This is a genomic window from Microbacterium testaceum, from assembly GCF_001476655.1.
GTDB classification, from domain to species: Bacteria; Actinomycetota; Actinomycetes; order Actinomycetales; family Microbacteriaceae; genus Microbacterium; species Microbacterium testaceum_C.
Window position 1 is genome coordinate 1 of the sequence record NZ_LDRT01000035.1, and the last position, 42,487, is coordinate 42,487.

Genomic DNA, 42,487 nt, shown 5'->3' on the forward strand with positions numbered 1-42,487 from the left:
CCCCGGCCCCGCCCGCCAGGAAGCACGCGGACCCCGTGACACGACGAAACCCCCGCCGACCCGAAGGTCGACGGGGGCTCCGCATGTTCTACTTCGCGACGAGCGTGAGCGTCAGCGTCGAGTGGTAGACGCCGACGGGAGCGTCCTTCGGCGGCGTGAAGTCCAGCCCCGCGTCGAAGCGAGCCCCGCCGACCCCGGTGGACACCCCGGCCGAGGACGAGGCGATGACGCCTCCGCCCGTGCCCACGGCGAGACCCGGGAGCAGGGCGTCGCCGGCGAACGGCATCGGTCGGATGCCGAGGGCATCCGCCGGAGCGGAGTAGGTGCCGCTGGTGAAGGGCGTGGCCGTCGCGGTGAGCGTCCATCCCGTGAGCGCGGCACGATCGTCCACGACGGTGACCCTGCCCAGGTTCGCCGTCGCCCGCGTCCCCCGCTCGACCGCGCCGAAGTCCACCGAGGACTTCTGCGCATCGAGCGACCACAGGTCGCTCGCGGTCACCGTGGTGCGCAGTTCCGCGCTGTCGCGCAGAGTCGTCGGGTGCACCGGGATCTCGAACGTGCCCCACGCGACGACGGTCGGATCGTTCGGCTGCGTGAGCGCGACGGTGTGTCGGCCCGGTTCGAGCCGCGAGATGTCGACGACCGCGTCCCCGGCGGCATCCGTCGTCACCTGTCCGAGATCCGTCGGTGAGGACCACGCCCACGCCCGCAGGACCTGACCCCTGTGCGCCGCGCCCGCGTGCACCGTCACCGTGGTTCCCCCGTCGAGGGGACCGACGACGTCGACGGGAGCCGTGTCCGAGGACGACGGTTGGTGCGGCACGGGGTCGACGACGGTGAGGGTCGCCGCCGCCGACACGGTCTTGCCACCCTCGGCGTTGGAGGCCACGGCGCGGAAGGTCCGACCGTTCATCGCGGTGCTGGCATCCTTCACCGTCAGGGTCGACGAGGTGGCCCCTGCGACATCCGTCCAGGTCGATCCGTCCGTCGACGACTGCCAGGACACGGTCGGAGCGGGCGATCCCCCCGCGATCACCGAGAACGTCGCGGTCGCCCCGACCAGCACGCGCTGGTCCGACGGGTCGGTGAGCGTCGGCAGGGATGCCGAGATGGTGACCGTGGCCTCGAGCGCCTTCCCGTCGCGGCTGCCGAGCGACTGCACGAAGCTCAGCGGGTGAGCGCCGGCCCCTGCGACGGGGGTGTCGAGGGCGACGTGCCAGGTGCCGTCCGAGGCGACCGCTGCACGCCCGACCGTGCGCCCCTGGTCGACGACGCGCACGTCGGCCCCGGCGAGCCCCGTGCCGTCGAACGAGGCGAGAGAGGTTCCCGCCGGCTGGGCCGACGACACGTCCGTGGTGAGGGTGAACTGCGGTCCGCCGGCGTCGATGTTCTGACGCTGGTACAGGAACTGGTCGGTGGTCAGGGCGTGGTCGACGAGACGCGTCTCGCCCACGCAGCCGTACCAGCCGTGCTCGGGCTCTTCGTTCCACGTCGACGCGCCGATGATCCACGGCATGAAGTCGGCGGCCATCATCCCGCCGACCTGCGAGGCGTTGCGCAGCACCGGCACGCCGTCGACGTACATGATGACCGTCCCCGCGGCCGGGTTGTTCACGATCGCGACGTGATGCCACGCCCCGGGCATGATCTCGCCCGACCAGAGGGTGTAGGAGTTCTTCGAGCGCGGGTCGGCGGCCGAGTACTGGTATTCGCGGAGGTTGGAGATCCCCAGCCAGGCGGCACCGGCACCGGGGTCGGAGGAGTCGTTGATCCCCATCCACTGTCGGGCACCGCCGCGAGTGATGGCCGCTCCCCAGCGGTTGGCCGCCTCGGTCCAGTTGCTGTCCATCTGCAGGAACGTCTCGAGCGTGTAGCCGGTGCTGGCGTCGAGGTGGGCGAAGGTGGCCGGGGCCCCGTACTCCGTGGTGAGGTAGCCGAGGTTGTCGCGCGCGCCGGCGTTGCGGTGCACGTCGGTGAAGCAGACCGCACCCTTGTCCGCCGAGTACACGGGGGCGTTGGCGTGCGAGATGGAGACGTCGTCGCTCGTGTCGGGGGCGTCGGTGTCGTTCACCGGGTTGCGGTACATCGGGCTCGACCCGGCGATGTCGGGGATCTCGGTCGTGTCCGTCACGTCGCCCTCGGCGACACCGCCGAACCGCCAGTGCGCGAGCGTCCCGTCGACGCGGACGTAGTCGCTGTCACTGCCGGCGGCGGCGAGCTGCTGCTCCTTGCCGTGACCGGTCCACCCGGCCGACACGATCTCTTTGGCCCGCGCCGAGAGGTCGCCGTTGTCGGACTGCGCCGCGGTGGGCGCCTTCCAGCCGAACCGCGCCCCGAAGTCGATCGGCAGGCTGAAGTCCTGCCACTTGCCGTCCAGCACCGGCGTGTCCGTCGACGTGAGCGCGTCGGCGTGCTTCATCGGCACCCAGGGCGAGACGGTGTCGACGTCGATGCTGTTGTTCGTGAGGTCGAACTCGAACAACGTCATGATGCCGTTACCGCCGTCCGCGGCCATCTGGTAGTCCGTCAGCACCTCGAACACGGGGTGTCCGAAGTCGTTGGTCAGCGTTCGCTGGGTCGCTCCGTGGAAGTGACCGTTCAGGGTCAGGATGATCTGGTCGTTCTTGCGGATGAGCTTGTCCCAGAGCAGGTCGCCGTACCACCAGCTCGTGGGCGAGACCTGGTCCTGGTCGATGCCGATGATCGCGTGCGAGTTCAGCACCACAGGAACACCCGGGTGGGCATCGAGGATGCCTTGGGCCCAGGCGAAGGTGTCGTCCGAGGCGTTCCAGCCGAGCGAGAGGACGATCCAGTCGTGTCCCTCCGCCTGGAAGTCGTAAGCCGAGGAGTAACCGTTCTGGAACGTGCCGAGCAGCGTTCCCCCGGCCTGCCGCTTCAGTGTCGTCGCCCCGAAGTTCGACAGGTAGTTCGCCGCGTTGCCCTCGGAGGAGCGCGCGCCCTGATCGGCCACGTCGTGGTTGCCGGGGATGATCGAGTACGGTACGCCCCCGTCCTCGAGGATCCGCATGGCCTTCGCGGCGGCGGTCCACTGGTCGCCCACCCACTGCTGGTCGACGACGTCGCCGAGCTGCACGGCGAACGGGATGTTCAGGTCGTTCTTGTGATCGACGACCCACTGCGTCTGCGCTTCGAACGGATTGGTGCCGTATTGCGGGTAGAACTGCGACGCGCTGTACCGCGAATAGAACTGCGTGTCGGGCAGCACCGGCAGGAGGAAGCTGGATCGGTCCGCGGCGGCCGGCGCGGTGCCGGATGCGGCGCCGGATGCCGCGGCGGACGCGGCCGAAGCGGGCGCGCCGCCGTCGGCCGCGAGCGCGACGGGGGCGTTGCCGAAGGCGAGGGTGGACAGGGCGAGGGCCGTCACGGCGGCGACCACGGAACGCGCGCGCGAGGCGCGACGAGGCTGGATGGACATCTCTCTTCTCATCGGATGCAGGGAGCGGAACAGCGAGTCAGGAGGCGGGGGTGCGGGGCCCGTAGGCCTCGACCTCGGAGAGGGTCATCCACGTCGCGGACGACTTGTTGCCGACGATCACGCGCAGGCCGGTGGCGAGCACGGGGGTCGAGGTGACCTCGAGGGAGAGGTTGGTGGTCGGGTTGGCGTAGGGCCAGCCCGACGTGGTCGGCAGGTTCTTCCATCCGCCGAGCAGCGTGCGGTACTGGACGGTCACCGTGCCGATGTTCTGCTTCCCCCCGATGTCGTAGACGCCGACCCCGGTGATCTGGCGCGGCTGGTCGAAGGAGAACGACACGCGGTTGGGGTTGACGCGGTTGGCGGCGCCGCCGCTTCGCCAGTCGGCGAAACCGACGGCGTTGCGGTTGCCGTCGGTGAGGGCGAACGTCGTGCCGTCCTTGAACGCGTAGTCCGGGTGCACGCCGCTCTGCCGCAGCAGGTTCACGCGCTCGGGTGCGACGAGCGTGACGATCAGGCGCGCGCGGAAGCCCGAACCGGTGACGGCGGAGACGGTGACGGTCCCGGGCTGCGCGAACGCGGCATCCGTGAGAGCCGCCCAGTCCCAGGACACCGGGGAGGTCACCGTCGCCCCCGTTCCGGGGACCTTGCGCACGACCGTGCGCGGGGCGAGCATCCGGAGCTCCTTCACGCTCACCCCCGCGTAGGACGTCAGCGCCGCATCGTCGGCCTCTCCGGGCGAACCGACCGAGAAGTGCGCCGTCACCGCGATAGCCTCACCGAAGAAGCCGGATGCCGTTCCGGTCACGTCGACCTCGCCGTTGCTGTTCCAGACCGATCGATCGGGCATGCGCCAGGCGATCGACGTCAGGGGAACCGATCCGCCCCAGCCGTACCGGGCGGCGAGGTTCGTCGGCATCGAGGGGGCCGACCCCGCGGGGACCACCGCGGTCGGGACGGCCACGGTGGCCTGCAACGTGTGCATCCGCCACTTCTGCACGGCGGCGCCGGCGTTGAGGGTGTAGGTCTGCACCTCCGAGCCGTCGGTCGTCTTCCAGTTGTAGAGATCGAGCGCGGCGGGTTGCGACGACGGATCCGACTGCACGTTCACGAGGTTGACGGTGCCGTCGCCGGCGTCGCGCGCCTCCCACTGGGCATACGGGTCGGATGCGGAGTCGGCGACGTCGGCGAGCTGGAGATAGCGGAAGGTCGACTGGTTGTTGCGGGAGCGGATGAGGACCCGGTCCTGCTGATCGGCGATCAGATAGGTGTGGGCCGATCCCGTCACGGGATACACGCGCAGGGCCTGCGCCTTCAACGACGCCGCGTTGCCGGTTTTCATGGTCTCGATCGCGGCGGCGGCGCGGTCTGTCGCCCCCGGCGCCGAAGACACCTGTGCGTTCGTGTCGCCGAGCTGCAGGACCTTTCCGGGCGCGTTCACGCTCTCCAGGAGCATGAGAGTGGGAGCGCCGACCCCCGATGGGAGGGCGGAGGACGGGGTGGCCGAGGCCGGTGCGGCGATCGTCAGGCCGATGAGCGAGACGGCGACGGCGGCGAGAAGGCGCAGGGACCGTCTCGGAGACGTGGGGGGCATGGGGAACAGGGTCCTCTCTTCGGGGCGGCGGCCCTCGGGCGGGCCGGACCGAAGCTATCCACGCGATCTACCGGGCACCCCTCGCGCACGGTATCTACGGATGAACGGCGGGTTCTCGCCGCGTGGACGCGTGCGGAAACCCGGTGGAGGTCCGGAGTCCGCGAAGAATGTTCGCCACAGCAACACCGCCGACACATCCCGCCACAGCGCCGTAACGCGACGCCCCTAACCTGACGGGCATGCACCTGCACGACTTCCATGCCCTCGACGACGCGGATGCCACGGCCACCGCCCGCGTGTGGGCCGACGTCCCGGGCTGGGTCGATGCCCTCGTCGCGGGTCGCCCGTACGCAAGCGTCGAGGCCCTCGCCTCCTACGCCGGAGACCTCGCCGCCGCCTGGTCACCGGACGACCTCGCGGCCGCCCTGCACGCGCACCCGCGCATCGGCGCGAAGGTCTCCGGCGAGGGCGCGGAGGCCGCGGCATCCCGTCGCGAGCAGGGGTCCATGGCATCCGCCGACGACGACGACATCGCGGCCATCGCCGCAGGGAACGCCGCTTACGAGGAGCGGTTCGGCCGGGTCTTCCTCATCCGCGCCGCCGGGCGCACCCCGGGTGAGATGCGCGCCGAACTCGAGCGCCGCCTGACCAACGACCCCACCGCCGAGACCATCGAGGCCACCCGCCAGCTCGCCGAGATCGCCCTGCTGCGCCTGCGGACCACCTTCGCCGACGACGCCCCCGCCGAGCCCGAGGACGCGGAATGACCCACCTCACCACTCACCTCCTGGATGCCACGACGGGCACACCCGCGACCGGCGTCAGCGTCGCGCTGGCCCGACTCGACGGCACCCCCGTCGCCGAGGGCACGACCGACGTCGATGGTCGCCTCGCCCTCGGTCCCGACCGGCTCGACGACGGCGACTACGCCCTGACCTTCGGAACCGGGGCCTACTTCCGCGGGCGCGGCGTCACCTCGTTCCACCCCGTCGTCACGGTGACCTTCACCGTCGCGGGCGAGGCGCACCTGCACGTGCCGCTGCTGCTGAGCCCCTTCGCCTACTCGACCTACCGCGGCAGCTGAGGAGCGTCATGAAGGTCATCGTCATCGGCGCCGGTGTCGGCGGAACCTCCGCCGCCCTCGCTCTGCAGAAGCTCGGCCACGACGTCGTCGTCTACGACCGCATGCGCGAGAACCGCCCCGTCGGCGCGGCGCTGTCGCTGTGGTCCAACGGCGTGAAGGTGCTGAACTGGCTCGGTCTCGGCCCCCAGGTCGCCGCCCTCGGCGGGCGGATGGACGACATGGCCTACTACGACGGGCACACCGGCGAGGAACTGTGCCGCTTCAGCCTGTCTCCCGTCACCGAGCAGACGGGCCAGCGGCCCTATCCGGTGGCCCGCGCCGACCTCCAGCAGCTGATGATGGATGCCGTCGGCTCCGCCCAGATCCACCTCGGCAAGCAGCTGGTCGGCGTCTCCGAGGCCGAGGGCGTCGTCACCGCCACCTTCGCCGATGGCACCACCGACACCGCCGATCTGCTGATCGGGGCCGACGGGGCGCGCTCGCTCGTGCGCGACTACGTCACCGAGCCCACCGGCATCCGTCCCGAACGGTCCTATTCGGGGTACGTGAACTACAACGGTCTCGTGAAGGCCGACGAGCGGATCGGACCGCTCGAGCAGTGGACCACCTACGTCGGCGACGGCAAACGCTGCGCGGTGATGCCCGTGGCCGGCGACCGCTTCTACTTCTTCGTCGACGTGCCCGGCCCCTCGGGTGTGGTCGAGGACCGCATGGCCGCCCTGGAGGCCGCCTTCGGGTCGTGGGGCGCCCCCGGGGTGCGCGCACTGCTCGACGGCATCGACCCCGACGAGTCGCTCAACCGCGTCGAGATCTGGGATATCGACCCCTTCGACACCTGGGTGCGCGGGAGGGTCGCGATCCTCGGCGACGCGGCGCACAACACCGCGCCCGACATCGGGCAGGGCGCGTGCTCGGCGCTGGAGGACAGCTTCGCGCTCGGCATCGTGTTCGCCACGGCGACGCTCGGCGTCGAGGACTCACTGAAGCGCTACGAGCGCATCCGCACCGAGCGGGCCGGCGACCTCGTGCTGCGGGCCCGCAAGCGCGCGCATGAGACGCACGCGTTCGACGTCGCCGCGACCGAGGCCTGGTACGACGGCCTGCGCCGCGAGGACGGCACCGGGGTCATCCGCGGCATCGTGGGGAACATCGAGGGAAGCCCCGTGGAGCTGGGCGCGAGCGTGATGCGTTGAGCCGTTCCCTTCCCTCGCCGACGCGGAGCGCGAGCGTCCGGCGCGGGCGTCCGGCGCGGGCGCGTCACCGCCGCGCGGCGGCCACCGATCGGTCCACCACCACGTCGCCCCCGACCACCGTCAAGAGCACGTGGGCGCTCGCGAACGCGTCGGGATCCGCCGACAGCGGGTTGGCGGCGAACGCCGTGAGGTAGGCCGGCATCCCCTCCTCGATCGTCCCTCCGCGCTCACCGACCGAGCGCCACCACCCGCGGGTGTGGGCGTCGAGCGCCACCGGGGCGTCGAGGGCCTGATGGGGGAGCACGGGGGTGACGTCCGTGCGCCCCGCGGGGCGGCGGAGCATCGCCGCGGCGAGCGTGGCCCGGGCGTCGTAGGGGGCGACGGGCCAATCGGATCCGAGAGCCACGACCACACCCCTGTCGTGCAGATCACGCGTGCGCCACGCGCGGTCGGCGCGCTCATCTCCCAGACGGCGCGACCAGTTGTCGGTGTGGTCGGCGCGCGTGAAATGGGTGCAGTGCGTGGGCTGCATGCTGACGGAGACCCCGGCCTCGACGATGAGGTCGAGCACGTCGTCGGGCAGCGTCTCGATGTGCTCGATGCGGTGCGGCACCCCGGTGCGCTCGAGGGCGTTCAACGTCGCGGCGACGAACTCGATCCCGCGATCGCCGATGGCGTGGGTCGTCGTGGGGATGCCGCGCGCGTGGAAGTACGCGACCGCGGCGGCGTACTCGGGCGGACGCAGCCACAGCGACTCGGTCGACTCGCCGTGCGTGTCGGGCTCGCGCAGCCACGCGGTGCCGTTGTCGATGGTGCCGTCGATCATGAGCTTGATGCCCCGGACCTCCCATCGCCGGCCATGGCGCCCTTGAAGATCCGCGAGCCGCGCCCAATCGCTCTCATGGGAGCCCGGCACGGCCATCGGCGAGACGCGAAGGCGGATCGGCAGTTCTCCCTCAGCCTCGAGCGCGTCGAAGAGATCGAAGGCATCGGGGTCGGACGAGTCGAGCATCTGTCCGATCGTGACGCCGGTCTCGGCCATTCCGCGGAGGATGGCGCCGAGCGCGTCGCGCCGGTCCTCGAAGGTCAGGATCGGCAGGATGCCGGTGACCCGGCTCATCGCGCTCTGCTCGAGCAGGTACCCGGTCGGCGTCCCGTGCTCGTCGACCGCGATCGACGAGGAGTCGTCGAAGCTCTCGGCACCCGTGACGCCGGCGCGCTCCAGAGCCGCCGCCGAGGCGATCGCGGAGTGGGCGTCGAAGAGCTGGACGAGCGCCAGACGGTCCGACGGAAGCAGGTCGAAGAGCGCCCCGGACGGTGCTGCGGGGCCGAACACGTTCGGATCGAGACCCCAACCGAGGACCCACTCCCCCGCGTCTGCCGCCTCCTCGGCGAGCGCACGCCGGGCTTCGTCGAGGGTCGCCACGGCACTCAAGTCGACCCCACGAGTCAGGCCGATCCCCGCAACGGGGTGGATGTGCGCATCGACGATGCCGGCCGTGAGCGTCGCATCGCCCAGGTCGACGACGCGGCCCGCGCGCGATCTCCAGGAGTCCGCGGCATCCGGGGTCCCCACTGCGACGATCTCTCCGTCGCGGATCGCCACGAATCCGGCCTCCGCGGGCGCGCCGGCCAGGGCCGACGGCGTGAGGACCGCTCCCGCGAGGACCACGAGGTCGATGTTCTCCGGCATGAACGCACTCCTTCTCCGTGATCGACGGGTGTCACCTCGATCGGATGCCGTCACTTCTGCCCCAGGAAGGACTCGCGCGGCAGCTGGTCGATGGTCTCGGTGGTGGGCTCGACCTCCGAGAAGTCGAGCTTCGGGACGGGCCTGCGGAACATCCCCGTCTTGACCGCGAGGATCACCACGCCCACGAGCGCCCACGCGCCGCCGATGATCCACGTCACGCCCTCGAGCGAGCTCAGCAGCCACAGCGTGAGCACGAAACCGATCGCCGGCACGATGCCGTACCGCACGAGGCGTCCCGCGGTGAGCGCCGTCCGCTCCGTTCGCGGACCGAAGAGGTAGGTGCGGATGACCGAGAGGTTCACCATCGCGAAGGCGACGAGCGCGCCGAAACTGATCATGAACGCCGCTTGCGACAGCGTCACGAACAGGCCCGCGAGGGCGATCACCGACACGAGCGCGGTCGCGACCACCGGTGTGCCGTACTTCCGGGAGAGACCGCCGAGCGGACGAGGCAGGATGCCGTCGCGCCCCATCGAGAACAGGATGCGGGACACCGCCGCTTGGCCTGCGAGTCCGGCGCCGAGCGTGCCCAGGACGGTGATGAAGACGAAGACGCCGGCCAGGATCGGGCCACCGACGTGGTCGAAGAGCACCGCGCCCGCGGCATCCAGGAGCGCCTGCGGCGCGGCGCTCCAGTCGGGCAGGTGGTAGGCGAGGGCACCCACCCAGGCCACCGCGATGAACAGCAGTCCGCCGACGACGGTCGTGACCATGATCGCGATCGGGATGTCGCGACGGGGGCGCTTGGCCTCCTCGGAGAGCGTCGACACGGCGTCGAACCCGAGGAAGGAGAGCGAGAGCACCGCGGCGCCGGTCAGGACGGGGTTGAACTGCGCACTGCCCGGGAGGAACGGCTCGAAGACGCCAGGGGCGTTCGGGTCGCCGATCGCGGTCTTGATCGCGAAGAAGGCGAAGACGATGACGGCGGCGAAGGACACCAGGACGACGACCGTGCTGACCTTGCTCACCAGCGAGATGCCGAGGACGTTCAGGACGAGAGCCACGATGATCGCGCCGAGGGTGAACACCCACACGGGCACCGCCGGGAACTGCGTGTTGGCGTACAGGCCGAGGATCAGGAAGTTGATCATCGGGATGAAGAGGTAGTCGAGCAGCAGGATCCACCCGGTGAGGAAGCCGACGCCCCCGCCGAACGACTGCTGCGCGTAGGTGTACGCCGAGCCGGCGACCGGATAGCGGCGGACCATCGCGGAGTAGCTCGACGCGGTGAACAGCATCACGACCAGGGCGACGACGTAGGACGCCACGAGGTGCCCCTCGGTCAGCTGGTTCACGATGCCGTAGGTGGTGAACACCGTGCCGATGGCCATGTACGAGATGCCGAAGAGGGTGAGGCCGGCGACGCCCATCGAGCGGGGAAGGGAGGTGCGGGAACGCTGAGTCATGAGCGAACTCCTTGGGTGAGGGGCGATCACCAGCGATCGCGTTAAACGAACATAGTTCGATTTAGCCCCACGTACAATGAGTTTCTCCGACCCGACGGCGAGGGAACAGCGTGAGTGCAGCGACGAAGCCAGCGTCCGAGGTCGACGAACGCCCTCGATCGGTGGGGCGCCCCCGGGTCGGGATCCTGTCACGCCGGCTCATCGGCGAGACCGCCCTGCGCCTCCTCGACGATGGTCGCGACACGGGATTCCGCATGAGCGATCTCGCGCGAGCCCTCGGCGTCCGCGTGTCGTCGCTGTACAACCACGTCGAGAACAAGGCGGCGGTCTTCGCCGAGATCCGCGAGATCCTGGCCGAACGGATCGACGGGGAGGCGACACCGGACCCTCGATGGGACCGCGCCCTGCGCACCTGGGCGCACGCCTACCGCGCGGCGTTCGCGGCCCACCCCGCGACGGTCGCGTACCTGTCCACCCTCCCCCTCGACGCGGACTCCACGGTCGGCACCGCCTACGACCACCTCGCGTCCCAGCTTCAGGATGCCGGCTGGTCGGCCGCGGAGTCGATGAGCGTCATCGTGGCCGTGGAGTCGTTCGTCTTGGGGTCGGCACTCGATGCCTCCGCCCCTCAGGACATGCTCGACCCGGGCCAGCGGACCGACGTTCCCGGCTTCGCCGGCGCCTACCACGCGCGCCGCGAGCTCGCCGCGGCCGAGGGCGTCACCCCCGCCGACCTCGCGTTCACTCTCGGCCTCGACGCTCTGCTCGAGGGCCTGCGGTTGCGCCTGGGGCGCGGGGCCGCGTGAGCCGTCCCCCTCACGTCCGGGTCGCACGGCGCGGTCGACGGCGCGGTCGCACCGCGCGGTCGCACGGCGCGGTCGCACGGCGCGGCCGCACGGCGCGGTCGCACGGCGCGGTAGACGGCGAGCAGAACTCCGGAAAAACGGGATGCCGGGCGCCCGGCGACCGCGGAAACACGCGGGGCCTCAACCGCGACCGGCGAGAACGCAGGAGTTCTGCACGCCCCGCCCGGCGGACACGCCCGCCGTGCGCCTCAGACGCGGAAGACCGCGTGCACGTCGCCGCCGAGAGCCTCGCGACCGCCGAGGCCGTCGATCTCGAGCAGCGTCGCGATGCCGATGACCTCGCTGCCCACTGCCTCGAGCAGCTCGCGGCCGGCGGCGAGCGTGCCACCCGTCGCGAGCACGTCATCGAGCAGGAGCACGCGCGCACCGGCGGCGTTGTCGTCGTGCATCTCGATGGTGGCCGAGCCGTACTCGAGGTCGTACTCGACGGCGGCGGCGGGGCGGGGCAGCTTCCCCGCCTTGCGGATGGGCATGAGTCCGACGTCGGCGGCGATGGCAGCCGCACCCGCGAGGAGGAAGCCGCGCGCCTCGACTCCCGCGACAGCGTCGAACCGGCCGACGAAGGGCTCGATGAGCGCGTCGACGACGGTGCGCAGGGCCGCGGCATCCGTCAACAGGGGCGTGATGTCGCGGAACACGATCCCCGGCTTCGGGTAGTCGGGGATGCTCGTGATCAGCGATTCGGCACGGGTGAGGGCGGAGGCGTCGGGCACCGCCCCAGCCTAATCGCGCCCCCGCGCCCGCGCCCTCGCGCCCGCGCTCTCCCCGTTGGGTGTCCACAACACCCGGACGAATTCGGAACCGTCCAGGTGTTTTGGACACTCAACGTGCACGGAACGCGAGGGCGAGCGAGACCCGGGACCGCGGCCCCGCACGGGAGCGTGAACGGGGGCCACGGGAGCGTGAACGGGGGCCACGGGAGTGCGAGCGGGTGGCGCGGGCGGGGGCGACGGCGGGCGACGAGGAATCCGCTTGACGCCGATGCAAGCGCTTGCAGTACGGTGTACCGCATGACTTTCACGCAGGAGGACTCGCGACCCGAGCTCGCGTCCGCACCCGGCTCGGAGTGGTGGCGCACCGCCGTCATCTACCAGATCTATCCCCGCTCGTTCGCCGACGCCTCGGGCGACGGCCTCGGCGACCTGCCCGGTGTCACCGCCCACCTCGACGACCTGAAGCAGCTGGGAGTGGATGCCATCTGGCTCAGCCCCTTCCAGCGGTCGCCGCAGAAGGACGCGGGCTACGACGTCGCCGACTACCGCGACGTCGACCCGATCTTCGGCACCCTGGCCGACTTCGACGCCATGCTGGCGGGCGCGCACGAGCGCGGCATCCGGGTCATCGTCGACCTCGTGCCGAATCACTCCAGCGATCAGCACGTCTGGTTCCAGGAGGCGCTGAAGGCCGCTCCGGGCAGCCCGGAGCGGGCGCGGTACATCTTCCGCGACGGCAAGGGCGAGAACGGCGAGCTGCCCCCGAACAACTGGGAGAGCGTCTTCGGCGGCGGCATGTGGAAGCGCGTGACCGAAGCCGACGGCACGCCGGGCCAGTGGTACCTGCACATCTTCGACGAGAGCCAGCCCGACTTCGACTGGACCAACGAAGAGGTGCGCGCCGAGTTCCGCGACATCCTGCGCTTCTGGCTCGACCGCGGCGTGGACGGGTTCCGCGTCGACGTCGCTCACGGTCTCATCAAGGCTGAGGGCCTGCCCGACTTCACGCCCGACCCCGAGGGCGGCTCGATGGGCGGCGACGCCGAAGAGGTCCCGTACTGGGGTCAGCCCGGCGTACACGAGGTCTGGCGCGAATGGCACGAGGTGCTCGCCGAGTACGACGGCGACCGGGCGCTCTGCGCCGAGGCGTGGCTGCCCACCGTCGCCGAGACGGCCCTGTGGGTGCGCCCCGACGAGATGCACCAGGCGTTCAACTTCCACTACCTCGAGACGAAATGGGATGCCGCCGCCCTCCGCGCCGTGATCACCGAGTCGCTCGACGAGTACGGTGCCGTCGGCGCCCCCAGCACCTGGGTGCTGTCGAACCACGACGTCGTACGCCACGCCTCGCGCCTCGCGTTGACGGCCGAGAACCCCCAGGGCGCCGGTATCGGCCCGAAGTCCCCGGGCCAGCCCGATCCCGTCAAGGGCCTGCGTCGGGCGCGCGCCGCCACGTCGATGATGCTCGCCCTCCCGGGTTCGTCGTACCTGTACCAGGGCGAGGAGCTCGGCCTGCCCGAGGTCATCGACCTGCCCGACGACGCCCGTCAGGACCCGACGTGGTTCCGCACGAACGGCGAGCGCTACGGTCGCGACGGATGCCGCGTCCCGATCCCGTGGACCGCCGACGCCCCCGCCTACGGCTTCAACACCACGGGTGAGTCGTGGCTCCCGCAGCCCGCGGAATGGGCCGCCCTCGCGCGGGACGTGCAGGTCGACGACCCCGCCTCGACCCTGTCGCTGTACCGCTCGCTGCTCGCCGAGCGCCGAAGCCGCAACCTCGGCGCCGGCGACCTCGAGTGGCTCGACGGCTACGGCGACGACGTGGTGGCGTTCCGCAACGGCACGCTCACGGTGATCGCGAACCTCGGCGACGAGCCGGTCGAGCTCCCCGCGGGCGAGGTGCTCGTCGCGAGCGGTCCCCTCGACGGTGACCGCCTGCCGTCCGACACGACCGTGTGGATCGCGGCGGCGTAAGCCGCGGCATCCGCAGTCGCGAGACCGTGGTCGGTATCGACGACGTCGCCCGCGCGGCGGGGGTGTCGACGGCCACGGTCTCGCGCGCGCTGAGCGGACGCGGGCCCGTCTCGACGGCGACCCGCGACCGCGTGCTCGCGGCGGCCGAGAAGCTCGGCTACGTCGTGTCGGCGGCCGCGTCGAGCCTGGCGACCGGACGCGCGCGGGCGATCGGGGTCGTCGTACCCTTCCTCGACCGGTGGTTCTTCAGCACCGTGCTCGCGGGGATCTCCGACGCCCTCGTGCGCGAGGGCTACGACATCACGCTCTACAGCGTGAGCGCCGACCCCGACGAGCGCCGCCGCGTGTTCGACGATCACCTGCGCCGCCGGCGCATCGACGCGGTGATCACCATTGCGATCGAGATGGATGCCGCCGAGTCGGCGCTCCTTCGCACCCTCGGGGTCCCGGTGGTCTCGATCGGCGGCCCCAACCCGTTGCTGACCACGCTCACCGTGGACGATCGCGCAGTGGGGCGCCTCGCCACCGAGCACCTCATCGCTCTCGGCCACCGTCGCGTCACCCACATCGGCGCTGACACGACGACCGACGCGGCGTCCTCGGTCCCCGCCCTCCGTCGCCGCGGCTTCACCGAGACGATGGAGGCCATCGGCGCCGCCCCCGTGTTCGAGCCGGCCGACTTCACCATCGAGGGCGGCTCCGCGGCGGCCACCCGCACGCTTCGCGGCGATGGCCCTCCGACAGCGATCTTCGCGGCCTCCGACGAGATGGCGATCGGCGCGATCCTCGCCGCGCGCGAGCTCGGCCTGCGCGTCCCCGCCGACGTGTCGATCATCGGGGTCGACGGGCACGAGCTCGGGCGATGGTTCGGCCTCACGACCGTCGACCAGTTCGCGCGCGGTCAGGGCGAGCGCGCCGCCGAGGCGGCTCTCGCCGAGCTCGACGGCGCCGCACCCGCCCCCGGCCTCGGCACCCTTCCGTTCGAGCTGGTCGATCGCGGGTCGACGGGTCGGGTCGACACTGGTCACCTCAATTGAATGGCGAACCTCTTAACTGGCTTCGGCACCCCACTACCTACTTCCTCAAATCTGGTTCCAACTGCGAACAGTGTCGATGGCGTTCGACAGCGATTTGATGCCCGTAATCGCTGGCTGCAGGCTGCGCCTCATTGTGACATTCGTGAGCGCCGCAATACGTAGCATCTGCACAAGCTGCCCCATCTGCTGCACCATGGGCGCCAACTCGGCGACTCCCGCGAATCCGAGCTTCAGAGAGTTCAAACTTTCCTGGGCAGCGGACACGTCGATCGACCGCAATTCCTCGGCTACTGCCCTCAACCTTGCATCGGCACGGAGAACGCGCTGTTCCAATTCTGCGCCACTGGACGAGAGCCCATTCGCAGGCGGCAGCATGTCATGCGCGACGCGGACCAGAGACGCCTGTCTCTGAGCCGGCGAGACCGCCCCGAGTTTAAGCTCGGTCAGCGCTCCGGCCGCCGCAGCAAAATTTTCGATGGCCACCTGAACTGTTGGCAGGAATGCCGCCATCTCTTCGAAGTCGGCGGACAGTGCGACCACGTCAGCTAGCTCCGCTTCGTCAAGGCCGGCGCCTGATTCGTTTGGAGGTTTGGCGACTGACTCGCCCTCTCTATCCGAGAGCGCACTCTCTGCGGCGCTGAGATTTTCCTTTAGCGCTCCAACCATGCCATGGATAGCCATCGCCCATTCCGGCGACTCATACCCTGCAAGCCAAGCAGGCTCAATGTTCTTGTAGTTGAGGCGTTCAATCATCTGGACATCCTCACGAGGGTCGTCCGGCGAGATGACATCCGCGCCAGCAAGTACCACGGGGAGAATCAGGGCCTCTACACCAAGCTCCTTCGCATATTCATGGAAGGCCAACAGTTCCTCGCGACATGCCTCACTCTCGAAGTAACGCATCGTGATAACTGGTATGAAGAAAGTGGCCGATTGGACGCTCTCACGAATTCGCGCACGCCAATCTTGACCCCAACCGATCGCGTCGCGATCTACGAAAATTTCAAGCTGGCGTCCCGTAGCCGCGTGAAATCTTCCTTCAAGCGACCGCTTCAGTTGGTCGACGACGCCACCATAGTCGTCGTTGTCTTTGCGCGTGTAGCTCAAGAATCCGCGTGCGGCAACACTCTTTGTATCCGACATGCGGAAAACCTACCGGGCGAACAACCCACACGTATATAGGAGCGGAAACAAGAGCACCGTACGCCCCGGACCCCGCGTGGATCAGCGCGCGGACCCCTGCAGCGAACCCGTGGTCTCCCCGGCCGGGTCGGTGACGAGGCACGAGATCTCGCGGTCGCCCTGCGCCCAGGTCTCGCTCGAGGGACCGATGTAGTTGTACTCGAGGGTCGAGTCGGCGTACGAGACGCCGATGTAGGACTGGAACGCGGCGTCGCACTGCTCCTGCGCCGACGCGGTGATCGCGTCGTCGCCGGGGAAGGCGCCGTCGGGCACGGTGAAGCCGCCGAAGACCTCATAGGTGTGCGGGAGGCCGCAGTCGACGAGGTTGTCGCTCGTGATGAACCCCGACGAGACATCGTCGAGGCACTGTCCGACCTGCAGCGACAGGAACTCGGTGGGGGCGTTCTGGTTCGGGTCGAAGAAGCCTCCATCGTCGGTCGACTGCGCCTCCTCCGCGGCACCGAGGGCCACGAAGACGAAGAAGAGGATCACTCCGACGATGGTGAGCAGGGTCATCACCGAACCGACGATGATTCCGGCGATCGCGAGGCCGCGACCCTTCTCCCCGGTGCGCTTGACCTGGGAGAGCCCGACCACGCCGGCGATGATGCCGCCGATCGGTACGAGGAAGCCCAGCACGAGCGCGAAGATCGACACGACATTGGTGCGGTTCGCGTAGTCCACGGGCGGGGGGATGGATGCCGACGCGGCGTAGGCCGGTACGCCGCCCGGCTGAGCCTCGCCGTAGGGCGATCCGGTGTATGGCGGAGCCGCCGGAGCGGCGCCCTCGGCACCGGGAGCGTCCGCGGGGGCCGGAACACCCTCGGGTGCGGGAGGAACGGGGACCGCGCCCTGGACGAGCCCCTGCTCCGCGAGGCGCACGCCGGTCCGGTGCGCCGCTTCACGCACGACGTCGCCCGCCTTGACCGCGCCGACGGCGCCGCCCTTGAAGAAGCCGCCGGCCGCGGAGTGGACGAACTCGACGACGGCGCCCTCGGGCCCGTCCGTCACGTGGACGTCGAAACGCACGTGCATGTCCTGTCCGGCGAAAGCCCCCGCGATGAGGGTCGTTCCCAGGCTCCCGCGCGAGACGTCGAGCGATCCCGTCGCCGTCGGCTGCACGGTGAACCCCTGCTCCACAAGCGCCGAGGCGACGGCGTCACGTGCCGGTCCGGCGGGGAGGGTCAGGTGCAGAAGGATAGGTTCGGGCATAGGAACTCCTGGGGATTTTCCGCGACGGCGTCGCGCAGAACAGGAGCATCATAGCGACGAGGTGTAGACCCCGCCGGGAGCGGTGAGGGCGTGACAAAACCCTCCCGAGGCGCTAGCGGATACGCCCGGGCAGGTCGTCGCGCGACAGACCGTCGGCCTCGGCCAGGACCCGTCGCGCCGCGTCGCGCGCCTCTTCCACGTTCCACAACAGCACGCCGACGACGCGATCCTCGTCGAGGTAGTACACGACGCCGCGCTCGGGATCGATCCAGTCCTCGACCGTGTCGAGCGAGGAATCCAGCGTTCCGACCGCCTCGTACCGGATGCCGAACACCGCGGAGTAGTAGTACGGCGTGTGCGTGTACGGCTCGGCGGCGCCCGCGAGGTTGCGCCCCGCAGCCCGTCCCTGCTCGTTCGCGTTGTCGACGTGCTCGACGCGGCGACGCCCGAGGATGCGGTCGGGGTAGCTCGCGACGTCGCCCGCGGCCCAGACGCCGTCGACCGACGTCCGCAGCTGGGAATCGACGACGATGCCGTCGTCGACCGCGAGTCCGGCGGCTTCGGCGAGCTCGGCGGCGACCTCGATCCCGAGGCCGCTGACCACGGCATCCGCCCGCACCGCGTCGCCGTTCTCGAGCTCGAGGCGGGCGCCGTCGGCATCCGCCTCTCCCCCCACGACCTTCGCACCGGCGACGATCTCGACACCCGCGTCCCGGAAGAGCTTCTCGAACCGCTCGGCGAGGGCCGCCGGGAAGACCGCGTCGCCGAGCACGGAGCCGGTGTGGACGAGGACCGTGCCCACGCCGTTCTGGACGAGAGCCGCAGCGAGCTCGGAGCCGATGTACCCGCCGCCCACGACGGCGATGCGGTCGACCTCGTCGGCGAGCGCGCGCAGCCGGCGGTAGTCCTCGGCGGTGCGGAATGACAGCGCTCGGGCACCGTTCGAGCGATCCTCGATCGGCAGGGCCACGGGCTTCCCCCCGGTGGCGACGAGGAGGGTGCCGTAGGTGAACGTCTGCCCCTCGGCATCCACTTCTCGCGCCTCGGGACGGATCGCCGTCACGCGCGTGCGCAGGCGGACGTCGGCCCCGGTGTCCTCCGCGGTGCCGAGCGGCACCTTCTCCCACGTGAACTCGTCGTCGGTCCACAGCTTCTTGCTGAGGGCGGGGCGCGTGTACGGAGCGTCGACGTCGTCGCTCAGGATGCCGATCGAGCCGTCCGCGTCGAGTTCCCGGATGCCGCGCGCCGCCGTGTCCGCGACCATGCCGCCGCCGACGATGAGGTGATCGAAGTGTGTCGTGGTCATGCGGCCAGCCTCGCCGCCGTGCCCGGGCTGTCGGGACGGGTTGCGACTCAAAGCGGCATCCTGTACTCCCCCCTCCCCCCGTCCCTGCGTTGAGTGTCCAAGACACGCCGCAACCACACCCACCGATACGGCGTGTCTTGGACACTCAACGGCTCGCCGCGCTCGGGACGGCGGTGCGGGCGCGGCGGGACACGGGGTGAGGCGGCGAACTAGGCTCGGGGCATGAGCGTCGACCTCGAGAATCTGTACATCGACCTGCACGCGCACCCCGAGCTGTCGTTCCAGGAGACGCGCACGGCGGGAGTCATCGCACGGCACCTCACCGAGCTCGGGCTCGAGTTCGAAGAGGGGGTCGGCCGCACGGGAATCGTGACGCGGATCGACAACGGCGACGGACCCGTCGTCTGGCTCCGCGCCGACACCGACGGGCTGCCCGTCGAGGAGCAGACGGGCCTCGCGTACGCCAGCACCGCGCGCGGCACCGATCCGGCGGGCAACGCCGTCCCGGTCATGCACGCCTGCGGCCACGACATGCACATCACCGCGATGATCGGCGCGCTCGAGCGGCTCGTCGCGACGACCGACGAGTGGTCCGGCACCGTCATCGCCGTCTTCCAACCCGCCGAGGAGTACGGGGCGGGTGCCCGCGCGATGCTCGACGACGGCATCCTGGACCGCTACCCGAAGCCCGACATCGTGCTCGGCCAGCACGTCACGCCCCTTCCCGCGGGCACGATCGGTGTGCGGCCGGGCACCCAGATGGCGGCATCCGACGGGCTCACCGTGGTGCTGCACGGCCGCGGCGGCCACGGCTCGCGACCGCACTCGACGATCGACCCCGTCGTGATGGCGGCCGCGACCGTCATGCGGCTGCAGACGATCGTCTCGCGCGAGGTCGATCCCCGAGACGTCGCCGTCGTCACCGTCGGGTCGATCCACGCGGGGCTGAAGAACAACATCATCCCCGCGGAGGCGAAGCTCGAGCTGAGCCTGCGCTACCCCGACGACGACGCCCGTGACCGCGTGCTCGAGAAGGTGGAACGCATCGTCCGCGCCGAGGCTCAGGCCTCGGGCGCCGAGAAGACCCCGACGATCACGACGGATCACACGCTGCCGCCGACGATCAACGATCCGGATGCCACGGCCCGCCTGTCCGCGGCCTTCCGTCGGGCGTTCGGTGAGACCAGCGTCGTCGACCCGGGCATGTTCACCGGCAGCGAGGACGTCTCATGGTTCGCGCGCGACGCCGGAGTGCCCCTCGTCTACTGGTTCTGGGGCGGGGTGGACCCCCAGGCCTTCGCGGACGCTCTGGCCGGCGGGACGATCGAGCGCGACATCCCGACGAACCACTCGCCGTTCTTCGCTCCGGTGATGCAGCCGACGATCGACCGCGGCGTCGAGAACCTCGTCGTGGCGGCGCGGGAGTTCCTGGGCTGAGGTCCGGATCGCACTCGCGGAGGTGCCCGCGTCCAGCAGGACGCGGGCACCCTTTCTTGCGCGGTCAGCCGAGCTTGACGGTCGACGGCTGCCCGACGCGCACCGGAGCGATGACGACGTAGTCGACATCGGGTGCCCAGGGGCCGTCGTTTCCGAGGACGATCGCCCCGTTCGTGGTCGACAGCGTGACGGGGATCGTGCGCTCCCAGAAGCTGTCCCATGCGTAGGTGTACCGGAAGTACCCCTCGCCGACGCGTCCGTTGCCCTCCTCGGTCACCTGCAGGCGACGGTCCACGACCTGCGGGTTGTAGTCATGACGCCCCGACACCTCGGCGTTGGCGTACTTCACGACGATGTCGTAGTCACCCGCCGTGTTGAAGCCGGACGCCCTCGGGATGCTGAGCGTGTTTCCCGTGCCGTTGCCGAGGTCGCCGACGAAGGCGCCACCCGAGACGTTGGAGCCGGACGCGGGATCGTACGTCCCCACGCGGGCTGCGCCCGCGCGGGCGCCGGACTCCGCCTCGACCTTGACGGCGGCCGAATCAGCCGACGCGACACGCGTGGTGGTGACCGCGGTGAGCGCGATACCCGCCTGAGAACCCACCTCGATCTCGTTGATGCCCTCCGAGAGGTGCAGACGAGCGGTTGTCGACCAGGTGCCCGCCGCGTTCGCGCTGCCGGTCGCCACGCGGCGGCCGTTGAGGTCGACGGCCACGTCGGACGCCCCCGTCGTGCGGTAGTCGACCTTCACGTCGTAGTACCCCGACTGGAAGGCCGTCGCGTAGACGTCGGCGCGGCCATCGGAGCCGATCTTCGCCGCTCCTCGGCTGCCGGACACGTCGTACGCGAGGGAGGCCGCGCCGGCGAGACGAATGGTGGATGCCGGATACACCGTCGCCTCTCCGTCGGTGACGTCGGTGAGCACGAACTTGTCGAGCGTGATGTCGGAGTTCGGCAGCACGGTCGACCCGTCGGCACTCGCCCGCAGGGACAGCGTGTGCGTGCCCTTCTTCAGCGCGATCTGCACCTCGGCACTGCCGCGGTACTTCCACTTGCTGTTGTCGTTGAGCGCCAGGTCGGCGGTGTACTGCACCATGGTCGGGTTCGCATCGTCGACGAACAGCGCGTGTCGACCGGGGGTACCGGGCGTCGCGCCGATGACCTGGAAGCGGTAGGTACCGTCCCTGGGCACGGTCACGCTCCAGTCGGCCTTCGCCGAAGCGTTGTTGAACGAGCCGACGTCCCGGCCGTGGGAGGCGAGGAACATCCACCCGCCGTTACCTGTGGGGGACTGGTCGTAGACGCGGGCACCCGTGATCGCGGTGTTCTCCGCCTCCACGGACGTGGACCAGACCTGCGGCGTCGAGGGCACGGCATCCCGCTGCGGGGTGACCACGACCTGGTACCCGGCGTAGCGGTCGTAGTTCGGCACGTTCACGTCGAGAGCGCCGTCGGTCACGGCCACGCCCGAGAGGGTCGTCACGACGCGGGGGGTGGCCGCGAGTCCTTCTGCGCCCGACAGCGGAGCCTCGCGCACCTCGACGTCGACGCGTGAGCCGAACACGCTCGAGCTCAAGCCGTTCAGCGCGAGGGAGACCGTATCGGCACCCGACCCGCCGTACAGGACCGTCGCCTTCTTGTCGGTGGCGTCGATCGCGCCGATGCCCTGCAGGGTGTCCGCGACGTTCAGCTGCGGCGGGGTGACCTTGACCGTCTTGCTGCCGGCGAGGTCGCCGTACCACTTGAACATCCACCATCCGGCGTTGGCCCCGTTGGGCCGCGCGGAGTTGTCGGAGAAGTTGCCGGCGTAGTTCCAGTACGCCGTCTGCGCGTCGACCTTGGTGTCTTCGAACATCGAGAACCACTGGATGAGCTGACCGGGTACGCCCATATCGCGCAGCAGGCCGTACTCGGTGATGTTGATCTGCCGTGGGCTGATGCCGCGATCGGCCTCCAGCTTGCGGTACTCGGCGTAGTGCGAGCGATAGGTCGCGAGGTTGTCGATGCCGAGCTCGTGCCAGATCATGAACTGCGGCAGCGTGTTGGTCTGTTTCGCATAGTCGAGCCAGGTGGCCGTGCGGTCGGCATGCCAAGAGGCGTCGCCCGGGCCGCCGATCACGGGGTCGCCCAGGCCGTGACGCGCGTAGACCTCTCGGATCTTCTCCACCGCCGCCTTCCAGTCGGGAAGGAACTGCTGCGTGAAGACCGTGTCGTCGGCGTACCAGTTGCCGCCGTCCGGCTCGTTGAACGGGATGAAGACGTACTTGTCGGGGTGAGCCGATTTCGTCGCGACGGCCTCCGTCACGAACTCGACGACCTCGAGGTAGTCCCAGATGCCGTTGGGCTGATTCGTGTACGACCCGTCGGCCTGGTTGTAGGTGCGGTCGTCGCCGGGGCGGTTCCCGCCGTTGTACGCCCAGTCGGGGTAGTAATCCTGCACGTAGATGTCGAGCTGCGTGCCGTTCTTCGCGAAGAACCCGTTCTCGACCTTGAGCGCGTCGCCGCTCGGGTGCTGCGTGCCGTAGGGCGCCTTCTGCGACGTGTTGGTGAGGTGGGCGCCGTTGATCAAGGCCTGAGTGGGTGCACCGTCGTCACCGAGGCCGTACAGGGTGCCCGACGCGCCGCCGCGGAAGTCGCCGGTGGGGGTGGCGAAGTCAACGGACAGGGTGTCGGTGGTGGTGGCGGCTGTCGCCGGGGGAGCGACAGCGGCGAGCGTGCCGAGCACGACGGCTCCGATCGCGCTCGCGGCGATCCATCGGGGGTGTCTCATCGGGGGTGTCTCCATCGATCAGAGGACGCGGCGTTGCGCCCGAGGGAAATGTAGCCGGGTTTGATAGCGGTTTCAAGATTACGTTTGATAACGCTTTCAAAGTGGGCTAGCGTGCTCTGCAGTTCGACACGACGGAGAGACGAATGACGACGACGCAGCCCACCGCCACCGGCGCAGAGCCCACCCTGGCGTGGGGCAACGACTCGGTGACACTGACGTTCGACTGGGATGCCGAAAGCCCCGTCGCGTGCTCCGCCGTCACGGTCGCCGGCCACACCGTGCCCGTCCACCGCGTTCCGGCCGTCGAAATCCTCACCGCCGACGCGGGCCACCGACCCGCGTCCGCACGCCTCGCCCACACCGAGCACGGCGCGCGGTTGCGGTACGTCGACCACCACGAGATCGTCGACGGCGGAACCCGTCGGCTTGTGATCCGTGAGCGGTCGGGAGACCTCGAGGTGCGCCTCGAGCTGACCGCGCATCACGGGGTCGCCGCCATCACCAGCCGCGTGACGGCGAGCAACGTCGGCGAGGGACGCATCGTGCTCCGCGCCGTCGCGTCGTGGGTGGCGGGCTTCACTGCTCGCGACCACTCCGGGGACGCGCTCACGGGGTGGGAGCGTCTCACGGGCACCGACGACTGGCTCGGCGAGGGCCGGTGGACCCGCGCTCCCCTGCGCGGCCCCGACTTCGTTCCCCTCGCCGAGCACCTCACCGGCCACAACCCTCGCGGCGCGCTGTCCGCCGTCTCGACGGGAACGTGGTCCACCGCGCAGCAGCTGCCGACCGGCATCCTCGAATCCCGTGAGGCCTCCCTCGCCCTCGCCTGGCAGATCGAGCACAACGGCGCGTGGCGCTGGGAGATCGGAGAGGACACCGCCGGCGCCTATCTCGCGCTCTCCGGCCCAACGGACGCCGACTCCGGGTGGAGTCGCGTTCTCGCCCCGGCCGAGAGCTTCGAGAGCGTCCCCGCGACGCTCGCCTTCGGCCGTGACGCCGTGTCCGCGATCGGAGCCCTGACCGACCACCGCCGGGCCACGCGCCGCGCCCATCCCGACAACACCGCGATGCCGGTGATCTTCAACGACTACATGAACACCCTCGACGGAGACCCCTCGACCGAGAAGCTCCTCCCCTTGATCCGCGCCGCCGCCGAGGTCGGCGCCGAGGTGTTCTGCATCGACGCCGGCTGGTACGACGACTCGGGCTACTGGTGGGACTCCGTCGGGGCCTGGATGCCGTCGACCACCCGCTTTCCGGGCGGCTTCGACGAGGTGATCGACGCGATCCGCGCCGAGGGGATGATCGCCGGGCTCTGGCTGGAGCCCGAGGTGGTCGGCATCCAGAGTCCGATCGCCGACACGCTCCCCGCGGAGGCCTTCCTCCAGCGCAACGGCGAGCGCGTGGTCGAGCACGACCGCTTCCACCTCGACCTGCGCCACCCCGCCGCGCGCGCACACCTCGACGCCGTCGTCGACCGCCTGGTGTCCGAGTTCGGCATCGGCTTCTTCAAGGTCGACTACAACATCAACCCCGGGCCCGGGACCGACCTCGACGCCGACAGCGTCGGCGACGGCCTCCTGCGCCACAATCGCGCGCACCTCGACTGGCTCGACGGCGTGCTGGATCGGCATCCTGATCTCATCATCGAGAACTGCAGCTCCGGCGCGATGCGGATGGACTACGCGATGCTGTCCCGGCTGGCGATGCAGTCGACCTCCGACCAGCAGGACTTCCGCAAGTATCCGCCGATCGCCGCGAGCGCTCCGATCTCGATCCTCCCTGAGCAGGCCGCCAGCTGGGCCTACCCCCAGCCGGAGATGGATGCCGAGGAGTCGTCGTTCTGCCTCGTCACGGGCCTGCTGGGTCGCTTCTACGTCTCGGGCCATCTCAACCGCATGAGTGCCGAGCAACGCTCGCGCGTCGCCACCGCCATCACCGTCGCTCAGCAGCTGCGCGGCGAGATCGCGACGGCGCACCCGCACTGGCCGCTCGGACTGCCCCGCTGGGACGACGCGTGGCTCGCGCTGGGTCTTCGCGGCACCGACGGCGACCTCGTCTCGATCTGGCGACGAGGCGGGGCGAACGCCACCACCCTGTCGTTCCCCCACCTCGTCGGTCACGACGTCGAGGTGACCCCGGTCTTCCCCCTGGACCTCCCCGCCTGGCACACCGACTGGGATGCCACGACGGGAACCCTCCACGTGCGCGGCACCGATACCCGTCTCGCCGCGCGCACCCTGCGTCTGTCGTATCGGCTCCCCGAGGTCGACGACGACGCCCGCACCGGATCGCACTGATCACACCAACAAGGAGCAATTCAATGAAGAAGCGGTTCTTCGCCGCGACGGCCGTCACCGCCGTCGCGGCACTCGCCCTGGCCGGCTGCTCGGACCCCGGCGCCGGCGGTGGCAACGCGGCCCCCGCCGACTGGCCCGCGCAGGACACCAAGCTCGACGGCACCACCCTCACGATCTGGGCGGCGCAGAACTCGAACAAGATCCCCGACAGCGTCGTGAAGGGCTTCGAGGCGGCGACCGGCGCCACGGTCGACGTCGTGACGATCCCCGACCCGTACGAGCAGAGCGTGCAGACCAAGGTGGCGACGGGCGACAAGCCCGACCTGGCGTTCTGGCAGCCCACGGCCTCGCAGCTGACGGCGCTCAACGCGTCGACGAACCTCCAGTCGCTGGACGGCGCCCCCTTCATCGACAACTACACGCCCGAGCTGAAGGACATCACCGGCATCCTGAACGGCACACGCTACGCCGCCCTCATCACGACCCCGGCGGTCGAGGGCGTCTACTACAACAAAGAGGTGTTCGCGAAGGCGGGCATCACGAAGACGCCCGGCAACTGGGACGAGTTCCTCGCCGACGCGCGCCAGCTCAAGGCCGCCGGCGTCACCCCGTTCTTCGACTTCGGCGGCGGAACCCCGTGGGCCACGCAGTGGTGGGTCTCGGTCCAGCTGGCGGACGCCGCCAAGGACGGCCTGTGGGAGCGCGTCAACAAGAACGAGGAGAAGTTCACCGACCCGACCATCCAGGGCGCGATCGACACCTATCAGGGCCTCATCCAGGAGGGCCTGTTCAACGCGAACCTCAAGACCGCGACCTTCGAGGACCAGGGCCCCGCCCTGCTCTCCGGCGAAGCGGCCATGGCCGTTCAGGTCAACTCGTTCTTCGGGCAGCTGCAGTCGCTCGCCGACACGGCGGAGCTCAACGAGAAGATCGGCTTCTTCCCGATCTCGCCCTCGGGCAACGTGGGCACCTTCATCCCCGACCAGTCGAACGCCCTCGTGGCCTTCAAGACGGGGGATGCCACGCGCGAGGCCGCCGGACGTCAGCTGCTGTCGTACTGGCTCGGCGATGGCTACAGCGACTTCGTGCAGGCGCAGAAGACGGTGTCGCTGCAGTCCTCGGTGGCCTCGTCGTCGGACGTCCCGGAGGCGCTGCTCGACGTCAGCTCGTCCCTGAGCGACTCGGTCGGTTCGATGCAGGCCCTCGCGGTCGCGAACCCCGACCTCTACCTCAACCTCGGCGACATGATCCAGGGCACCAAGACGCCCACGCAGGTCGCCGACGCCACGCAGAAGCAGTTCGCCGAGCTGGCCAAGGCCATCGGGGCCCCCGGCTTCTGATTCCCCGGGGCGCCGGGTCTCGACCCGGCGCCCCCTTCCCGGGAGGAACCACCCATGACATCGACCCTCGAGCGTCCCCGCACGGTGACGCCGCCGCCGCGATCCCCGCGAACCGCCCCGCGCGGTCGGCACGCGAAGGACCACCCCCTGTGGTTCCTCATCCCCGCGCTGGCGGTGCTGGTGGTGTTCTTCGCCGTGCCCACCGTCTTCAACTTCGTCTACGCGTTCACCAACTGGTCGAGCTTCAAGAGCTCGATCGACTTCATCGGCACCGACAACTTCGTGTCGCTGTTCTCCAACGGCTCGCTCGTGAACGCCCTCACGGTGACGCTGATCTACGCGGTCCTGGTGGCGATCTTCCAGAACCTCTTCGGTCTCGCCCTCGCCCTCCTGCTCGAGCGCGACACCCGCACGAACCGCGCGCTGCGCGTGGCGTTCTTCGTGCCCGTGATCATGTCCGCCCTCGCTGTCGGCTACATCTTCCAGGCGATGCTCAAACCCGACGGGGCACTCAACGACATCCTGAGCGCCGTGACCGGGCAGAGCATCGACATCGCCTGGCTCGGCAGCACCACCTGGACGATCGTGGTCGTCGCCCTCATCCACGCGTGGAAGTGGATGGGCCTGTCGATGCTCATCTACCTCGCCGGGCTGAAGACCATCAACGACGACATCCTCGAGGCAGCCCGGCTCGACGGCGCCGGATGGTGGACCACGTTCCGCGCGATCCGGTTCCCGCTGCTCGCCCCCGCCGTCACCTTCAATGTCGCGACCGCTCTCCTGGGATCGATGAACGGCTTCGACATCGTGCAGGCCACCACCGCCGGCGGACCCGGCGGAACCACCGAACTGCTCAACATCTTCATCTTCCGGACGTTCGGCCAGGGCCTGTTCGCCCAGGCCACGACGATGAGCCTCGTGCTGTTCCTCGTGGTCGCGATCCTGGCCTTCCCCGTGATCCGTTTTCTGCGCAAGCGGGAGGACGTGCTGTGACCGAGACCATGACCCTGACCACCGGTCGCGCCCGGCGGATCCCCCGGCGGCGTTCGCCGCTCGGCCGCGTCGTGCAGCCGGTGGCGGCGACCCTCGTCGCAGTGGTGCTCCTCGGCATCCCGTTCCTGCTCACGGTGCTCACGGCCTCCAAGACGCAGGCGGAGGCGTTCGTCCCCTCGCTCGCCCTGCCCTCGGAATGGCACCTGTTCGACAACTTCGCCACCGTGATCGGGGACGGGCGCATGATCGCCGCCTTCGGGGGCAGCGTCCTGGTCATGGTGCCGGCGGTCCTGGGGGTGCTGATCCTGGGCTCGATGGCGGCGTGGATCCTCGGACGCCGACGCTCGCGCGGCCTCGCCTTCGTCTACGCCGTCGCGATCAGCGGGATCGTGCTGCCCCCGGCCGTCGTCACGATCGTGCTGCTGCTGCGCCAGCTGGGGCTGGCCGGCACGCCCGTGGGGATGATCGGGGTGTACATGGGCATGTACATGTCGACCGTGATCTTCTTCGTCACCGGCTTCGTGCGCACCATCCCCGTCGAGCTGGAGGAAGCCGCCCGCGTGGACGGGGCCTCGCCGGTGCGGGTGTTCGTGAAGATCATCCTGCCGCTGCTGATGCCGGTGCTCGCCACCGCGACGATCCTCATCTGCCTGTACATCTGGAACGACGTCTTCTACGCGCTGTTCGTCGTCGGGGGCCGTCTCGACACCCTCCCGCTGAACCTGTACCAGGTGGCGAGCGCCGGTCTGTACCTTCAGAATTGGCATCTGATCTTCGCCTACATCATTCTGATGAGCCTCCCCCTGCTCATCACGTTCATGGTGGCGCAGCGCAAGATCATCTCGGGCATCACCAGCGGCGCCGTCAAATGAGGACGGGCACCGCGCACAGACGGAGCGCAATGGACCCTTCCCGCACGAAACCGGCCACGATCGCCGACGTGGCGGCGCGCGCCGGGGTGTCGGTGCCGACGGTGTCTCGTGTGCTGACGGGTGCCGCCAAGGTGAGCCCCGCCAAGCGCGAGGCCGTCGAGGCGGCCATCGCGGCGCTCGGCTTCCGACCGAGCGCCGCCGCTCGTGTGCTGGCGTCCCGCAAGGCGCAGGTGATCGCCGTCATCGCGGGAGACACGTCGCAATACGGGTACGCCGAGACGATCCGCGGCATCGAGGAGGCCGCGCGAGCCGGCGACTACACGGTCATGATCACGGTGGTCGAGAGCACCGACGACGACGAGATCGACCGCGCGATCGCGGCGACGCTGTCGCAGCCTCTCGCCGGTGTCTGCGTGCTGAAGTTCGACCCTCCCGGCGTCGCCGCTCTCCACCGCATCCCGCCATCGCTGCCGGTGGTCGCTCTCTCGGGCGTCCGCGAGCCCGGGCTGCGTCAGGCGGTGCTCGACGAGTCCCGCGCCGCGGAGGAGCTCACCGACCACCTGCTGGATCTCGGCCACGCGACCGTGCACCATGTCCGGGTTCCGCCGTCGCGCCGCGAGGACGGTCGAACGACCGGCTGGCGCCGCGCGCTCAAGCGTCGCGGGGCCGCCGTCCCCCCGGTGAGCGACGCATCGTGGGACCCCCGTTCCGGAATCGAGATCGGTCGACGTCTCGCCGATGACCCCACCGTCACCGCGGTGTTCTGCGGGAACGACCAGATCGCGATGGGCGTGATCCGCGGGATCGTGGCATCCGGTCGTCGAGTGCCCCGGCGAACCACGAGCCGGTCATCGTCACGGATGCGCAGATGGGCGAAGAACGCGGCGAGGATCAGCGCCATCCCCGCCCCCACCAGCGCGCCGCCCAGGGTGTCCGAGAGCCAGTGCGCGTGCAGGTAGGTGCGGCTGAACGCCATCGCGAGCACCCAGACGACACCCGCGATCCGTACCCACAGGGCGGGGAAGATCACGACGGCGACGACCGCGACCGTCGCGGCGTTGGCCGTGTGACCGGAGGGGAAGGACCCATGGTCGGAGATGACGAGGATGTCCTCGGGGCGCGCGCGACCGAAGGTGTGTTTGAGCACCTGGACCATCGCCGCGCTGCCCACGGACGCGGCGAGGAAGTAGAGCGCTCCCCACCGTCGTCCGACGAGGAACAGCAGGAGCGCCCCGCCCAGCGGGACCACGAACACCGCGACCCAGTGACCGCCGACGGCATCCATCGTCAGGGCGAAGGCGAGCAGCGCCGGCGACGGCGCCGCGACGAACAGCTGGTTCCACCACACATCGATCGCGAACGGCGTCGGGCCGCGGAAGAACACCCACGCACCGAGCCCGCACGCGAGGGCGACGAGCACCAGGCCGATGATCCCGCGCCCGCGCTCGGAGCGGAGGGTGGGGGTCGACGCGTCGGCGGATTCGGCATCCATCGACTCATGATGCCGCGTCTCCGCTCGCACGGGGACGTCGGCGCGCGTTCTGCTACTGTTCTCGGCCCGCCTTCACGGCGCGAGGCGCTCCACGGTGCGGGGCCGGACGAGGGCCCAGAGCGCGACGACGCCGATCACAGCACAGCCGACCATGACCGATGCCATGGTCGTGGCGGTGATCCCCGCACCGGCCGACAGCAACCCGACGACGGGCGAGATGATGCCTGCGACGCCGAAGTTCGCCGCGCCGATGATCGACTGCGCCGTACCCGCCGCTTTCCCGTGGCGGTCGAGCGCGAGCACCTGCGCGCACGGGAAGGTGAAACCGCACGCGGTCATGAAGAAGAAGAGCGGGACGACGGTGCCCCACAGGCCGAGGCCCAGCTGGTCGGTGACGACGATGGTCCCGCCCGCGAGCACGAGCACGATGGTCGACACCGCCAGCACCCACTGCGGGCCGAAGCGCGCGGCGAGGCGGGAGGCGATCTGCACGCCGACCACGACCCCCACCGAGTTCACCGCGAAGAGCACGCCGTACTGCTGGGCGTTGAAGCCGTAGGTGACCTGGAACAGGAACGACGATGCCGACAGGTACGAGAACAGCCCGCTGAAGGCCATCGCGCCGATGATGAGCACGCCGATGAAGACGCGGTCACGGAAGACGCTCGCGTAGCGCTGCCAGACCGTCGTGGTGCCGGGGCCGCTGCGGCGCGCGGCCGGCAGCGTCTCGGGGACGAACAGCACCGCGGACACGAGCATGACCGCGCCGTACACGGCGAGCACCACGAAGATCCCGCGCCAGTCCATGACCAGCAGCAGGGCCGATCCGGCCAGCGGGGCGAGCACCGGAGCGACGCCCGAGACCATCGCCATGCGCGACAGCATGACCACGAGTCGGCGTCCCCCGAAGAGATCGCGGATGATCGCCGCCGCGACGACACCACCCGCCGCGGCTCCCGCCCCCATCAGCACGCGCGCGATCGACAGGGTCTCCAGCGTGGGTGCGAGCGCGGCGAAGACGCTCGCCGCCACGTGCAGAGCGGTCACCGACAGCAGCGGCAGACGACGACCGACCTTGTCGCTCAGCGGGCCGACGATCAGCTGGCCGAGGGCGAAACCGATCATCGTCCCGGTGAGTGTGAGCTGGATCGCGGCGGCACTCGTCTGGAAATCCGCCTCCAGCACGGGGAACGCCGGAAGGTACAGGTCGATGGTGAACGGGCCGAGAGCCGTCAGCGCGCCCAGCACGATGATGTACAGCACGCGGCGGGAGGCGGGGATCGCGTCGCCGGGATGCAGCACGATCGGTGCCGTCGCGGGATTCTTGCCGAGGGTGCGGATCGCCCCGGTGGACGAGCGGTCAGGCGGAGAGGTCGGGGGGACCACGGGGAGGGAAGCAGTATCGAGCACGCGTCTCTTCGTTTCGCAACACGGACAGCCCGAACGAGTCGGGCTGAGAAAAGGTGGGGGAACATCGAACCTCGAATCGATTCGACATCGTCATACTACCGCGCGGTCCGCGTGTGCCACCATCTCGGCATGTGGGTTCTTCCCAGGCCGCGGCCCTATTCATCCGCATAGGCTGGACGAATCGGCCCGAGCCGACGTGTCCCGCCCCGAGAAGAGACGAACACAGCACATGACGCCTCCCCCCGAAAAACGCACCAGCGGAAACCCGGCGAAGCAGTCCGAGATCGACCTGACCGTCAAGCAGCAGCGCGAGCAGAAGCGGCAGGCCAAGCTCGCCGAATACCAGAAAGAGATCGCGCGCCGCAAGCGCGGAAAGCTCGTGTGGTGGGTCGTCGGATCGACCGCGGGCCTGGCGATCATCGGTCTCGTCGTGGCCTCTTTCGTCTTCGCTCCGGAGCCGCCCACGAGCTATCAGGCCGGCAACAGCACCGGACGTGAGATCGAGGGCGTGCAGACCTTCGAGAACCGCTCCGATCACGTGCAGGGTGCCGTCACCTACGAGCAGAACCCGCCGGCCGGAGGCCCGCACAACCCGTACTGGCTGAACTGCGGCGTCTACACCGAGCCGCAGCAGAACGAGAACGCGGTGCACTCCCTCGAGCACGGGGCGATCTGGATCACCTACAACCCCGATGAGGTCGATCAGGCCGGCATCGACGCGCTCAAGGCCGTCATGCCCTCGAGCTACGCGATCCTCTCGCCCTACCCCGGCCTGGACACGCCCGTCGCGGTGAGCGGCTGGAACCACCAGCTGAAGGTCGACTCCCCCACCGACCCCCGCATCGGCGAGTTCTTCACCGAGTACTGGCGCAGCCAGAACGTCCCCGAGCCGAACGCCGCGTGCTCGGGCGCCATCGACGGGCCCGGCAAGGCCTGACATGACCGACGACGCCCCGGTCGCACGCCCCGCGGTCCGGTGGATCGTGGTCGCGGTCGTCACCGTCGCCATCGTGGCCGTGGCCTTCGCGATCGGACGCTTCACGGCGTTCGGCGCGACGGCCGCTCCCACGTATCCCTCCACGACGTCCGCCGACGCCGGATTCGCCCGCGACATGCAGGTGCATCACACCCAGGCGGTGCTGATGGCGATGGAGATCTACCGCAAGACCGACGACGACGAGCTGCGCACCCTCTCGTACGACATCGCCACCGCGCAGGCGGGCCAGCGCGGCGAGATGTTCGGCTGGCTGGTGCAGTGGGGACTCCCCCAGTCCTCCCCCCAGCCGCTCATGACGTGGATGCAGGCCTCGGGCGCGCACAGCCACGGCGACACGTCGGCGTACACGCAAGACGAGCTTCTCGCGCAGATGGGCATGGCCACGGATGCCGAGCTCGACCAGCTCCGCTCCCTCGAGGGCCAGCCCGCCGACTGCCTCTTCCTCACCCTGATGATCCGCCACCACCAGGGGGCGATCCCGATGGCTCAGGCCGTCATCGAGCTCGGCGAGGAGCCGCGCGTGGCCGAGGTCGCCCAAGCCATCGTCACCGGTCAGTCCGCCGAGATCGACGCCATGCGCGACATCCAGTCGCGCCTCGCCTGCGGCGCCTGACCCGCGCCCGGCCCCCCGGAAACGCCGAAGGGCGTGGCATCCCCCAAACGGATGCCACGCCCTTCTGTCGTGGAGGCTCAGCCCTTCGTCGACCCGGCCAGCAGACCCCGGACGAAGAACCGCTGCAGGGCGATGAAGACCGCCAGCGGAACGACGATCGCGATGAACGCGCCCGCGGTCAGCAGGTACCAGTCCTGGCCACGGCTTCCGGTCATCTCGGCCAGCAGCTTGGTGATCGGGGCGACGTTGCCGTCGGCGAAGATCAACGCCACGAGCAGGTCGTTCCACACCCAGAGGAACTGGAAGATGGCGACGGATGCCACGGCGGGCATGGTCAGCGGCAGGATGATGCGGAAGAAGATCTGCCCGTGGCCGGCCCCGTCGACGCGCGCGGCCTCGATCACGTCACGCGGGATCTCCGACATGAAGTTGTGCAGCAGGAAGATCACCAGCGGCAGGGCGAAGATCGTGTGCGCGACCCACACCTGCGCGTACCCGGCCTGTCCCATCCCCTGGATCACGGGGACTCCGAAGATCGTGCCGCCCGAAAACAGCTGCAGCAACGGGATGAGCGCCATCTGGATCGGCACGATCTGCAGCGCGAACACGAGGATGAACAGGATGTTCCGCCCGCGGAACTCCATCCACGCGAACGCGTACGAGGCGAGCAGGGCGATCGAGATCGGGATGATCGTGGCCGGCAGCGTGATCGCGATCGAGTTCACGAACGCCCCGGTCATGTTCAGCTGGCTGTTGCCGGCCTGCAGCGCGGTGGCGTAGTTGTCGAGAGTGAAGCCCGGGTTCTGGAAGATCGTCCACCAGCCGGTGCTCTGGATGAGCTGCTGCGGGCGGAACGACGACAGGAACAGGCCGAAGGTCGGCAGCGTCCACAGCACCGCGATCACGAGCGCCGCGATCGTGGCGCCGCGCGAGCTCAGACGCTTCTTCGCGCCCGCGGCGACGCCGCGCTCCGCCTTGCGCTCGCCGCGCGAGAGCTGCTTCTTCGTGTCCGGATCGACCGGGAGGTCGATGGGGGTGACGGCCGACATCAGCGGACCTCCTGTTGCTTGCGCAGCTGCACCGCGTTGTAGATGACCAGGGGCAGCACGAGCACGAACAGCACGACGGCGAACGCGGCCGCGCGCCCCTGCTCGAAGCTGCGCAGCTGGGTGTACATCTCGTTGGCGATGACGGACGTGTTGTTCGTACCGGCGGTCATCGTGCGGACGATGTCGAACACCTTCAGCGAGGCGATCGCGATCGTGGTCAGCACGACGACGAGGGAGCCCCGGATGCCGGGGACCACGACGTTCATGAATCGCTGCCACGCGTTGGTGCCGTCGAGTTCCGCGGCCTCGAGCTGCTCGGTCGGCACGCCCTTGATGGCCGCCGAGAGCACGACCATGGCGAAACCGGTCTGGACCCAGATGAGCACGATGATGAGGAACAGCGTGTTCCACGGCTCCACCGCGAGGAAGTTCACGGGCTGACCGCCGAGCCAGACGATGACCTGGTTGAGGAAGCCGATCTGCGGCTCCCCCGCGGGACGCGAGGTGTACATGAAGCGCCAGATGATCGACGCCCCCACGAACGAGATCGCCATCGGCAGGAACACGAGGATCTTGTAGTACTTCTCGCCACGCGCCTTGTCGATGAAGTACGCGTACGCGAGACCGGCGATGGTCGAGACGACCGGGGTGATGACGACCCAGACGATGGTGTTCAGCACGACACGCAGACCCTGGGGCTGCGTGAAGATCCAGACGAAGTTGTCGAGGCCGATGAACCGGTCACCCGTGCGGTCGAAGAACGCCTGGCCGGTGGTCTGCACGGCCGGAACGATGAGTCCGACCACGAGCAGGATGATCGCCGGGGCGAGGAAGGCGACGAGCTGGAAGAGCGAGCCGGCGCCCTTGCGGGCCCGCATGTCGAGGAAGAAGAAGCCGAGGCCGACGAACGCGGCCGCGATGATCGCCCACTGGTAGGACTGCAGCAGCCACAGCACCAGGGCGGGGGTCACGACACAGGCCGCGAGCCGGACGATGGTGTAGACGCGCCCGCGACGCGGGGCGATCTCCACGAGGAAGAGGATGAGCCCGACCACCGCCACGAAGACCCCGATGATGATCGGGATCTCCAGGAACGGCGAGAGGGTGCTCAGCCACTGGAGGAATTCGCGCATGGGAAACCTTTCGAGTGCGCCGACGAACGCTCAGGGAGCCGACGGGGCCGCCCCTCCGGAGAGAAGCGACCCCGTGGCATCCGTTGTCAGCTGGAGGGCCAGCCGCTCTGGATCTGTTCGAGAACGGTCGCCGTGGGCGTGCCGTTGACGAAGTCGTTCATACCCTTGAAGAACGTGCCCGTTCCCACCGCCGACGGCATCAGGTCGGAGGCGTCGAAGCGGAACGTCGTCGCGGGGTCCTGCAGGATCGTGATGGCCTGCGTGAGGATCGCGCTCGAGGCGTTGTTCGGGTCGAGGCCCTTGTTGGCGGAGATGACGCCGCCGAGCTTGACGCGCGAGTTCGCCCAGTCGGCGCTGGAGAGGTACTCCTGCACCTTCTGCGTGGCCTCGTTGTCGTTGAACGCACCGACGATCTCGCCACCACCGGTGACGACGTTGCCCTTGGCGCTCGCGTCGAACGGCGGGGTCAGGAAGGCCCAGATGTCACCGTCTTCGGCGACCTTGCCCCCGGCGTCGGTGATGAACCCGTCATAGAACGACGCCTGGTGGTGCAGCGCGCACTTGCCGTCGACGAGCGCCGTGGCCGGGTCACCGAAGGGCGTGGTCACGATCGTGTCGACGCCACCGAAACCGGCGTTGACGTAGTTGGAGTTCAGCGCGATCTTGCCGAACTCGTCGAACGCCGACGCGATCTTCGGGTCGGTGAACTTGACCTCGTTGGAGACCCACTTGTCGTAGACGTCGGCACCCGACTGTCGCAGGACGATGTCCTCGATCCAGTCGGTGCCCGGCCAACCGGTCGCCGCGTCGGAGCCGAAGCCCATGCACCACGGCGGGGTGTTGGTGGTCTGCTGGATCTTCGCCGTCAGGTCGAGCAGGCCCTGCCAGTCGGTCGGCACGGTCCATCCGTTGTCGGCGAACTGCTTGGGCGAGTACCAGACCCACCCCTTGACGCTGGCCATGAGCGGGGCGCCGTACTGCGTGCCCTCGTACTGGCCGTAGCCGGCCCAGTCCTCGGACCAGTTCTTCTTCACGTTGTCGACGACGGCCTCGGGCGCGGGCTTCAGGAAGCCCTGGGCCGCCATGTCGCGCATCAGGCCGGGCTGCGGGAAGATCGCGATGTCGGGAGCGTTTCCACCCTGGGCACGAACCGCGATCTGCGCTTCGAACTCTTTCGACGCCTCGTACTTGATGTCGATGTTGTTCTCTTTCTCCCAGTCCGCCCAGGACTGTTCGAGCAGTTCGGCCTCGGTGTCCGAGATCGTCCCGTAGACGGTGACGACGTTCGAGTCGCCTCCGCCGTTGCTGTCTCCTCCGGTCGATCCGGGTCCCCCCGAACATCCGGCCAGAGCGATGCCGGCAACGCCGGCCAGGGCTAGCGGTGCCAGTAGGCGGCGACGCTGTGTCATGCCCATGTGGTCCTCCTCGTCGAGTCACTGTCGGTGCACCGGATCCCGTCGGGAACCGATTCCAGGCAACCGTAGAGGGAAAGCATAGACACCGCAACACGATCAGGTCACGAACGCATAACTAGCGTCTTTTCGCTGCGAGACCGTGGGAGGAGCGCAGGGAACCGGTTCCATCTTCGGCGCTCATCGAGTACGCTTTCGCGAGATCGACACAGCAGTCGACCCCACATCGAGGAAGACGACGGGATGAGTGGAATCGCCGACGTGGCGCGCCTGGCGGGCGTGTCGAAGTCGACGGCCAGTCGCGCACTGACCGGAGGCGGGTACGTCTCGGAGAGCACGAAGCAGCGCGTGGCGGACGCCGCCGCCTCGCTGGGCTACGTGCCGTCCACGAGCGCCGTGAGCCTCGCGACCGGGCGCACGCGCACCATCGCCCTCATCGTCCCCAAGGTGAACCGGTGGTACTTCGGCTCGATCGTCGAGGGCGTGGAACGGTCGCTCATCCCGCAGGGATACGACGTGACGCTCTACGTCGCCGAGCCCGGATCACGCGATCGCGAGAGCCTCTACTCCACCTACCTCGCCCGGAAGCGATTCGACGGCGTGATCGCCGTCGCCCTCGAGCCCGAGGACCGTGACCTGGAACGACTCGTGGGAATCGGCAAGCCCACGGTCTGCATCGGCAACGCCCTCGCCGAGATCCCCACCCTCGGGCTCGACAACGTCGGCATCACGCGCATCATCACGCAGCACCTCATCGCCCTCGGCCACACCGACATCGCCTTCGTCGGGAGCACTCCCCCGACCGACGCCCCCGCCAAAGACGTCGACGAACGCTCGATCGGCTACCGCAACGCGATGAACGATCACGGATTGACCGTGCGGATCCGCAACGTCCCCTCGACGTTGACGATCACCGACGCCTACGCCGCCGCCGCGTCGTTCCTCGCGGACGCCGCCTCCCGTCCCACCGGGGTCGTCGCCGCGTGCGACGAGGTCGCGATCGGTGTGATCATCGCCGCGCGCCGCATGGGGATCTCGGTCCCCTCGCAGTTGAGCGTGGTGGGCATCGACGGGCACGACTACGCCGAGATGTTCGCCCTGACCACGGTGGAGCAATTTCCGCAGGCCCAGGGCATCGAGGCGACGCGCCTGCTCCTGTCGATCATCGAGGGCAACGAGGCGCCGCTCCGCAGCGAAGCGGCCACGCGACTGGTCGTGCGCGCCTCGACCGCTCCCCCGCGCCTTCCCTGACAGGGCAGAACCCCGGATGCCATGGCATCCGGGGTTCCTCCGTCGTCGGGGGTCAGTCCGCTCGGCGCACGCCGCGACGCCGCAGCGCCACACCGAGAGCCAGGAGCGCGAGAGCCGCGAGGACTCCGCCGCCCATCCACGCCGTGTCGACGCCCGTGCGCGGGAGCCCGTCGGGGCCGCGAGGCGGCGCGGCTTCGCCGTCGCCCTGGTCGTCCGGGCCGTTGTTCGGCGTCTCCGAGCCGTCGACCACGCGGACCGGCACGGTCGCGGTGGAGCCCGACGCGGTGCTGACGGTGATATCGAGCGCCTCGGGTGCGTCGGCGGGGACCGTCAGCGCGACCGCGGCCGTTCCCTCCCGCACCGGCACCGTCAGCGAGGCCGCGGAGCCGACCGTCACGCTCGCCTCGGTGGCGGCGGGGCTGCCGAGCGAGGTGAGGTCGAGACCCGACACCGTGAAGGCGGCCTCGGCCCCGCGGGACACCTCGGACGGCGCGCCCTTCACCTCGACACCGCGCGCGGTGAAGTCCGGGGCGAGGTCGGGGTGAGCCGTCAGGTAGGCGATCCAGCCGTCCCGATCGATGAGGCCGGAGTCACGCGCATCCGTTCCCTCGTCGAAGACCGTGAACGCGTCGCCGCCCGACAGCAGGAAGCTGAACGAGCCCACGCGGTACGACGCGGCCGGGTCGACAGGCATCCCGTCGATCCACACGCCGGAGACGCGCTCGCCCGGAGCGCGCGTCGCATCGTAGGTGTACCGGACGTTCTCCGACACGCTCAGCGAGAGCGTCGCCGCGCGGCCCGCCGCGTCACCCCACTGCTGCTCGAGCAGACGACGCACCTGGTCGCCGGTGAGGCTCGTCGTGCCCAGGTTGTTGACGAACGGGAGCACGGCGTTGGCCTCGGCGAAGGTGATCACGCCGTCGTCGCCGCGCAGAAGCTCCGCGCGCAGGCCGCCCGGGTTCACCACCGTGAGGTCGGCGTCGCCGCGCGCGGGGTCCGCGAGAGTGTCGAGCAGGGCGTCGGCGACGAGGTTGCCGAGCGCGGACTGCTTCGAGCGGTCGTCGCGCTGGCCGCCCGTGTAGACGCCGTCGACGTACGATCCGCCGAGGAAGGCCGTGGTGATGTCGGCCGCGACCGACCCCACCGGCCGTGACCCGACACGCTCGGCCTCGGCGAGAGCGCGGTCGACGATGTCGGCGACCTCGGCGACGCGCGGATAGGTCGCGATGAGCTCGGCGTCGAGGGCCGCGCTGTTCTCGGCGGTCTGCTCGTCGTCGTCCTCGACCACCTCGGCCTCGAGTCGCGGCACGTTGCGGGCCTCGTGAGCGACGACATCGCGGCTGGCACGATCGATCGTCAGGACGACCTGGCCGATGTTCTCGCCGTAGTTGCCCGTCTGCAGCACCGGACGGGTGCCCTCGCCCCCGGGGACCGGGGCGTCCCACGCGTACTCCTCGTGCGTGTGGCCGGTGAAGATCGCGTCGACATCGGCATCCGTCTCCGTCACGATGCGGGCGAACGCCCCACCCTGCGCGAGCGCCTGGTCGACGGTCGTGCCCGACGCGTCGCCCTGCGGCGCACCCTCGTGATACTCGGCCACGAGGACGTCGACCTGGTCGCGGATCTCCGCGACCACCCGGTTCACCTCGGCGACGGGCTCGCGGAACTCGATGCCCTCGATGCCTTCGGGACTGACCAGCGACGCCGTCTCCTCGGTGACGGCGGCGACGATCCCGACCTTCAGCCCGTTCACCTCGACGATCTCGTAACCGGGGAGCAGGGGTCGACCGTCGCGGTAGACGTTCGCACCGAGATACGGGAACGCCGCCCGCTCGGTGACACGGCCGGTGAGGTCGTCGATCCCCTTGTCGAACTCGTGGTTCCCGACTCCGGATGCCGCGAGCTCGAGCGCGTTGAGCACGTCGATCGTGGGGGCGTCGTCGGCGTTGGCCGAGGCGAAGAGCGAAGCGCCGATGTTGTCGCCGTTGGAGAGGAAGAGCGACCGGTCGTCGCCCTTCTCGGCCCGCAGCTGCTCGATCGTGCCCGCGAACTTCACGGTGTCATCGTCGATGCGCCCGTGGAAGTCGTTGATGTTCAGCAGGTTGAGCTCGGTCGTCCCGGACAGGTCGAGCCCCACGACGACGGGGTCGTGATCGCTCGAGCGGTACGGAGAGGCGTCGTAGAAGCTCCGGACGTTGGCGTTGTAGCGGCTGTACTCCAGAGCGAGCGCCTCACCGGCGTTGATGTTCCAGATGTCGGTGCCGGTGACGAGCTCACGCGCCGAGGGCGAGGCGAAAACGTGATCGAGCGAGCCGGACTGGCCGCTGAACGAGTACGTGTACTTCCCCGTGTCGGCACCCAGATCGGTGTATCCCGCGTCGCGCAGCACCTGGAGGGGGTCCTCCTGTGCGTAGGCGTTGAAGTCGCCGAGCAGGAAGACCGCACCGCCGTCGACGCTCTTCGCGCGTTCTCCGGCGAAGGCGACGAGTGCCTCCGCCTGACGGACGCGGTCCCCGTTGAAAGCTCCCTGGTCGCCGGCGGCGTTGTCGCCCTCGGCGGCCGGGTCGCTGTCGCTCTTCGACTTGAAGTGGTTCACGATCGCGACGAACGCCGTCTCATCGCTTCCCGCGGCCGCGAACGCCTGAGCGAGCGGCTGACGCGCGTTGGCGAAGGCCGGGTCGTCGAGGATGACGCTGTCACCGATCGGGCTCACCGCCGCCTTCTTGTAGATGAAGGCGGTACGGATGACGTCTTCCGACGCCGGCAGGGCGGCCGGTGACGGCACGAAAGCCCAGGCGTCCTCGCCCAGGTCGGCGTTGAGCGCGCCGACGAGCGTCGACAGGGCCTCATCGCGGGGCTTGCCGAGAGCCGCGGAGTTCTCGATCTCTTCGAGAGAGACGACCTCGGCCTGCATCGCGTTCAGGGCCGCGACGATCTTCGCCTGCTGGCGCTGCAGATTCTCGTCGTTCGCCGCGCCGCGGGGCCCCGGCTCGGGGCACCGGTTCGCGGTGATCGGGTTGCCCTCGCGGTCGGTGTACACCGAGTCGCAGCCGACGTCCTCCGCCGTGGTGGTGAAGTAGTTCAGCACGTTGAAGCTCGCGAGCTGCACCGTGCCGCCGACGTCTGCGGGGTGAGCGGTACGCGTGTTCGCGAACGTCGCGGGCTGCACGTCGGCGGCGTTGTCGACGGTCAGCTGCTCGGTGGGCTGAAACTTCCACGCGTCGTTGCGGTAGTCGAGGACGACCGGCCGCGTGAACGTCACGGGAGCGCCGACGCGCACGGGGTCCGTGAGCGAGAGGTACGGCAGCGGGACGTCGGTGGCAGACCGCTGGAAGTTCAGCGACGCCCCGTCGTCGAGCACCACCGCGCGGGCGGCGTTGTCGGCGACGACCTCGTCGAACTCGGGCGTACCGGGGCGGGCGACCTCGGTGGGCGCGAGGAGCGGGGTGGTGCCCGCGGCCAGCCCGACCTCGGCGTACTGGCCCGTGATGTAGGTGTTGGTGACGGTGAAGTCGCCCTGCGGGGCGAGGAGCATTCCCTCGAAGCGCTCACGTTCCGCGTCGGTGCGCGGCCAGACGACCTCGGCCGGCGTCACCGGCTCGGCCTGCTCGGTCAGAACCGTGACGAGATCGGCATCCGACGAGATCTGGGTGAGCCCGTTGTACTCCCCCGCCGTGCCGGTGACCTCGACGTAGTCGCCGATCGCGACCTCGGCGACCGCGCGCGAACCGTAGACGAAGAGGGCATCGGATGCCACGTGCTCCGCGCCCAGCTGACCACCGGTTCCGGGGGTCTGGACGAAGAAGCCGTTGTAGCCGCCGGTCGGATAGGCGGCGGTGACGACTCCGCGGGTGGTGACGGTCTGGCCGTCGAGCGGAGTGGCGTCGCCCTCGCCCTGGATGTCGCGGATGGGCGTGATGTCGGCTGCCGCGACGGCCTCCGCGGCGACCGCGGGCGGGGTCGGAGCTTCCGGAGCGGCGGTGTGCGCGGCGGGGGTCTGCACCGCATCCGGAGCCGCGGTCTGCGCCGTGTCCGGGGCAGCGGGAGCCGAGAGAGGGGCGGCCGTGGCGGCCGGGGCAACGAGGGCGGAACCGAGAAGGGCAGCGGCGACGGCAGCGCTCAGCGCTGTCGCGGTGCGGCCCGAGGGTCGCCGAGAAGGCACGGGTGACATGGGTCTCCTGCGAATCCGACGGTCATCGTCGGGTGGGGGGATCGACGGGGGGTCTCTTCGACCGTAGACGACCTCATCAGGAATTCCCAGGCTTCTTTCGTTGCCATCGTGTGAACACGACGTCGAACGAGAGAAGGCCCGGATGCCGATGGCATCCGGGCCTTCTGAATCGCGTTACCGCGACCGTGAAGCGTGATTACTTCAGGGTCACCGTGGCGCCGGCCTCCTCGAGGGCAGCCTTGGCCTTGTCGGCGGTCTCCTTGTTCGCGCCCTCGAGCACGGCCTTGGGAGCGCCATCGACGACGGCCTTGGCCTCGCCGAGGCCGAGCGAGGTGAGCTCGCGGACGACCTTGATGACCTGGATCTTCTTGTCGCCGGCGGCCTCGAGGACGACGTCGAACGAGTCCTTCTCCTCGACCTCTTCGGCGGGCGCGCCACCGGCGGCGCCGGCTGCGGCCACGGCCACGGGGGCGGCGGCGGTGACGTCGAAG

Annotated in this window: 30 protein-coding genes and 1 pseudogene; 15 read left to right on the forward strand and 16 right to left on the reverse strand. The window is 69.5% G+C overall.

Annotation, left to right across the window (positions count from 1 at the left end):
- Positions 1-88: 88 nt before the first annotated feature.
- Entirely contained in the window at positions 89-3,436 is a 3,348-nt protein-coding gene (locus NS220_RS06350) for a metallophosphoesterase (protein WP_058623246.1), read from the reverse strand.
- 37 nt (positions 3,437-3,473) lie between these two features.
- Positions 3,474-5,027, reverse strand: a complete 1,554-nt coding sequence (locus NS220_RS06355) for an RICIN domain-containing protein (protein ID WP_058623247.1) — start codon at positions 5,025-5,027, stop codon at positions 3,474-3,476.
- 239 nt (positions 5,028-5,266) lie between these two features.
- Between NS220_RS06355 and uraD the strand changes: the two genes are divergently transcribed.
- Genes uraD through hpxO form a run of 3 tightly spaced genes read left to right on the forward strand, consistent with a single transcriptional unit; the run spans position 5,267 to position 7,304 of the window.
- Positions 5,267-5,794 (forward strand): 2-oxo-4-hydroxy-4-carboxy-5-ureidoimidazoline decarboxylase, encoded by a 528-nt coding sequence (uraD, locus tag NS220_RS06360; protein WP_058623248.1) that lies wholly within the window; start codon positions 5,267-5,269, stop codon positions 5,792-5,794.
- The gene (uraH, locus tag NS220_RS06365) at positions 5,791-6,111 is read left to right on the forward strand and encodes a hydroxyisourate hydrolase (protein WP_058623249.1); all 321 of its coding nucleotides are present in this window, start codon (positions 5,791-5,793) and stop codon (positions 6,109-6,111) included. Before uraD ends, uraH begins: the two co-directional genes overlap by 4 nt.
- 8 nt (positions 6,112-6,119) lie before the next feature.
- Positions 6,120-7,304 carry an FAD-dependent urate hydroxylase HpxO gene (gene hpxO, locus NS220_RS06370; protein ID WP_058623250.1) on the forward strand — a complete coding sequence of 395 codons (1,185 nt, stop codon included), beginning with the start codon at positions 6,120-6,122 and terminating at the stop codon, positions 7,302-7,304.
- A gap of 64 nt (positions 7,305-7,368) precedes the next feature.
- Here hpxO and NS220_RS06375 read toward each other — a convergent pair whose 3' ends face one another.
- Together NS220_RS06375 and NS220_RS06380 are read right to left on the reverse strand one after the other, a co-directional pair.
- Positions 7,369-8,997 (reverse strand): amidohydrolase, encoded by a 1,629-nt coding sequence (locus NS220_RS06375; protein ID WP_081323012.1) that lies wholly within the window; start codon positions 8,995-8,997, stop codon positions 7,369-7,371.
- A 50-nt stretch (positions 8,998-9,047) separates the two neighbouring features.
- Positions 9,048-10,463: an APC family permease gene (locus NS220_RS06380; RefSeq protein WP_058623251.1), complete on the reverse strand. Its 1,416-nt coding sequence runs from the start codon at positions 10,461-10,463 to the stop codon at positions 9,048-9,050.
- Between the two features lie 110 nt (positions 10,464-10,573).
- Between NS220_RS06380 and NS220_RS06385 the strand changes: the two genes are divergently transcribed.
- The gene (locus NS220_RS06385) at positions 10,574-11,269 is read left to right on the forward strand and encodes a TetR/AcrR family transcriptional regulator C-terminal domain-containing protein (protein WP_081323013.1); all 696 of its coding nucleotides are present in this window, start codon (positions 10,574-10,576) and stop codon (positions 11,267-11,269) included.
- 248 nt (positions 11,270-11,517) lie between these two features.
- Here NS220_RS06385 and NS220_RS06390 read toward each other — a convergent pair whose 3' ends face one another.
- Positions 11,518-12,042 carry an adenine phosphoribosyltransferase gene (locus NS220_RS06390; protein WP_058623253.1) on the reverse strand — a complete coding sequence of 175 codons (525 nt, stop codon included), beginning with the start codon at positions 12,040-12,042 and terminating at the stop codon, positions 11,518-11,520.
- A gap of 297 nt (positions 12,043-12,339) precedes the next feature.
- On the opposite strand from NS220_RS06390, the gene NS220_RS06395 reads away from it, so the two are divergent.
- Together NS220_RS06395 and NS220_RS06400 are read left to right on the forward strand one after the other, a co-directional pair.
- The gene (locus NS220_RS06395; RefSeq protein WP_058623254.1) at positions 12,340-14,019 is read left to right on the forward strand and encodes a glycoside hydrolase family 13 protein; all 1,680 of its coding nucleotides are present in this window, start codon (positions 12,340-12,342) and stop codon (positions 14,017-14,019) included.
- Between the two features lie 26 nt (positions 14,020-14,045).
- On the forward strand, positions 14,046-15,056 hold the full coding sequence (locus tag NS220_RS06400) for a LacI family DNA-binding transcriptional regulator (RefSeq protein WP_058623271.1): 1,011 nt from the start codon (positions 14,046-14,048) through the stop codon (positions 15,054-15,056).
- A gap of 45 nt (positions 15,057-15,101) precedes the next feature.
- On the opposite strand, the gene NS220_RS19175 is transcribed toward NS220_RS06400, so the two are convergent.
- The 3 genes from NS220_RS19175 to NS220_RS06415 form a co-directional block, all read right to left on the reverse strand.
- Positions 15,102-16,199, reverse strand: coding sequence for a TIR domain-containing protein (locus tag NS220_RS19175; RefSeq protein WP_081323014.1), 1,098 nt, complete (start codon positions 16,197-16,199; stop codon positions 15,102-15,104).
- A gap of 81 nt (positions 16,200-16,280) precedes the next feature.
- Entirely contained in the window at positions 16,281-17,450 is a 1,170-nt protein-coding gene (locus NS220_RS06410; protein WP_058623256.1) for a DUF4190 domain-containing protein, read from the reverse strand.
- 112 nt (positions 17,451-17,562) lie between these two features.
- On the reverse strand, positions 17,563-18,756 hold the full coding sequence (locus NS220_RS06415) for an NAD(P)/FAD-dependent oxidoreductase (protein WP_058623257.1): 1,194 nt from the start codon (positions 18,754-18,756) through the stop codon (positions 17,563-17,565).
- Between the two features lie 222 nt (positions 18,757-18,978).
- Here NS220_RS06415 and NS220_RS06420 point away from each other — a divergent pair, with 222 nt between their 5' ends.
- Positions 18,979-20,193: an amidohydrolase gene (locus NS220_RS06420; RefSeq protein ID WP_058623258.1), complete on the forward strand. Its 1,215-nt coding sequence runs from the start codon at positions 18,979-18,981 to the stop codon at positions 20,191-20,193.
- A gap of 64 nt (positions 20,194-20,257) precedes the next feature.
- Here NS220_RS06420 and NS220_RS06425 read toward each other — a convergent pair whose 3' ends face one another.
- The gene (locus NS220_RS06425; RefSeq protein WP_081323015.1) at positions 20,258-22,963 is read right to left on the reverse strand and encodes a hypothetical protein; all 2,706 of its coding nucleotides are present in this window, start codon (positions 22,961-22,963) and stop codon (positions 20,258-20,260) included.
- A gap of 143 nt (positions 22,964-23,106) precedes the next feature.
- Between NS220_RS06425 and NS220_RS06430 the strand changes: the two genes are divergently transcribed.
- From NS220_RS06430 to NS220_RS19180, 5 genes are read left to right on the forward strand one after another with little or no spacing between them, the layout of a single operon-like run.
- On the forward strand, positions 23,107-25,263 hold the full coding sequence (locus tag NS220_RS06430) for an alpha-galactosidase (protein ID WP_058623260.1): 2,157 nt from the start codon (positions 23,107-23,109) through the stop codon (positions 25,261-25,263).
- Positions 25,264-25,286: 23 nt separating this feature from the next.
- Entirely contained in the window at positions 25,287-26,603 is a 1,317-nt protein-coding gene (locus NS220_RS06435; RefSeq protein ID WP_058623261.1) for an ABC transporter substrate-binding protein, read from the forward strand.
- A 54-nt stretch (positions 26,604-26,657) separates the two neighbouring features.
- A complete protein-coding gene (locus tag NS220_RS06440; RefSeq protein WP_193755287.1) occupies positions 26,658-27,596 on the forward strand; it encodes a carbohydrate ABC transporter permease in 939 nt (312 codons plus the stop codon).
- On the forward strand, positions 27,593-28,468 hold the full coding sequence (locus NS220_RS06445; RefSeq protein WP_242864548.1) for a carbohydrate ABC transporter permease: 876 nt from the start codon (positions 27,593-27,595) through the stop codon (positions 28,466-28,468). The genes NS220_RS06440 and NS220_RS06445 overlap by 4 nt, the downstream gene beginning before the upstream one ends.
- Before the next feature lie 29 nt (positions 28,469-28,497).
- A complete protein-coding gene (locus tag NS220_RS19180) occupies positions 28,498-29,427 on the forward strand; it encodes a LacI family DNA-binding transcriptional regulator (protein WP_242864550.1) in 930 nt (309 codons plus the stop codon).
- On the opposite strand, the pseudogene NS220_RS06455 reads toward NS220_RS19180, so the two are convergent.
- Positions 29,355-29,960 (reverse strand): annotated as a pseudogene (locus NS220_RS06455) (phosphatase PAP2 family protein); the annotation flags it as partial. The gene NS220_RS19180 and the pseudogene NS220_RS06455 overlap by 73 nt on opposite strands.
- Positions 29,961-30,032: 72 nt before the next feature.
- Positions 30,033-31,370, reverse strand: a complete 1,338-nt coding sequence (locus NS220_RS06460; RefSeq protein WP_193755288.1) for a multidrug effflux MFS transporter — start codon at positions 31,368-31,370, stop codon at positions 30,033-30,035.
- 229 nt (positions 31,371-31,599) lie between these two features.
- Between NS220_RS06460 and NS220_RS06465 the strand changes: the two genes are divergently transcribed.
- Positions 31,600-32,307: a DUF3105 domain-containing protein gene (locus NS220_RS06465; RefSeq protein ID WP_058623263.1), complete on the forward strand. Its 708-nt coding sequence runs from the start codon at positions 31,600-31,602 to the stop codon at positions 32,305-32,307.
- A gap of 1 nt (position 32,308) precedes the next feature.
- Positions 32,309-32,980: a DUF305 domain-containing protein gene (locus NS220_RS06470; RefSeq protein WP_058623264.1), complete on the forward strand. Its 672-nt coding sequence runs from the start codon at positions 32,309-32,311 to the stop codon at positions 32,978-32,980.
- Between the two features lie 77 nt (positions 32,981-33,057).
- On the opposite strand, the gene NS220_RS06475 is transcribed toward NS220_RS06470, so the two are convergent.
- From NS220_RS06475 to NS220_RS06485, 3 genes are all read right to left on the reverse strand, one after another.
- A complete protein-coding gene (locus NS220_RS06475) occupies positions 33,058-34,029 on the reverse strand; it encodes a carbohydrate ABC transporter permease (RefSeq protein WP_058623265.1) in 972 nt (323 codons plus the stop codon).
- Positions 34,029-35,162, reverse strand: a complete 1,134-nt coding sequence (locus NS220_RS06480) for a carbohydrate ABC transporter permease (protein ID WP_058623266.1) — start codon at positions 35,160-35,162, stop codon at positions 34,029-34,031. The genes NS220_RS06475 and NS220_RS06480 overlap by 1 nt, the downstream gene beginning before the upstream one ends.
- Before the next feature lie 86 nt (positions 35,163-35,248).
- On the reverse strand, positions 35,249-36,577 hold the full coding sequence (locus NS220_RS06485; RefSeq protein ID WP_058623267.1) for an ABC transporter substrate-binding protein: 1,329 nt from the start codon (positions 36,575-36,577) through the stop codon (positions 35,249-35,251).
- A gap of 240 nt (positions 36,578-36,817) precedes the next feature.
- Between NS220_RS06485 and NS220_RS06490 the strand changes: the two genes are divergently transcribed.
- On the forward strand, positions 36,818-37,825 hold the full coding sequence (locus NS220_RS06490) for a LacI family DNA-binding transcriptional regulator (protein WP_058623268.1): 1,008 nt from the start codon (positions 36,818-36,820) through the stop codon (positions 37,823-37,825).
- A gap of 52 nt (positions 37,826-37,877) precedes the next feature.
- Here NS220_RS06490 and NS220_RS06495 read toward each other — a convergent pair whose 3' ends face one another.
- Together NS220_RS06495 and rplL are read right to left on the reverse strand one after the other, a co-directional pair.
- A complete protein-coding gene (locus NS220_RS06495) occupies positions 37,878-41,987 on the reverse strand; it encodes an ExeM/NucH family extracellular endonuclease (RefSeq protein WP_242864549.1) in 4,110 nt (1,369 codons plus the stop codon).
- A gap of 205 nt (positions 41,988-42,192) precedes the next feature.
- Positions 42,193-42,487, reverse strand: a 295-nt coding sequence (rplL, locus tag NS220_RS06500; RefSeq protein WP_058623269.1) for a 50S ribosomal protein L7/L12, incomplete at its 5' end; no start/stop codon positions are given.

Coding starts and splice junctions, on each gene's coding strand:
- NS220_RS06350 (WP_058623246.1), bottom strand. CDS start 3,436: ATGTCCATCCAGCCTCGTCGCGCCTCGCGCGCGCGTTCCGTGGTCGCC.
- NS220_RS06355 (WP_058623247.1), bottom strand. CDS start 5,027: ATGCCCCCCACGTCTCCGAGACGGTCCCTGCGCCTTCTCGCCGCCGTC.
- uraD (WP_058623248.1), top strand. CDS start 5,267: ATGCACCTGCACGACTTCCATGCCCTCGACGACGCGGATGCCACGGCC.
- uraH (WP_058623249.1), top strand. CDS start 5,791: ATGACCCACCTCACCACTCACCTCCTGGATGCCACGACGGGCACACCC.
- hpxO (WP_058623250.1), top strand. CDS start 6,120: ATGAAGGTCATCGTCATCGGCGCCGGTGTCGGCGGAACCTCCGCCGCC.
- NS220_RS06375 (WP_081323012.1), bottom strand. CDS start 8,997: ATGCCGGAGAACATCGACCTCGTGGTCCTCGCGGGAGCGGTCCTCACG.
- NS220_RS06380 (WP_058623251.1), bottom strand. CDS start 10,463: ATGACTCAGCGTTCCCGCACCTCCCTTCCCCGCTCGATGGGCGTCGCC.
- NS220_RS06395 (WP_058623254.1), top strand. CDS start 12,340: ATGACTTTCACGCAGGAGGACTCGCGACCCGAGCTCGCGTCCGCACCC.
- NS220_RS19175 (WP_081323014.1), bottom strand. CDS start 16,199: ATGTCGGATACAAAGAGTGTTGCCGCACGCGGATTCTTGAGCTACACG.
- NS220_RS06410 (WP_058623256.1), bottom strand. CDS start 17,450: ATGCCCGAACCTATCCTTCTGCACCTGACCCTCCCCGCCGGACCGGCA.
- NS220_RS06415 (WP_058623257.1), bottom strand. CDS start 18,756: ATGACCACGACACACTTCGATCACCTCATCGTCGGCGGCGGCATGGTC.
- NS220_RS06420 (WP_058623258.1), top strand. CDS start 18,979: ATGAGCGTCGACCTCGAGAATCTGTACATCGACCTGCACGCGCACCCC.
- NS220_RS06425 (WP_081323015.1), bottom strand. CDS start 22,963: ATGAGACACCCCCGATGGATCGCCGCGAGCGCGATCGGAGCCGTCGTG.
- NS220_RS06430 (WP_058623260.1), top strand. CDS start 23,107: ATGACGACGACGCAGCCCACCGCCACCGGCGCAGAGCCCACCCTGGCG.
- NS220_RS06435 (WP_058623261.1), top strand. CDS start 25,287: ATGAAGAAGCGGTTCTTCGCCGCGACGGCCGTCACCGCCGTCGCGGCA.
- NS220_RS06440 (WP_193755287.1), top strand. CDS start 26,658: ATGACATCGACCCTCGAGCGTCCCCGCACGGTGACGCCGCCGCCGCGA.
- NS220_RS19180 (WP_242864550.1), top strand. CDS start 28,498: ATGGACCCTTCCCGCACGAAACCGGCCACGATCGCCGACGTGGCGGCG.
- NS220_RS06465 (WP_058623263.1), top strand. CDS start 31,600: ATGACGCCTCCCCCCGAAAAACGCACCAGCGGAAACCCGGCGAAGCAG.
- NS220_RS06470 (WP_058623264.1), top strand. CDS start 32,309: ATGACCGACGACGCCCCGGTCGCACGCCCCGCGGTCCGGTGGATCGTG.
- NS220_RS06475 (WP_058623265.1), bottom strand. CDS start 34,029: ATGTCGGCCGTCACCCCCATCGACCTCCCGGTCGATCCGGACACGAAG.
- NS220_RS06480 (WP_058623266.1), bottom strand. CDS start 35,162: ATGCGCGAATTCCTCCAGTGGCTGAGCACCCTCTCGCCGTTCCTGGAG.
- NS220_RS06485 (WP_058623267.1), bottom strand. CDS start 36,577: ATGGGCATGACACAGCGTCGCCGCCTACTGGCACCGCTAGCCCTGGCC.
- NS220_RS06490 (WP_058623268.1), top strand. CDS start 36,818: ATGAGTGGAATCGCCGACGTGGCGCGCCTGGCGGGCGTGTCGAAGTCG.